Origin of the sequence: Lampropedia aestuarii (genome assembly GCF_004803635.1) — a bacterium.
GTDB lineage: Bacteria > Pseudomonadota > Gammaproteobacteria > Burkholderiales > Burkholderiaceae_C > Lampropedia > Lampropedia aestuarii.
In genome coordinates this window covers 1-57,671 of the sequence record NZ_SSWX01000004.1, presented here as the reverse complement: position 1 = coordinate 57,671, position 57,671 = coordinate 1, and the positions used below count along the sequence as shown (strand labels likewise).

Sequence of the window (57,671 nt, the reverse complement as noted above, 5' to 3'; positions counted from 1 at the left end):
GCTGGTAACCGAAGCGGCCCTGCAAATCGTAGGTGTCGGTGTCCATGTTCGAGCCCTGAGAGGTGTCCTGCGCTATGCGCCTGCCGCGGCCATCGAACTGGTCATTGCGCTGCGTGTAGGCGCCAGAGACGTACCAGTCGAGCGGCCCTTTGCGGCCCGTGGCGCTTTGAAAGCCTTCGTAGGCGAAGCCGCTGCCTTTGAAACGGTTACTGGCCGTAGTGCCCAGTTTGCTGGTGAACGCCAGCTCTTGCCCTTGGTTGCGTTTGGTAATGATGTTGATGATGCCGCCAGCAGCACCAGCACCGTAGATGCTGTTGGCGCCCGAGAGCACTTCAATGCGCTCGATGCTGTCTGGCGAAATGCTGTTGAGCTGGCGGGCGGTGTCACGGATGCCGTTTTGCGATACGCCGTCAATCAAGACCAGCACGCTGCGGCCCCGCAAGGTTTGGCCAAAGTTGCTCATGCCGCCGCTCGAGGGCGCCATCCCAGGCACGAGTTGGTCCAGGATATCCGCCAGACGCCGCCCGGCCCCGCTTTGGCTGCGTATTTGCTCCTCATCAATGACTTGCACCGTCCCAGGGATGGACGCAATGGTGGTCTCAACGCGGTTGGCTGTAACGACCACGGCTGGCAGCAGGGCCGCGTCATCGTCTTCTAAGGCCTGGGCCCAGGTGCTGGATGCGAATGTGGCAGGCAGGCAGATCAGTAGTGAGAATCGAGAAAATTGCATTGGAGTCAGGGCTTTAAATTTAAAGTTGAGAGGAGGAGGTTGAAAACAATGACGCGTTGGCTCTGGCGCTGCGGCGCAGTTGGCCTATGCACAGTGCCGCGCATAGATAGGCCAGCGCAACAAACCAGAATGCATGTGCAAGGCCATTGGCGAGCATGGCTGCGCCACCCAGCAAGATTCCCAGCAGTGCACCGGCTTTGGCTGCACTGTGGCCCAGGCCCAGCGCATAACCGTGCTGGGATGGTGAGACGGTGCGGGCGATCAGCATGAAGGCCATTGGCAACAAAGCCCCTTGCCAAAGCCCCCACAGCAAGCGGGTGACCAGAAAGCTCTGCCAGCCTTGGGCAAGGGCAGCCGCTGCCAAGGTGGCGCAACTGAGCCAAGCCACCGACTCGATGACGCGCAGGCTGTGTGCTGGCTGCCAGTGGTCAAACAAGTGCCCCCATAGTGGCGCTGAAAGCGCCAGGGTGAGTGCGCTGGCGGCGTAGGTCGCACCAATCAGCCAAGCTGGAGCCTGCAGCACTTCGGTGAGGTAGAGCGCGTAAAACGGCTGGGGCATCATCTTGGCCGTTTGAATCAGCACAATGACCAGCAGCAAGCTGGCCAGCCAGCGTTTGGGCGCAATGGTGCGCGCGCTGTGTGGGTGCGCGCTAGCGCCCGGCGTATCTTTGGGCAGCCATAGCGCTGCTGCAGCGCAGACCAGACACATGGCGGCAGCGCTCAAGCACAGCAGGCTGAAGCCTGAGGTGTCGATCAACCAGCCGCCCAGCAGTGGCCCCAGCAGTGAGCCGATGGCGGTGACGGTCTGCAGCAGCGCCAGCGTGCGCCCGCGCGCGCCGCTGGCGCACCAGAACAAAGCGTAGGCCTGGGCTGCGGCCAGAAAACCCGCCAGTGCGCCTTGGGCCACCCGCACTGCCACCAAGCCCCAGGCATTGCTGACGACGGCTGCCAGCCCTTGGCACAGCGCCAGCGCCAGCAGCGCGCGCAGCAGCATGGGTTTGTAGCCGTTGCGATCGCCAAGCCGCCCCCACAATGGGGCCAGCAGCATTGCTGCGAGCATTGGGCCCGCGTACACCGCCGACGAGAGCAGGGCGGTCAGGCCGGGCGCCGGCTGGCCAAGCAGTGCCTGGATCTGCAGCGGCCAGAATGGGCCACTCATCTCCATCGCCCCCATGGCCAGCAGCTGGATGGCGATCAGCAGGTACAAGGCGCGGTCATGGACGTGCATCAGGCCACCGCTCGTAGCGGATTGCCCAGCCGTCCAACGATGTCCTCCTGGCAGTCCGCCAAGCGCATGCGCAGCATGGCTTTGGCTGGCCAGTCGGCTTCTAGCAACGCGTGGCGCTCCTGTTGCCAGCGGCTGGGTGCTACATGGCCCTGGAGGTCGGTAAAGCATTGCACCACCTGGTCAGCCAGCATGCGCCACAGAGCTGCTTCGGGAACCTGCCAATGGCGTGCACACAGCAGTACCAGCTCGCCCAAATGGCACATGAAGCTCGTGTGCAATAGCTTGTCGCGCACGACGTTGTCGTCGTCCAGCAGCGTCATGTGGGGATCGTAGAGGTCCAGGTCCAAACCCTGTGCATGCAGACTGGCGCGGTGGATGCGGATATCGCCGAAGTCGCGCATCAGCAAGCGATTCGGTCGGCCAAGGGCATCCATGACCATGAAGCTGTTTTGCTGGTGTGCTTCGAATGCAATGCCGTATTGGAGGTAAAGGCCGAGCAAGGCGGGTACGGCGATGCGGGTATAGCGCTCAAAGAAATCGAGCATCGCAGCGCCATCGTCTGCACCCGCTGCGAGCTGAATCCATTGGCATAGCAGTGGATGCTGGTCTTGGTCAGTCGCAAAAAGACTGCCCACTGGAATGGCTGTCTCACCTGCGTGAAGGCGGCTGCACGGATTGTCCCGGTACAGCACGCTCAGATGGCGTGCGAGATCATCATCCGGTGTGGCTGGCAGGTAATGCAGGCCTAACCGTTCGGGGATGATGTCCAGGCGAGATGCGATGTCAGGCGCACGCGCAAGAATCTCCATCAATAGCCCGCTCACGCGTGGGCCCATGCGCACCGAACGGGGCGAGACGGTGCGTTGCGCGGTTGTCAGGCGCATGGAAACAGGCAGCTTGACCATTGGTGCGGTGCGGCTGGCGTTGGGCACAACCGTGCGCAACGACATGGTGGGCGCAGCCTCAAAGGCGGTGATATCGGTCATCACCAGCAGCCGATCAGCGATTTCCTTGGAGAATTGTTTGGGCAGTGTGTCCTCAGCCTGCCACGGGTGAACAGGCAATGGCAGGTAGTCGGCACTGTTCAGGCCCAGGCTGGCCAGATAGATGTGCAGCGCGCTGGCCGACTGGGGAAAGTGCTGGCTCCACCATCGCCCGTAATCGTCTGTGCCTGGCATCGCCTCAATGTGGCTGCGACTGCGATGCAAAGCGCACAGGCGCACCTCGATGCGGGCGGCAAATTCCGGCGAGTAGTAGATCACCTGGGCCACAGTCGGGCCGAGTTTGGTCTTGTAGTTAGGGTGCCAGGGATGGCCCAAAGTACCCCATTGTTCAAGCAATAAAGTGGGATTGCTGCTCCCGTCCATTTGCTGGAGGCCCGCGAGCAGCTTGCCTCTGCCAAACTGCTGTGAGAGTGCTTGTGACCAACAGCCGTGGTAGGCCAGGCACAGCGAGTCATTGATCAGGCTGTCGTCCAACTCCAGGGACAGGCGCTCGACGGCCTGGGGGCAGGGCTGTTGTATCAAGGACGGGCCCATCACTGCCAGCAGCTGGGAAGGCCAGCGCAGTGGCTGTTCGGCTTGGCCAGCAGCTTGCCAAAAGACCTGACCGCGCAAATCCCAGCTGTTCATCCCGCCCGGCCTCAGGTACTCGAAGCGAACCCGTGTGTGCTCAGGCAGCGTGAAGATGGTGCCGGCACCAATGCTGGAGTGCCCATCAGATGCCGCGATCAAGCCTTCGCGCAGCAGCGCTTGCATCAGCCGCTGCAGGCTGCGTACGCGGGCGAACTCCAAGGCGGCTTGCAGTTGCCCAAGCGTGACCCCTTGGGTTTTGAATGCAGGCGTAACGAGCGCCTGCGACCAGCGCGTGTGCAGCAGATTTTCCAAGGATGCCAACTTGTCTTGCATGTGAACTCCTAATCACGCATGTTGGGCAATGGCACAACAGCATCAGTTAAGATAAATCAAAATACAAATCGTTATTGTTAACAACTCGTAATTGCAGAGAGCGCAATCGAATGCGCGCAGGGCATTGAGTCGGCGGCCATTTCCCGGCACAACTGCGGCCAATAGAAGTGGGATTGTCACAATCTGGAGATTCAAGCCACGCAGCAATCACGACTGCCGGACCGATCGACTGGGCACGGCTACCGGTATCATCGGATGGGGTCGATGGACTTGTATTTGCCCGCAGAGCGGGTCACGCGCGTATGGGGTCCAATCATTGAATGGCGCGGTAAACCAATCTGTATACGCTGCGATAACGGCCCAGAATTTATCTGGTACGACCATGCTCAAGTGGTCTGCCAAGCGCCGCAGCCAGCCGCTCCTGTCTGGCCATGGAGCCGCAGCAAGTGAGAGCCGTCAAAATCCTACAACGTGCGCGGTCAGTCGGGGGATTGCTGACTGAATTGGCTCATACAACCACCAGCATCTGCATCAGGCGCCAGGTACGACAATTTCCGCTGAGGCTTATGCTTTAGCTGCGTGACCTGCGCAGAAAAGACTGGGGCAATACAGCGAGTCTTTGCGAGATGGAAAGGCAACAAAAAAGCCACGCTTCATAGGGAGAAGGGTGGCTATCTGGGGTTTTGCGAGACTATCCGAAAACTGGAATTGGAGCGGGTGACGAGAATCGAACTCGCGTATCGAGCTTGGGAAGCTAGCGTTCTACCATTGAACTACACCCGCATGCTGCGCAGCACAAGTGGTGGCTGCGGCGATGCTTTTTTTGCGCTTGACTGACTGCGCCTAGCTTGCTGATGGCCTTGCGCGGCGCAGACAAAAAAGCCCACGTGCCTAGAACCAAATACAACAGCTGGGCGCGATTATATGCGCCTTGCATGGGCCTTGCTTGGCATATTGTGGGCATTGCAGAGCTAAAAATCTATAATCAATGGTTTCGCCATTGCATAAGTGGGTCCATCCCGCTGCACAAGGCACGCACCATCTCGCGGTTGAGATGAGAGCACCCATGAATTTGCTATGACAACACCCCGCTTTTCCGTCGCTGAAATCCGCCAATCGTTTTTGGATTTTTATGCCGCGCGTGGCCACACAGTGGTGCCTTCGAGCTCACTGGTGCCGGGCAATGACCCCACCTTGATGTTCACCAACTCTGGCATGGTGCAGTTCAAGGATGTGTTTTTGGGCACTGACAAGCGCCCATACAACCGTGCCACCTCGGTGCAGGCGTGTTTGCGTGCGGGTGGCAAGCACAACGATTTGGAAAACGTGGGCTACACCGCGCGCCACCATACGTTTTTTGAAATGCTGGGCAATTGGTCGTTTGGCGACTACTTCAAGCGCGAATCCATCGAATGGGGCTGGGAGTTGCTGACCAAGGTCTACAAACTGCCCGCTGAGAAGTTGTTGGCCACCGTCTACCATGAGGATGACGAGGCCTACGACATCTGGACCCAAGTGATTGGGCTGCCAGCTGAGCGCGTGATTCGCATTGGCGACAACAAAGGCGGCAAGTACAAGAGCGACAACTTCTGGATGATGGCCGATACCGGCCCATGCGGTCCTTGCTCCGAGATTTTCTACGACCACGGCGCGCACATCCCAGGCGGCCCACCAGGCAGCCCTGACGAAGACGGCGACCGCTTCATCGAAATCTGGAACCACGTGTTCATGCAGTTCGACATGAAGGAAGACGGCTCGGTCGTGCCACTGCCTGCGCCTTGCGTGGACACCGGCATGGGCCTGGAGCGCCTGGCTGCGATCTTGCAGCACGTGCACAGCAACTACGAGATCGACCTGTTTGAAGCGCTGATCAAGGCCGCTGGCCGCGAAACCGGCACCAGCGATCTGAGCCATCCCTCGCTCAAGGTGATTGCCGACCACATCCGCGCCACTTCATTCCTGATCACCGATGGCGTGATCCCTTCCAACGAAGGCCGTGGTTATGTAGAGCGCCGCATTGTGCGCCGCGCGATTCGCCACGGCTACAAGCTGGGCCAGAAAACCCCGTTTTTCTACAAATTGGTGCCCGATCTGGTCGCGCAAATGGGCGATGCCTATCCGAAACTCAAAGAGCAGCAAGAGCACATTGCCAACACGCTGCGCCAGGAAGAAGAGCGTTTCTTTGAAACCTTGGCCAACGGCATGGAAATCCTGGACAACGCCCTGGCTGGTGGCAAAACCACCTTGGCAGGCGAAGTCGCCTTCAAACTGCACGACACTTACGGCTTCCCGCTGGATTTGACCCAGGACGTGGCGCGCGAGCGTGACGTGCAGGTCGATGTCGACGGCTTTAACGCCGCGATGAACCAGCAAAAGGAACAAGCCCGCGCCGCTGGCAAGTTCAAGATGGAACGCGCGCTGGAATACACCGGCACCGCAACCACCTTCACCGGCTACGACAGCCTGCAAGAAAGCGCCAAAGTGCTGGCGCTGTACGCCGATGGCGCAGCCGTCAATGAGTTGAAAGAAGGCCAGAATGGCGTGGTCGTGCTCGACATCACGCCGTTCTATGCCGAGTCCGGCGGCCAGGTCGGTGACCGTGGTTATGTGCGTGGCAATGGCGTGTTGTTCCGCGTGCAAGACACGCAGAAAATCAAGGCCGATGTGTTTGGCCAGCACGGCGTGCTGGAAGCAGGCAGCCTGAAAGTGGGCGATGCGGTCGTTGCTGAAGTCGACGTGGTGCTGCGCGCGGCCACCACCCGCAACCACAGCGTGACCCATTTGATGCACAAAGCCCTGAAGGAAACTTTGGGCGAGCACGTGCAGCAAAAAGGCTCATTGGTGGACGAAGACAAAACCCGTTTTGACTTTGTGCAAAACACCCCAGTGACCGATGCGCAGATCCGCCAGATCGAGCAATTGGTCAACGCCGAAATCCTGTCTGACAGCGCCACCGAAATCCGTGTGATGGACATCGAAGCGGCCAAAGAAACCGGCGCGATGATGCTGTTTGGCGAGAAATACGGCGACACCGTGCGCGTGGTGGACATTGCCAATAGCCGCGAATTGTGCGGCGGCACCCACGTCAAGCGCGCCGGCGAGATTGGCTTGTTCAAATTGGTGGCCGAGAGCGGCGTGGCCGCTGGCGTGCGCCGTGTCGAGGCGATTACGGGCCAAAAAGCGTTGGACTACGTGCAGCAGCTCGAAGCCACCGTGAGCCAAGCAGCCCGCACGCTCAAAGCCCCAGTGGCCGAGTTGCAAGCGCGTTTGGAAGCCCAGCTGGAGCATGCCAAAGCGTTGGAGAAAGAAATCGCCGCCCTCAAAGGCAAATTGGCATCCAGCCAAGGCGATGAACTGCTGTCGCAAGCCGCTGATGTGAATGGCATCAAAGTGCTGGCAGCCAAGCTCGAAGGCGCTGATGCCAAAACCTTGCGCGATGCGATGGACAAGCTCAAGGACAAGCTGGGCCATGCTGCGATCGTGCTGGCTGCGGTCGATGGTGACAAGGTGCAGCTCGCTGCCGGTGTGACCAAGGACCTGATTGGCACCATCAAAGCCGGTGAACTGGTCAACTTTGTCGCCCAGCAAGTAGGCGGCAAAGGCGGTGGCAAGCCCGATATGGCGATGGCTGGCGGCACCGATGCGACGGCCCTGCCGCAAGCGCTGGCTTCGGTGCAAGCCTGGGTTGCCGAGCGCGCCTAACGCACGGCTCTGGCACGGCTCTGTAGGGCGGGCTGGAGCGCAGCGTAACCCGCCACATGCAAAACGGCCACATCAGTGGCCGTTTTGCTGTGCGGGAAACCTTCAGCCAAAAGCTGAAGGTTGGCGCTTATTTTTCCAGCGAGATCGATTTGGCGGTGTAGACATTGGTGCCAGAGCGGTCAAAGTCCACACTGACCTTTTGACCTTGGTGCAGATTGGCAAACGACTGCAAAGCGTCGTTGTACTTGGTCTCAGCGGTGGTTTGGAAGGTAATGCCCGCAACCACCAGCGTTTTATTGCTGTGGTTGGCCACATCGACCTTGCCTTTGAGTGTTTCGGCAAACACACTGGGCGTGGCGCACGCTGCCAGCGTCACACTGGCGAGCGCGACCAGTTGGACGCGGGTAAATAAATGGCTCATCCGACTCTCCTTGAAGGCACAGTTTCTTAGTGGCTGCTGATGGACGTGACAATATAGCGCGCACCATCGCGGTTGAATTCGATGACCACGCGATCACCTTGCTTGAGTGCATTCAAGCCAGCAATGCCATTGAAAGTGGTGCTGCCAGTGGTTTGAAAGGTGATGCCGTTGAGCTGCACGGTTTTGGCGCTGTTGTCGACGGCGTCAACACGGCCTTTCATGGTTTCGGCAAAGGCGCTGCCCGCAATGGCCACCGTAGCGGCCAATGCAGCCATGCGGATGGTGTGCATAGGGGTGGTCATAGTGAGGGTTCCTTTCGAGAGCAGTCAACGCAGGTTTGCGTAGCAATGCGAATCAAATTGTAGCGTGTTCACGATTTTTCTTATGGCCAAGAGCCGCAAGATCCGCATAGCTTTTGTCAATATAACGTTTCTTTGGCTGCTTGGTTGACCCTTGGCATGGGATAAGGTTCAATGCGCTTGAGCATCGCAGTCGCCGCCCATTACTGCGGCGCATAGCGCACTGCGACGCAGGTGTCGATCCAGTGCTGCAGTGGTGCCAGCATGAGGCTGGCCCAAGCTTCAAAGGCTTGTGTGGCGAGCAGGTCATCGAATTGCGGCCACAAACGCGCAATGTAGGGATTGCGCTGCACCTGCCCTGCAAAGTGCCCTCCGTCATAGGTCTGGCGGGCCGCCTGCAGGGCTTTGAGGGCTGTCTCGGTGTCGCTGGCCAGTGCCGCCGTCTCGCCCACGGGCGGCTGGCCCTCAAACATTTGCCACCAGCTCAATGCAGTCGTCAAGTCAAACGGCAGCGGCGTGCGCACGGCTTGCTCGGCAATGGCAACGATGCTGTGCAGCCATTCGCGTGCTAAGCCGGGCTCCAGCGGCTGTATCTCCAGTACCGCATCCAGTGCCACCAGCCGTGTAGCATGCCCTTGTGGTTCGTCATGTGCGGCCAGGAGTACCGCTTGCAACCAGGGACGCAATAGGCTGCGTACTTTCAGCGGGCCTTGGGGTTTTTGCAAAATCGTGTGGGCGTGAACGTCCAAATACAAACCGCTGGCTGGCTGGCTGGTTGCGTGCAGGCGCAATGCTGGGCTCCAGTCTTCAACGCTGGGTTGCTGCGCCGGCCATTGCAGTGCCTGGCGCTGCGCCTCGGTATATGGCCATTCGTGCACTGCCTGCAACCACTCGTGCAGGAAAAAGCTGCAGTCCTGCAGCCATTCACTTTGCCATTGGCGGGCCAAGGCTCCAAGTGGCAATTGGCCGCTGCGTTGCAGGCGCTCAAAATACTGCGCGGCCCATTGTTGCATGTGTTCGGGCGTGCTGTCTGCGTTGATGCGCGGCGCCAGCGTTTGCGCCATGCCCTCAAACAGTTGCCAGCGTTGTAAGCCGTCAAGGCTCAGTGGCTCGCGTTCGTCCAGCAGCAGCGGCAGCTCGTTAAAGCGCGTCTGCAAGCGTGCGGCAAACCATTGCTGCACGGGGTTGCGCCACACTTGGGCCAATTGGCTGATGCTCCAGCTGCGTGCGGCATCGCCTGCGCCGCTGGCAGTGGGCAGCGCGGCCGGTGATTGGGGGGCTGTCCAATCATGGTCGCTGTAGGGCTGAGCCATTGGGGCGTTAAGGGCTTGGGCTTGCCGTGGCCGCCATTCATCGGCCCAGGTATGCAGCGCGGGCGCAGCGGATGCAGCAGTGCTGGCCATGGCGCTGAAGTAGCGCGGATTAAACGGCTGCAGCGGGTGCTCGATCGTGCGCTCGGCCACCAATTGTGGACTCCAGCGTTGGCTCAGGTAGTCGCGCAATTGGGCTACCAGCAAGGACGGTGGACGCTCGGTGTTGTCGCGCACGCTGCGGCCGACCCAGCTGATGAACAGCTGCTCGCGCGCCGACAGCAGGGCTTCGAGCATCAGCTGGCGGTCGTCTTGTGCGCGGCTGCGGTCGCCTGCGCGCAGCACACCGGGTGTGCGCATCAAATCCATTTCATTGGGCGTGGCGCGGCGTGGGTACACGCCCTCGTTCATGCCCAATAAGCACACGACGCGAAACGGGATGGCGCGCATGGGCAGCAAGGTGCAAAAGGTCACGCCACCAGCATGGAAACGCTGCAGGTTCTGCGGTGCCTGCCATTGGCTCAGCCACGCATGGCGCGCGACGCTCAGGGGCAGGGCTTGCGCGAAGTCGGCTTGCTCGGTCGCGCTCAGCCATTGCTGCAAAGCCACTTCGGTCAGTTTGATGGCTGCAATGTCGGCTTCATCGACCGGTGTAAAAAAGGCACTGCGCAGTGCGCGCCAGCGCTCGGCCCATTCGTTAGGGCTGGCCGGGCTGGCCAGCGTCGTTTGCCAGCGTTGCAACTGGTCAATCAGATAGGCCAAGGCACCGACATGGGCGGCGGCCAGCCCGCCGACTTCTTCATACGGCTCGGTGCCCGCCCACGGTGCATCGCTGGCGTAGCCCAGCAGCATGCGCTGCAGGCCAAACCAGGCGGTGTTTTGCTCGCCCATCGCGTGGATGCCCAATTGCTCACGATGCGCCGCATCAATGCCCCAGCGGATGCCGCTGCCTTGCATCCAGTCGTGCAATTGGGCCACGTCTTCTTCACCCAGACCAATGCGCTGCGCAATCGCGGGCACGCGCAGCAAGTCGGCCAGGTCGGCCAGACTGGCGCGTTGCTCGGGCAATTGGGTCAGCCACTCCAGCGCCTGCACCAGGCTGCTATGGCTTTGGGCGTCCAAGTCGGCAATATCGAATGGAATGTAGCGGCTGTCTTGGCGCTCGTACTGGCCAAAAATGGCCTCAATCAGCGGCGCGTACTGGTGGATGTCGGGCACCATCACCACCACTTCGCGTGGCACCAGCGGTGTGTGGTGCGTGCTGGCCGGGTTCATCAGATCAAGCAGGTGGTCATGCAAGGCTTCGACTTCGCGCACTGGGCTGTGCGTGCATTGGAAGTAAATGCTGTGGTCGCTCGCGGCAATGTCGGTGGTGATCGGCTCGCTCAGCGGCGTCAGATCGCGAATTTGCTCCTGGACCTGTTGCAATAAATTGGCCTCTGGGTTGGGCGCGTCGTACAACTCGGCGCGGCCCAGCTCGGCATGGCTGCCTGCTTGTTGCTCGTAATGCTCCAGCAGGCGAATGAAATCGCGCACTTGTCTGCCCCACATGGACAGCAGCGGGTTGGCGTGCGCGTGCATTGCATGCAGCGGCGTATTGGCCAGCGTGTCGGCGTGCTTTTTCTGGCCCATCTGGGCGCGCCGATGCATTTGCTTGTGCATGCGGGCAAACAGCTCGCGCCCATCCAGTGCGTCGCTCCAGTATTCCTGGCAAGGGTTGGGGATGGCCATCAGCACCTGGCTGAAATGCGCCATGTGCGTGAGCAATTCCATGATCGGCAATGCCACGTGCGACATGCCAAACAAGCTCACGCGCCGTGGCAGTGGCGCGGCCCAGTGCGGTTCGCTCCCTGCTTGCTGCAAGGCTTGCAAGGCACGCGCATGCAGCGTGGGCCGAATGGCCTGGGCTTGTTCGGGGCTTTGCGTGGCCAGCAATAAGCGCCACAGCGCGGGCTGCCACAGGCGGTCAGCATCAATCGGCATGGCCTCGGCTTGCACAGCTTGGTGCAAGTGCAATGGGCTGAATTTGGCCAAATGGTCTTGGCCGCCAGCCCAGTCTTGCAGCCAGTCTGGGCGGTAGACCTGGTATTGGTCAAACAAGTCGGCGATGCGCAACGCCAATTGGTAGGTGGTGTGGGCAGACGGCGCACTGCCTTGGCTGTGCAGCATGTGTTGCAGCGGTTGCCATAGCTGGGCATTGCCATTGGTGGGTAAACCGGCTGCGCCATGCGCTTGCAACTGCGGCAGCAGGCGCATCAGCTGCCAGAGCATTTCGGGCTTGTCCAGCGGCGTCTGGTAGGGGACTTGTTCGGCGCCCAGGATCTGGCGGTACATGCGCCAGGCAAAGCGCCCAGGCAGTTCGACCTGTACGGAGGCGCTGATGCCCAGCTCTTGCGCCAAGACCATTTTCAGCCACTCGGCCATGCCATTGCTTTGCACCAGAAACACCTCTTGCTCAAGCACGCCCAGTGGGTGCTGCTGTGTCCAATGCGCCAAGGCCTGGGCCAGCTTTTCGGTGCGGTTGCTGTGCAAGGCCACAAGGCCCGGAGCGATGGAGGAAGATGGCATGAAGGGCGAGGTAAGGTGGCAGAACAAAGAGTGAGGCACAAGCGCCAATCTGCCTATTTTGACGGATTTAAACAGTCGTGATGCCTTCAAGTGTGGCGGCGATGGGATCGATGCTGCGATGTTTTTTTTGAAGATGTCCGTTCGAAAAGTCCTTATCGGCTCAGATAATGCTGGCATGCAGCGTGAAGTTCTTGAAAAAAACCAGGTTTGGATTTATTTGGCAGCCATTGCCATCGGCTGGGGTGCGGCGCGTCTGGCTCCAGGTGCAGCCCAATGGGCTGAGCCTTTGCTGTGGCCTGCTTTGGCCTTGCTGTTGCTGGCGACCTTCGCTCAGACGCCGCTGCGGCAATTGCCCACGGTATTGGCCAAGCGGCGTTTGTTGGCCGCTTTGTTGCTGGGTAATTTTGTCGTGGTGCCATTGTTGGTCGCCTGTTTGTTGCCTTTGGCAGGAGCGCACGCCGCTGTTCAATTGGGGGTGGTGCTGGTGCTGTGTGTGCCTTGCACCGACTGGTTTATCACCTTCACCCAAATGGCCAAAGGCGATACACATGCGGCGATTGCCTGGACGCCGCTGGCTTTGCTATTGCAATTGGCGCTGCTGCCGCTGTATGTGTGGGCCATGCTGGATGCGTCTATGGCCGATGGCTTGTGGCAGACCTCGGTGTTGCTCGCGGCGCTGGGTTTGATTGTTCTGCCCCTGTTGCTGGCTTGGCTGCTCCAGTGGCAAGCCAGCCAGCGCCCAGCCTTACAAACGGCGGTTGACCGCATGGCCTGGTGGCCGGTGCCTATGCTGGCGGTGGTGATTGCGTTGATTGCCGCATCGCAAGCGCAGGCGCTGCAGGCGGCCCCGCAAGTGATGCTGCAGCCCATGTTGGTATTTGTGCTGTATGCGGCGCTGGCCTGTGTGTTGGCCTGGGTTGTGTCGCGCTGGCTCAAGCTGGGCCGGGCACAAAGCCTGACGGTGTTGATGAGCCTGGCGACGCGCAACTCGTTTGTGATGCTGCCGATTGCGCTGGCTCTGGGGCAGGGCATGGAGCTGGCCGCCAGCGTGATTGTGCTGCAGTCGGTGGTGGAGCTGCTGGCGATGATGGGACTGCTCGCAGTCTTGGCGCGCAGGCGATAAAGCAGCGCTGCCGCCTGCCGTGCGTCAGCCGGCATCCGAGCTGCCAGCCTGCGGTTTGCACTACGATGGAGGCTATGCGAAAACTGATCATAGCTGCCGTAGGGCAGAAAGTCCCTGCTTGGGCGCAAGAAGGATATGACGATTACGCCAAGCGCTTTCCAGCCGATATGCGTTTGGAATTGCGCGCCGTGAAAACCGAGCCACGTACCGGCGGCAAAACCGCCGAACAAATGATGGCCGCTGAGGCCCAGCGCTTGCAGGCCCAGTTCCCCCCGCAAGCCCATATCGTGGTGCTCGATGAGCGTGGCCAACAAGGCACGACCTTGCAATTGAGCCAGCGGCTCAAAGGCTGGCGCGATTTGGGCCGGGATGTGGTGTTTGTGATTGGTGGCCCCGATGGCTTGCTGCCGGCCTTGCGCGAGAGCGGCCATGAACGCATGCGCCTGTCCGATTTGACGCTGCCGCATGCTATGGTGCGGGTGTTGCTGGCCGAGCAACTCTACCGGGCTTGGTCTTTGCTCAACAACCACCCCTACCACCGCGAGTAATCCATGCCCAGTGTGTACCTTGCCTCCCAAAGCCCACGGCGCAGCCAGCTGCTGACCCAAATGGGCATTGCGCACGCCTTGCTGCTGCCCACGCCCGAGGATGCCGATCCCAGCGACCATCCCGATGCGTTGGAAGCCTTGGAGGCGACCGTGCCGCATGAGTGGCCACGCGATTATGTGCAGCGCGTCACCGGCTTGAAACTGCAAGCTGCCATGCAGCGTGCCCAGCGCCGCGGCTTGCACGGCGTGCCGATTCTGTGCGCTGACACCACGGTGGCACTGGGTCCCCATATTCTGGGCAAACCGCTTGACGCCCATGAGGCGCGGGCGATGTTGCAGGCTTTGCTGGGCCAGAGCCACCAGGTGCTGACTGCGGTGGCCGTGGCGCTTGATGGCCAGGTGCGCCAGGCCTTGTCGGTCTCGCAAGTGCAGTTTGCCGAGGCGTCGCCAGAATGGCTAGAGGCCTATATCGACTCTGGCGAATGGCAGGGAAAAGCCGGTGCGTATGGCATTCAAGGCCTGGCTGCGACGATGGTGGCGCACATTGAAGGCAGTTATTCCGGCATCATGGGCTTGCCGGTATTTGAGACTTACCAGCTGCTGCAGCCTTGGCTGCAACGCCCTGCGGACACAGCGGCTGGCCCAAGCGCGCAGCCCCCAGGCATGCCAGGCTCTAAAGAATAACAAGGTCCACCATGAACGAAGCATCTCACTCCGCGCTAGAACCAGCACCCATGTCGAGCCCCGCGTCGGTGCAGGCCCATCCTGCCGGCGCGCAAGAAATTCTGGTTAATTGGGCGCCGCAAGAAACGCGTGTCGCCGTGATTGAAAATGGCGCGCTGCAAGAGCTGCACATTGAGCGCACCTTGGAGCGCGGCCTCGTTGGCAATATTTATTTGGGCAAAGTGACACGGGTTTTACCCGGCATGCAGTCGGCTTTTGTCAATATCGGCCTCGAACGTGCAGCCTTCTTGCACGTAGGCGATGTCTGGCAACGCCAAAGCGGTGGCGAGACACTGGCCACCACGCGCCGGCAAGAGGCCTTGCAGCCGATAGAAAAACAGGTGTTTGAAGGCCAGTCGATTGTCGTTCAGGTCATCAAGGACCCGCTGGGCAATAAAGGCGCGCGCCTGTCGACCCAAATCAGTGTGGCGGGCCGCTCGCTGGTGTTTTTGCCGCAAGACGACCACATTGGCGTGTCGCAAAAAATCCCGGTGCATGAGCGCGATGCGCTGCGCCAGCGTTTGCAAAACCTGGTGGCAGCCCATACCGAAGCGGGCAAGAACACAGGCGGCTTTATTTTGCGCACCAATGGGGAAGAGTCCAGCGATGCCGAACTCTCGGAAGACATCCAGTATTTGCGCACCACCTGGCAGAAAATTCGCCAGGCCGCTTTGTCCAAACCAGTCACCAGCTTATTGCACCAGGACCTGGATTTGCTGCGCCGGGTGCTGCGCGATTTGGTCAGTGATGCGACCCGCAGCGTGACGATTGATTCGCGCGAGCAATACGGGCTATTGCAAGAGTTTGCCAAAGAGTTCACACCCACAGCGCTGCCACGCTTGCAGCTCTACCGAGGTGAGCGGCCGATTTTCGACCTCTACAGCGTCGACGAAGAAATCACCCGGGCGCTGGGGCGCAGGGTCGATTTGAAGTCAGGCGGCTACCTGATCATTGACCAAACCGAGGCATTGACGACGATCGATGTCAACACCGGCGGTTATGTGGGCGCGCGCAATTTTGACGACACGATTTTCAAAACCAATCTGGAAGCCGCGCAGGCGATTGCGCGGCAATTGCGGCTGCGCAATTTGGGCGGGATTGTGGTGGTTGATTTCATCGACATGACACAAGACAAACACCAGCAGGCGGTATTGCATGAGTTTCGCCGCCAACTGGCCCGCGACCGGGTGCGCACCACGGTGTGTGAGTTCTCGCCACTGGGCCTGATTGAGATGACGCGCAAACGCACGCGCGAGTCGCTCGCACATATGCTGACGCGTCCCTGCGATATTTGCCAGGGCACGGGCGAGGTCAAAACCGCGCGCAGCGTTTGCTATGACATCCTGCGCGAGATTTTGCGCGAGGCACGCCAGTTCAATCCCAAGGAGATCAAGGTACTGGCCGCGCCAGAGGTGATTGAGCTGTTTTTAGACGAGGAAAGCCAGTATCTGGCGAGCTTGTCCGACTTTATCGCCAAGCCGATTGCCTTGGTGGCCGAAACGGGGCTTGCATCAGACCGCTACGATATTGTGCTGGTTTGAACACCTTTCTTAGAACGTGTTTACGATCTTTGCGCCTTGCCCTTCGGGTTGGAGTTCAAAAGGCACGCTGCTTTGTTAAAAATTCTCGCCTTGCAGCTAGCCCGATTGCGGTTTTTGCCGCGCATCGTATCCTTTTGGGCCCCAACGCGGTCAGTAAAAAGATCGCAAGCACGTTCTTATCCCAACGCGGCTGCCCTGGCCTGTGGCAGCGCGCAGAACTGACCAGGAGCCACAACGCATGGATATGAAACAACTCACTTCCTTTGATGCTTTTCGCATTGGCCCCAAGCATCGGCTGGCCGATATCAAGCCCAATTTGAAAACTTTCAAACTGGGCGGGAAAAAAGAGGAGCGCGCGCAGCTCGAAGTGCTGGCGCTGGAGCTCAATGATTTGCAAAACCGCTTGTATGCCGAGGGCCAGCGCAAGGTCTTGCTGGTGCTACAAGGCATGGATACCAGTGGCAAGGATGGCACGATCCGTTGGGTCTTCTCGCGCACCTCGCCTTTGGGGGTGCGGGTTTCTGCCTTCAAGGCACCCAGCGCGCAGGAAAAGGCGCGTGACTTTCTTTGGCGCTGCCACGCAGTGGTGCCCGCTGCCGGTGAGCTGACGGTCTGGAACCGCAGCCATTACGAAGATGTGCTGGTGCCGGTGGTCGAGGGGTGGATCAGCAAAGAACAGACCCAGCAGCGCTATGAGCACATCAACCATTTTGAGAAACTGCTGACGGATACCGGTACAACGATTGTCAAATGCATGCTGCACATCAGCAAAGATGAGCAGCGCAACCGTTTGCAGAACCGTTTGGACGATCCAGAGAAAAACTGGAAATTTGCCCCAGAGGATTTGACTGCCCGTGCCAAATGGAGCGACTACCAGCAGGCCTATGACGACTTGCTCAATGCGACCTCGACCAGCTACGCGCCTTGGTATGTGATTCCTGCCGATGACAAACGCCAACGCAATTTGCTGATTGCCCAATTGCTCAACAGCACCTTGCAACGCATGGACATGCAGTTGCCCCCCGCTGCGCCGGGGCTGCAAGATGTCGTGATTGAATAAGCGCCCGTTCATCATCTCTACGCAGTCGCGCGGAGATGATGAACAGGCGCTAAGCGCGTGAACAGGTATTCAAAAAGCTTCTGCCACTTTGCGGTGACAGAAGCTTTTTTTAAACGATGGCAGTGACTACCACCGCCACTGCCACTACCACCGCCACTGCCGTTTGGTGGCTGAGTGGCTGCTTAGCGCACGGGGCCAATAAACGATTTGGTGCTGTACAAATCATCAGCCAATTGGCCCAGCACTGGCAGGTCGGAGCCTACATCGGCGCTTTGGCTGTCGATGTACTGGAACAGCACATCGGAGTCCAGCACACCGACATCCAGTACGCGGTCACGTGGCACATTTTTCAGCGTGTCGTAACCATCGCCACCGTTGGCGTTGAAGCTCAGTACCGCCAGCGTATAGGTGCGTGCGGTGTCCAGCGGCTCCCAGTTGCCGGTCGTCGCATTGCGCACTTCAAAGTTGCTGGCGCGATGGCCGCGGGCTTGGGTGGCATCGACGTCAAAGCGCATCCCACCGGTGTAAGGGTATGGACCGGTGCTGCCGCCTGTTTTGAAGACTTCATTCAGACCGTCTTCGACCATGCTTTGGGCTTCTGCGCCGGTGATTTTCATGGTGTACAGCATGTTGCCAAATGGCAGCACTTCAATGGCTTTGGCTGCGGTGACGCGACCTGGGTTGAGTGGCACGCGCACGCCACCGCCGCTTTGCAGCGATATGTCGGCACCGCCGTAGACGCGCTGTGTGACCTCCAGGTATGCCTGGGCTGCCACTTGCTGGATATCGCCACCGCGTTGCGAGACTTCACCCAAGGCGTTGCAGCTGGCCGAGGAGCGCGAATAATCGACACTGCCTTCACCCCCGGGCACGCGGCGCGAGCACAGCTCGGTTTGCACCAGTGCCACTTCGGTTTGGTTAAACACTTCCAGTTTGTCCGCATATGGCTTGAGAATGCCTGCGGTGGTGCTGTTCAGGCTGGTGGTGCGCAGGAAGCCGCTGGCTTGCAGGTCCGCTTGCGCGGCAGCCCATTCTGCCGTGCTCAGAGCCGAGCCGTCGGATTTTTTCAGTGCAGCATCGATCAGCACATGCGGTGTGCCAGAGCAAGCAGTCACATCGCCATTGCCGTCAAACTGCACGTTCAACTCGCCCACTACTTGGCTGTACTCCCAGGCTTGCACGATACAGACTTGCTTGCCCGTGGCATCTTGCACGATGGTTGGGTAGTCGCCCGCTGGCGTGCCAAGGCCATAAGCGGCCATGCTGTCCGGGCCAAGCAACGTGTGCGAGTCGCCGCCGACAATCACGTCGACGCCGCGCAGCTTGGCAGCCACTTCCTTGTCGTACGCATAGCCGATATGGCTTTGCACAATGATCTTGTTCACGCCTTGCGCAGTGAGCAGGTCGATCTGGCGCTGGGCCGCCAGCACTTCGTCTTCAAATTGGGTATCGGCATCGGGGCTGGATGCGGTCTTGGTTTTGCCTGCAATGGTCAAACCAATCAAGCCGATTTTCTGGCCGTCGCGTTCGATCACGGTCGAGGGCTGGACATAGTCGGTGGCGCGGCTTGGGTGCAGCGCCGAATTGGCACCGAATTGCACGTTGGCGCTCAGCACCTGGGTGTTGCATGGGCCTGCGCGCAGCAAATCTAGGAAGTTCTTCAGGCCGGTATCGCCTTTGTCAAATTCGTGGTTGCCTAAGGTAAAGCTGTCAAAACACGCGGTGTTCATGGCTGCTGCATCGGCCTCGCCATCGGCGCCTGCACGGTTGAAGTACAGCGTGCCGGTCAGAGCGTCACCCGCATGGATTTTCAGGACATTGGTCGACTGCGCTTCCAGCTCTTGCAAAGCCTGGGTGACGCGGGCAAAGCCCGCCTTGTTCACAGTCAAGGCCGTGCGTGCACTGCCACCAGTGTCCAATTTCACGGTGCGGCTGCTTTCAGCCAGGTTCGAGTGGTGGTCATTGATGTGCAGAATGGTCAAATCCAGCGATTTGGGCGCAGGAGTTGGCGTGCTATTGTCGTCATCGCTGCTGCCGCCGCAGGCTGTCAAAGCGACCGCCACTGCTGCTGCCAAAGCCAGGCGCGTGAATTGTCGAACCGAATGCTGAGAAGGTGTCTGCTGTGCCATTGTCATCGTGCTCCTGAAAATGGCCGATTCTTGAGAAATGGTGTGACAGCTTCATGAACGGATGGAGCTCAGGCGATTTTTGTCAATAAATACATACAAACCGGTGTTGATCCGCCCATAGTCCGGCGGCGCTGGCTTGTAATAGCCTGTTCAAAGTCTTGACGCAGTCGCGCAAGGCACAACAAAGAGGCAGAACAAGACGCCTGTTGCAGCTCAACTATCTGTATGAGTACAACTGGCAACGCAGTCATGCGCTTTTTTTTGTGCCTTGCCCTTCGGGTTGCGCCCAAAAGGCACGCTGCCTTGTTAAAAATCCTCGTCGGGCAGATAGCCCGACTGCGGTTTTTGCCACGCATCGTATCCTTTTGGGCTCCAGCGCGGTCTGCGTGGAGACTTTGAACAAGCTCTAAGGCACCAGGCGCTTTAGCGCTGCGGTCCAATGAAGGACTGGGTGCTGTAGAGCGCTGCCGGCAGTTTGCGCAACACGGGCAGACCCGTGCCTGCATCCACCGGTTGGCTTTCGATGTATTCGAACAAGACATCGGAGTCCAGCACGCCCACGTCCAACACACGCTCGCGGGGCACGTTTTTCAAGGTGTCGTAGCCATCGCCGCCATTGGCATTGAAGCTCAGCACCGCCAAGCGGTAAGTGCGTGTGGTGTCCAAAGGCTCCCACGCCCCGCTGCTGGCATTGCGCACTTGCAAGTTGCTGGCGCGTTGGCCAAAGGGCTGGTTGGCATCGACATCGAAGCGCAAGCCGCCGGTGTAGGGATACGGGCCAGTGCTGCCGCCTGTTTTAAAGACTTCGTTCAGGCCATCTTCGACCATGCTTTTGGCTTCATCGCCAGTGATTTGCATCGTGTAGAGCAGATTGCCAAACGGCAGTACTTCAATGGCCTGGGCTGCTGTGATGCGGCCAGGCGTGAGTGGCACGCGCACGCCGCCGCCGCTTTGCAAGGAGATGTCAGCACCGCCATAGGTATTTTGGGCAATTTCCAAATAAGCCTGCGCGGCAATTTGCTGGATATCGCCGCCGCGCAGCGACACGTCGCCTAGTGCGTTGCACGTGACGCTAGAGCGAGAGAAATCCACCGTTCCAGGCCCGCCTGGAACGCGGCGTGAGCACAGCTCTTCTTGCACCAGCGCGACTTCGGTGGTGTTAAATGAGGCGATTCTGTCCGTAAACGGCTGCAACACTGCCGATGCTGCGCTGTTGAGGGCCGTGGGGCGCAGAAAGCCGCTGGCTGTGATATCGGCTTGCGCGGCCTGGTTTTCGGCGGCACTCAAGGCCGAGCCATCGGCTTTGCTCAGCTGCGAACCAATCAAGACGTGCGGTGTGCCAGTGCAGGAGATGAGATCGCCATTGGCGTCAAAACGCACATTGAGCTCGCCCACGACCTGGCCATATTCCCAGGCTTGAACGATGCACACCGGCTTGCCCGAGGCATTGCTGGCCATCGTTGGATAAGGCCCGGCTGGATTGCCAATGCCGTAGCTGGCCAAGCTGTCTGGGCCGAGCAAGGAGTGGGAGTCACCGCCGACAACCACATCCACACCGCGCAGTTGCGCTGCTACTTGTTTGTCGTATTCGTAGCCGATGTGGCCTTGCACGATGATGATGTTCACGCCCTGGGCTTGCAGGCGGTCAATCTCGCGCTGTGCGGCCGTGACCTCGTCTTCAAATGTGGTGCCCGCGTCAGGGCTGGAGGCCGTTTGGGTCTTGCCCGCTATCGTCAGGCCAACCAAGCCAATTTTCTGCCCCCCCTTTTCAATCACGGTGGAGGGCAGCACATAACCGGGGGCGCGGCTGGGGTGCAAGGGCGAGTCAGCACCAAACTGCACGTTGGCGCTGAGTACCTGGGTGTTGCAAGGGCCAGCGCGCAGCAAATCGAGGAAATTCTTCAGGCCCGTATCGCCCTTGTCGAACTCGTGGTTGCCCAACGCATAGGTGTCAAAGCAGACGGTGTTCATCATCGCCGCATCGGCCTCGCCGTCAGCGCCAGCGCGGTTGAAGTACAGCGTGCCGGTGACGGCATCGCCTGCATGCAGTTTCAGCACATGCTCATTTTGGGCTTCAATCTCTTGCATGGCCTGCGTGACGCGCGCAAAGCCGGCTTTTTGCACCGTCAAGGTCGTGCGCTCAGCACCGCCGGTATCGAGCACAATGCTGCGGCTGCTTTCGGCCAGTGTCGAGTGGTGGTCGTTGATGTGCAGAATGGTCAGGTCCAGCCCGCTGGGCGCAGGCGGTGTGCTGTTGTCCTTATCGTGGCCGCCGCAGGCGGCTAAAGCGGCAGCCACGGTGGCTGCCAAGGCCCATTGCATGCAGTGCCGCGAGCGGCTGGGCCGAGGGTGTTGAGAGGGTAGAGGGTGTGCCATTGTCAGCGTGCTCCTGAAAATGGCCCATTGTTTAAATCCGGTGTGACACTTGCATGAATTGGTGGGATTCGTGCGCCATCTGTGCGTATCTCTCTACCATCGTTGACAATCTTGCGTAAAAGTCACGAAAAATCAAAGTTTCTGTAGCCGCTCCAGCGCCAATTGCAAGGTGCTGTCTTGTTTGGCAAAGCAAAAGCGCACCATGCTTTGGTCGAAGCCATCGCCATAAAAGGCCGAGGTCGGAATGGCCGCCACGCCAATTTCCTGGGTCAGCCAGGCACAAAAATCGGCTTCACTGAGCTGGCTGACGGCCGAGATGTCCACGGTCTGGAAGTAGGTGCCGCTGCAGTCCATGGGTTTGAGGCGCGTTGTGGCCAGGCCTGCACGGAAAAAGTCGCGCTTGGCTTGGTAGAACGCAGGCAGTTCAATGTAAGGCGCTGGGTTGCCCAGGTACTGGGCCAGTCCGACTTGCATGGGCGTGTTCACCGTGAACACATTGAACTGGTGGATTTTGCGGAATTCGGCCATCAAGGCCGCAGGAGCGGCCACTGTGCCGACTTTCCAGCCCGTCACATGGAAGGTTTTGCCAAAGCTGGACACCACCATGGCGCGCGCGGCCAATCCTGGAAAGCGGGAGGCACTGAGGTGCTTTTTGCCATCGAACACCATGTGCTCATATACCTCGTCGCTCAGTAGCAGCACATTGGTAGGTGCTAGCAAGTCCTGCAACTGCAGCATTTCAGCCTCGGTCCACACGGTGCCTGTGGGGTTGTGTGGCGAGTTGATCAGCAGCAGGCGCGTGCGCGGTGTGATGGCGGCGGCAATCGCGGCAAAGTCGGGGCGAAAACTGCCCGGTGTTAGCTGCACACGCACTGGTTTGGCGCCGGCCATCTGGATCGAGGGCACATAGCAGTCATAGCAGGGGTCGAGCACGATGACTTCCTCGCCCGGTTGCACGACCGCCAAAATGGCAGTCAGCAAGGCCTGTGTGGCGCCCGCGGTGACGGTGATTTCGGCCGTGGCATCGTAGCGGTGGCCATATAAGGCTTCAATTTTGGCCGCCACAGCTTCGCGCAAGGCTGCAGCGCCCGCCATTGGCGGGTATTGGTTGTGGCCTTGCTGCATGGCTTCGGTGACAGCAGCGGTCAGGGCTGGATCGCAGTCAAAATCCGGAAAGCCCTGGCCCAGATTCACTGCCTTGTGCTGCACGGCCAGGGCCGACATGGTGGTGAAAATGGTGGTGCCTACCTCGGGCAGGCGACTGGTCACGGATGGGGTCAGGTAAGACATGGCAGCAGACAAAAAGCACGCCGCTAACGCGGCGTGGGTAGAAGGTAAATTGGTGGGCCGTGCTGCTTCAAGGCTCCAGCCTCAGTAAGCGCTGGCCTGTCGCAGGCATGGATGCCATTTCGCCCCCTGGTGCGGCGCTGGCGTCCAGCGTGGCTCGCAGACAGGGCGCGGGGGGCAGGCGTGATTTTACAAGTCGTAGTCGGACTCGCGGCCAGACAAGGCCAGTTTGACCTGCTCGCGGCTCAGGCGCGGGCTGATCAATTCGGCAAAGCGAAACACGAACTGGCGCATGTAGGCGCCTCGTTTAAAGGCCACGCGGGCGACGTTCATGCCAAACAAGTCGCCCATGGGCTTGGCGACCAATTGGCCAATCAGATCGCCTTGCACGGCCATTTCAGCGACGATGCCCACACCCAAGCCCAGATTCACATAGGTGCGAATCACATCCGAATCAATCGCTTCGAGGATGATGTTGGGCTTCAGGCCACGGCGCTCAAAAGCCCGGTCGACGCGGCCACGGCCGGTGAACGATGGGTGGTAGGTAATCAGTGGCTCATTGGCAATATCGTCCAGCGTGATGCGTTCTTTGCGTGCCAGCGGGTGCGAGGCCGGGAAAATCAGCACGTGCTGCCATTCGTAGCAAGGCAGGGTCACCAGATCGGGGTAATCAGCCAAGGACTCGGTGGCCATGCCAACATCGGCCACTTCGGTCAGCACCATATCGGCCACTTCATGCGGTGTGGCTTGGTGCAAGCTGATATTGACTTTCGGGTACTGGCCGCGAAAGCGTGCCACCGGCTCAGGCAGCACATAGCGTGCCTGCGTGTGGGTGGTGGCAATCGACAGCGTGCCGTTGTCTTGCGCGCTGAAGTCGCTGCCGATGCGCTTGAGGTTGCCGACTTCGCGCAAAATGACTTCAATGCTGGCCAACACATGCTGGCCCGGCTCGGTCACGCGTTTGAGGCGCTTGCCGTGGCGCGCAAAAATCTCCACACCCAGCTCGTCTTCCAACTCAATAATGGCTTTGGAGACTCCCGGCTGCGATGTGTGCAAGGCCTTGGCCGCTTCTGTCAGATTGAGGTTGCGCCGCACAGCCTCTTGGACAAAACGAAACTGGTGGAGGTTCATATATTCGAATGTATCTAAAAAAATGCTCGTTTATTATCTGCTATTTGGCATAAAAATCCAGTTATAAAGATATAACTTGAATAAGCAAAGTGCCCGGTTGTTGCAGTCTGGACTAGTGTTTGTGAATGTCCAAGTATGCCAATGGGCTGTTGTAATCTTGTAAATCAGCGAACTGCCGCTATCTAACGGGGCAGCGGCTGCGTAAGCGCGTCTGTGCTTGCGCGGTCATGCGGGCCGTGTGCCGAATTTTCTGAACATTTTGTTGTTTTTCATTGATCGACCATGACTATTAAAAAGCATTCTTTTCAAGCCGAAGTCGCCCAAGTCTTGCATTTGGTGACGCATTCACTGTACTCCAACCCCGAAATCTTTTTGCGGGAGCTGGTCTCGAATGCTGCTGATGCCTGTGACAAACTGCGTTTTGAAGCCCTGAATAACGCTGCTTTGTACGAAGGTGATGCCGATTTGCGCGTGCGCATCAGTTTTGATGAACAAGCCAAAACCCTGACGATTGAAGACAACGGCATTGGCATGAGCGAGGCCGAAGCGATTGACAACCTGGGCACGATTGCCAAGAGCGGCACGCGTGAATTTACCAGCCGCCTGACTGGCGATGCCAAAGCCGACACGCAGCTCATTGGCCAGTTTGGTGTGGGTTTTTACTCGGCCTTCATCGTCGCCGATTCGGTGGTGGTTGAAACCCGCCGCGCCGGCGCAGCGGCCAGCGAAGGCGTGCGCTGGACCAGCCGTGGCACGGGCGATTTTGAAATTGAGCCGATCGAGCGCGCCGCACGCGGCACGCGCATTACGTTGCACATGCGTGAGGAAGGTCTGGAGTTTCTCAATGGCTGGAAGCTCAAGTCCGTTATCAACAAATACTCTGACCACATCAGCCTGCCAGTGCAAATGGAGCAAGAGGAGTGGCAAGAGGCCGAGCAAGAAGGCCAGCCAGGCGGCATGGTCAAAACGGGCGAATGGGAAACCATCAACCAAGCCAATGCCTTGTGGAGCCGCGCGAAAAAAGACATCAGCAATGCGCAGTACATTGAGTTTTATAAAAACCTCAGCCATGACTTTGCTGCACCGCTGGCGTGGAGCCACAACAAGGTCGAGGGCGCCACTGAATACACCCAGCTGCTGTATATCCCGGCGACTGCGCCGCAAGACCTGTTCAACCGCGACAAGCAAGCGGGCATCAAGCTCTATGTGAAGCGCGTGTTCATCATGAACGAGGCCGACGCGCTGCTGCCGTCCTACCTGCGTTTTGTGTTTGGTGTGATTGATTCGGCTGACCTGCCTTTGAACGTCAGCCGCGAGCTGCTGCAAGAAAGCCGCGATGTGCGTGCGATTCGCGACGGCAATACACGCCGCGTACTGACCATGTTGGAGCAATTGGCCAACGCTGCGACCGCTGGCGATGCCGATGCGATCACCGACGTGGCAGACAAGAACGCCACCGATGCACAAGAGCCGGAAGCAGGCGCGATCAAAGAGGCCGACAAGTACGCGCATTTCTACGAGGCCTTTGGCTCGGTGCTCAAAGAGGGCCTGGGCGAGGACATGGCCAACCGCGAGCGCATTGCCAAATTGCTGCGCTATGCGTCAACGCAGAGTGAGTCGGTCAGTGTCAGCTTGGCCGATTACAAGAGCCGCATGAAAGAAGGCCAGAAAGCCATCTACTACATCACGGCTGACAGTCTCGGTGCTGCGCAAAGCAGCCCACAGCTGGAGCTGTTCAAGAAAAAAGGCATCGAAGTGCTGTTCATGACCGACCGTGTCGATGAGTGGGCCATGGGCTTTTTCAATGAGTTCGATGGCACACCGATGCAGTCGGTGGCCAAAGGCGGTGTGGATCTGGGTGACTTGCAAGACGAGCAAGAGCGCAAGGCCGCGCAAGAGGCTGCTGAGCAATTCAAGCCGTTGTTGGAGCGCCTCAAAGAAGCCTTGAAAGACCAGGCCTCGGACGTGCAGGTGACGACCCGCTTGGTCGACTCACCGGCTTGTTTGGTGGTCAAGGATGGTGAAATCAGTGGCCAATTGGCGCGCTTGCTCAAGCAGGCGGGTCAGGAGGTGCCAGTGAACAAGCCCGTGCTGGAGGTCAACCCAGAGCACGCGCTGGTCAAGCAGCTGGAGAGCACCAGCCAGTTTGATGATTTGGCCCATATTTTGTTTGACCAGGCGGTGTTGGCCGAAGGCGGCTTGCCTGCCGATCCTGCCGCTTATGTGAAGCGCGTCAATGCGATGCTGCTGGGGGCTGCCAGCGCATAAGCTCAGGCCATCCATTAAAAAAAGCGGCGCTTGCAGTGATGCAGGCGCCGCTTTTTTGCTGATGGAGTTTTTTGCGCGCCAGCGAAAGCTCCCCTGTCAAGTAGACATTTGATTATTGGAGTTTGCGGCAGTGTGAGAATTCGCTTTTTGGTGGTCAGGCCACACGAAGTTGAGTAAAAAACCTTCAAAGTAAACATAAGTTAACTGCATGCAACGTTAACATAGACAAACAGTGCTGCGTTTGCAGGTTGCTAGACTGCTCTTGTTATGACAAGGGAGAGATTAGTGATTAAGTGTACTTTTTTACTAAACGATCAACCAATGAGCCTTTTCGATCTTGGAGGGCGCTCATTCCCTGCATTTTCTGGTCTTGGCGTGCACGTTAACCGTCGAAGCTCATCATGTGTTGCGGATCAAGGCCCCATTCCGATTGGCGAATACTTTTTGCTTGATCGCGAATCTGGCGGTCGGCTTGGTAAAATTTACGACGCGCTCAACGGGAGACGCGACTGGTTTGCGCTCTATGCTGACGATGGAAGGGTTGACGATAAGACATGGTGTGAACAGGTTGAAAGAGGAGCCTTCAGACTGCACCCCAAGGGTCCATTAGGCATCAGCCAAGGATGCATCGTCATTAACGAACCATCAGAGTTCAGTCAGTTGAGGCTGATATTGCGCGCGCGCGCACCCTTCAAGATTCCAGGCTCCGAATTGACCGCATGGTCAAAGGTCATTGTCAAATGAGTCGATACAAGTCAGCCATCTTGCTGTTGCTCCAGATAGCAATTGGCAGTTTGATTTTTGCGATCATCTGGATACGCACGCCATCTCTATGGTTAATCACGCTGCCGGATGGTGTTTGGAGACTTCTGCAAGACGGTTTCAATGCATCTTGCTGTGAAGGCATTGCCGATGTGGAGTTTGTTGGCGGCCTTATTTTGGGGGCCTTTTTCTCCATCGTGATCATAGTGATGCTGCGCATCGCCAAGAGACTGATGGCGAGGGTCCAGCAGACGCACAAAGGCACACCCGAGAACGCGCATCGTTGACTGACCGCCAGATTGCGCAGCGCAGAGCCCTCCATTGAGTGCTCCTACACCGCGAAGACCATCCTGTTCGGGCAGATGCCTTGGTCGATGCGTAAGCTCCCCTGTCAAGTAGACATTTGATTACTGGAGTTTGCGGCAGCGTTGACGTCACAGTGCTTGGCGGTGATCAGGTTTGGAAATCCCCATCCACATACCACCAGCGGCCTTCCTCTTTGACAAAGCGGCTGCGCTCTTGCATGCGTTGGCCACGGCCTTGCTCGCGGTAGCGTGCGACAAATTCGACTTCGCTGTGCGTGTCATCGACCACAGTGTGGTCACGCACTTCGAGGCCCAGCCAGCGCGTGTTGGCATCAAGCTCCAGGGTGCTCGGGCGGGTGCTGGCGTGCCAGGTGGCCAGCACATAGTCGCGCAGCAGCAGGCTGTAGGCGGTGTAGCGTGAGCGCATGAGATGCTCCGCATCTGGCGCGGCTGGCATGGTTTGATTTTCTTGGGCGGGCAAAAAAAAGCGGCCGCAGCAGTCTTTGAGTGCCAGTGGCTTTGGTTTTTTGGTGTTGGCGCTATGGCGCCCGCAGGGGCAAGCAGCGCCCCATGCGGCGGTGGGAATACGGTCAGTCATGCGATCAAAGATGGGGTGTGGCACGGGGGTTAAAAGTTGAATCGACCAGTTTGTTCTAAACAGTTTTCTGCCCCCATGCAATGGCGTCGCTCGAACTCTACAGGAGATAGGCCCCCTGCAAAAGATGGCCTGCCAATGGGGGAACATGCCACTGAGGTTACAGGCATTGCGGCGCGCAGCTTGTCGTGTGGCATGGATTTTTGCGGATTCGTTGGCGTTTAAGAGCCTGTTCAAAGTCTCCACGCAGACCGCGTTGGAGCCCAAAAGGATACGATGCACGGCAAAAATCGCAGTCGGGCTATCTGCCCGGCGAGGATTTTGAACAAGGCAGCGTGCCTTTTGGGCGCCAACCCGAAGGGCAAGGCACAAAAAAAGCGCATTACTGCGTTGCCCGTTTTGCTCATACAGATGGTTGAGCTGCAACAGGCGTCTTGTACTGCCTCTTTTTTTGTGCCTTGCGCGACTGCGTCGAGACTTTGAACAGGCTCTAAGCAGTTGGAAACCGCTTTTTGCCTGATCGCTACCGCCCCTACTCCTACTAAAGCACAGGTTGTGGCTCGTTATATAAATGATAAATGCGGTCATTCATGGCTTGTAGATTGACCGCCTTGATTCGAATCAACAATGGCTGCATGACTTGGCCTACAACAGAAGGACTGGCCAGGTCTGAATCATCTTGCTGGGGCGGTGATGGGCAAACGCATCGCCACTCGCTGCTCGATTGGCAAGCCTTGAATGGCTTCCGCATCAAGCGCATCTCTGAGATGCAGGCTGGGATTTTTTACTGGAATGAAGCCGAACTTTTCATACGCTGGCGCACACCACGCTACATTTTTGAAGGTTGTCAGCGACAGTGCGTCCAAGCCGGTGTCCAACGCATATTGACGTGCGCTGCGAAGCAGTTGTGTGCCAATGCCTTGTTGCTGCCAATCGCCTTGCACAGACAGCTCCCAAATGTGCAGCTCATGGTTCAACACTTCAGCATTCAGGAAGCCGACCAGATGGCCTGGAGATGCCTCCGCAACCCAAACGGTTCCCTTGAGGATGAGCCGTTGATGTTCAGGCTCCGATATGACCTGGCCATCTGCCAGCCAAGCCAAATAGGCAATGGCTCGATAGAGCGCGCTGGCGGATTGTTCGATTCGCGGCAAATGCGCCGCATCCTCAAGGGTGGCAAAACGAATCAACATGTGCACGGATTAGGTTGCTGAGTTGCAAGGACGCATGCGCATCACTGAGCGCGTCCTCCAGAACGATTGTGGGGAATATCTGCACACACAGTGTACAGATTGTCTTCATCGGTCTATCGTTTGACAGCACTCAGATAACGGAAGCCGCCGCCTGCAATCTGTAAGCCATCCCTGCGACCCGCGAAATAGCAAGCATTGAGTTCTGCAGGCCCCAGGTCTTCTTCGACTTCAAAGCCTGCATATGACAGCAATTCACGCATGCGCTCGGGCGTGCAAGATGATTGCCAGGGCTCGCCTCCCGCTGCCATCATGTTGGCAGTGAACTGCATCATGACCCGCTCCAGGGGATGCAATTGGTCCTCGTCTAATCGGTAGTCAAGCGCAATGGTAGAGCCTGCGGCAAGCTGCTTTAACGCTGCAATCTCGCGTTCAACCACTTCGTTGTCAAGATACACAAGTACACCCAGCACAGACAGGCTAACGGGCTTGGCGAGGTCTGCCTCGCCTGCGAGAAGGCCATCAACGGTGGTGATCTCTCGCAAATCGGTCGTGATATACCGGAGGTTTGCTGGCTTTGCCCATCCATTGTCGGAATACAGACGAGTCTTCCATTCCTGCATCGAAGGCTGGTCAAGTTCAAACGTGGTAATTGCAGGCAGCGTGGATGCACTGCGCAGTGCCCAAGTATCCAAACCTGCACCGACTATGCCGTATTGCACAGTCCCATTGGCAATGGCTTTTAACAAATGGTCTTCCGCGAATCGTGAACGGGCGACGATGCCCGCCCGCATGGAGCGCGACGAGACACTATTGTGTACCATTGGATTACGCATCAGTGATGCAGCATTGGCGCTTCCCAAAGACGCTACAGCAAATGGGTCCTTGAATACCTGCTCGTCCTCAAGAATCTGGTGCGCTGCTCGCGAAGTTGCGACACGCATCGCAGAAGGGCTCGGACAGTCAGCGAATTGCATTGGAATACTCCTGATGTTGGTTCAACGAAAAGAGTACTTTGATGCATGACGCTACGTCAGGGTCAAGAGGCAGCTGCGTCCAAATAGGCCCTCAGCCGAGGACCGACAAAATGACCAAGCGCCAATATGGGCTCGCAGGCGTAGGCTTGTCTCAGCTTGGTCGCAAGCGGCATATCCTGAGACACGGTGCGAAGCGAGAGTTCGCGATATTGCTCCAGCAACTCCCGGGCCGCTTTCATCTTTGGCGAGACTCCACTGGCGAGTAGTCTTTCTCCCCGCGCCGCAAGTGCCTCCCACTCAGGCCCTGTGGAGCCATCGAGTCTGTTGAGTTCTTCAGGCAAAAGATGACGACGCAAGGCTGCCAGGCGCAACTCGATGGCTTGTTCAAGGTATTGCATAAGTTCAGTCTCGAGTCCTGCATGCCGTGCAGTCTCAGGCGCTTCTCGATGCATTCGCACCCAATCGAGAATAACGCCAAGCCGTCCTCCGAAGACAGACATTGCAATGTTCATCCACCGCTGTGCTAGTAACTGAGTTCGTGCTGCATCGGACGGAATGGCGTTTCTTTGGCATGACAGCAGTTCCTCCGCAATTGGCAGCCATCGAGGCCTCGCACGTCGCCAACGCCCAAGCAGCCTACGTATATCCCCAGAGGGAAGATATAACTGGTGAGTCTCTAGGAGGCGAATGCCATTGAGCAAATCATCGGCCGTTGCGTTTTGGCTAGAGATGGCTTGCTCCAGGAAAAGTAGCTTTTCTTTTAGTTCCTGAATTTCCAATAACTTGCGTGTAACTTCCTCTATTTGGCGACGCAGTAACACTTGCGGCGTGAACTCTCCCCCAGTCAATGTTGTGGCAATTGCTTCGAGACTAAGGCCCAATTTTTTGAGGGACTGGACCGCATGCAATCGCTCAATGTCTCCAGCACTATAGAGGCGGTAGCCTGACGCGCTTCTGGCACTGGGACATACCAATCCAATGTGGTCGTAGTGATGAAGAGTCCGAACAGTCATTCCCGCACGTTTGGCGACTGCTCCTATGGTGAGATGAATGGTGTTCATGATTGGTTCGGTGTGTGACCTTGCCCCTGTTAAGCAGAGTTCTTAACGATTAATTCATGCAGCTTGTTTATGCTGTGCTGCATGCCTGTGGCGCTCATATCGGATAGGGCTAAGATAGCCCAGCGAGGCGTGCAAGCGCCGATGATTGCAGAGCGTGATCCAGTCCATGATAACGACAGCGCCTTTTTGTCCTTGAGCGCTTGCTGCAGCTCCTTTTGCGTGCGCGGCCAGGCGTACCCACTTGGTTTGTGATCCCTTGAGCACACCCAAAGCCCTAGCCGCCGTCGCATTGCTGAGTGAGCCTGTCTCGTTGCTTCCTGCTTGAATGCCAGCGAGTATTTCGCTCAGACTGGCCTAGTGCTTATGTCTTAATCCCTTGCCTATGTGTTGACTGGCGCGAACAACTCTATTGTTCGAGGGCAAGGTAAGGGGCAGTTGTAGCTATCTTTAATGCTTGGTTTACATGGCCAAAAAGTGGCGCTGGCCATGGCTGTGCAAAGAAGAAAAGAGCGGCTAGCTCATTTTGAAGAAGTGTCTGTGACTGCACCGCAAGTTGGGCAAAGGCATTGGCTGGCAGGGGTGCCCGCCGTGCGCATTGCGCTGGCTTGCGCCAATGCCGCTGGCGCGATGGCGGTTTGCATGCACCAGCAGCTGGACGGGTTGGCGCCGGCACTGATTGCACAGCGATTGGCTGTGCCACACAGCGGGCACAGGCTGGCAGGGTCAGGCACGGCTGATGGCTGTGTAGAGGCTGTGTTGGGCGTATCAGCCAACTACCACTCCCCAGCCATAGCGCACGACATGGAAAAAGATCGGCGCGGCAAAACACAAGGAATCCAGGCGGTCAAGCATGCCGCCGTGGCCTTCAATCATTGCACCCCAGTCTTTCACGCCACGGTCGCGTTTGATCGCCGACATCACCAGACCACCGGCAAAGCCCAGCAGGTTCACCAGCAAGGCCATGAAAAAGGCAGCCACTACGCTAAACGGTGTGATCCAGTACAGCGCCGCGCCCAGTACCGAGGCGGCCAGCACGCCGCCGACAAAGCCTTCCAAGGTTTTGGAGGGCGAGAGCAGCGGCGCGATTTTGCGTTTACCAAACAGCTTGCCGCACACATATTGCAAGATGTCGGAGCTTTGCACCACCAGCACCAGCCAGGCAATCAGCAGCAGGTTGCGGTCTTCGTAGCCGGGGATCGGGATCAGCATCAGCGCCGGAATGGCCGAGATGCAGTAGACCGCAATCATGACGCCCCATTGCACGGTGGAGGCGCGCTCCATGAAGCGGGTGGTGTCACCGCCAAAGGCCGCAAAAATCGGCAGCAGCAAAAAGCCATAGACCGGCAAGAACACCGACATCATCCCGTACCAGCTGGTCAGGATGAAAAAGTACTGCAGTGGCAGCGCAACATAAAACGCCATCAGCAGTGCGTAGTAATCAGCGCGGCGAGTGGGTGCCAGCGTGAGAAACTCGCGCAAGGCGTAAAACGACACGCCAAAGAACAGCAAGACCACGGCGACACGGCCCAGTGCAAAGGCAATGCCCAGCACGACAATCATCACCCACCAGGCTTTGATGCGGGCATTCAGGTTGTCAATCACCGCATGGGGCTCAAAGCCTGCGCGCATTTTCAGTACATAGCCGACCACGGTGGCCAGCACCATCAAACCCAGTACCAAACTGCTGAGCAGCAATGTTTCATGGCTCATCATGCAGCCCTTTCTGTGTCTTGTGGTGGTTGCGCGGCGCTATCGGCCTCGGCACCGCCCATTTGCAATAACGCATTGCGCGCGCGCGACAGAAAGGCTTCCTTGCTCTCGCCGTCTTGCACTTGCAAGGGGGTGCCAAAGCTGACCGTGCACAGCAAGGGCAGTGGAATCAACGCGCCTTTTGGCATCACGCGGTTGAGGTTGCCCAGCCACACCGGCACGATTTCGACGTGTGGGTAGTTTTTGGCCAAATGGTAAATACCGCTTTTGAACGGCAGCAGGCCCTCTTGCATATTGCGCGTGCCTTCGGGGAAGATGATCAGCGAGTCGCCCGCATCCAGCGCGGCTTTCAGCGGCGCCAGCGCATCGGGTTTGAGGGGCGCGGCAGTGCGCACGGCTTCGGCCTCTGTCGGCTGTGCCTGTGGCTCCAAGTCCAGCGCAATGTCCTGCGGCATCGCTTCTTGCCATGCGTTGGCGCTGTCTTGCGCGGATAAGGCGGCGATGGTGGCGGCATCGTGCAGATCGGCTTGCGTGGCAGGCTCGCGCTCGCGCCAAGCAAAATCTGCTGGAATACTGCCCTCGCTCTCGGGTGTGGCTGCAGCAGGTTCGGCTGGTGCTGCCGTGGCCGTGCTGTGTGGCGCAGCCTGCGCTGCGCTATGGCGCTCGACCAGCACGCCGTTGAATACCTGGTGGATCACATAGGGCCGAATCGCGCCTTTGGACCAGTAGTCGGCTCCGGCGACTGGGCGTGTGCGTTTGCGCAGCAGTGGCGGCAAAGAGGCCCAGAGCAGCACAAAATCGCTGTGGCTGGAGTGATTGGCAAAGTAAATACGCTGCACGGGTACCGGGTTGCAGCCCAGCCAAACGCTGCGTGCGCCGGTGATGGCTTTGGCTGCTCCGGTAATTGCTGCGGCAGAAATGCGCGCGCCTATTTGCATGGTTTGTCTCCCTTTTCATGCAGGGCCACGGCCGATCTATTCGGCCGCGACATCACAACTGTGCGTTGTTGAAGGTGTCACAGGCCTGCGGGTCGCCCGTTTTCAGACCGGTGTTGAACCAGCGCTGGCGTTGCGCGCTGGTGCCGTGGGTAAAGCTCTCGGGCCGCACGACGCGACCAGCGGAGCGTTGCAGTGCATCATCGCCAATCTTGGCGGCTGCATTCATCGCCGCTTCAATATCGCCGCCTTCAAGAATTTGGCGCTGGCGGTCGGCGTGGTGACCCCAGACTCCGGCATAGCAGTCGGCCTGCAACTCCAGGCGCACGCTCAATTGGTTGTATTCAGTCTGGCTGATGCGTCCGCGCAGACTGTCAATTTTTTGCGTTGTACCTTGCAGGCGTTGCAGGTGGTGGCCGACTTCGTGGGCAATCACATAGGCCTGGGCGAATTCGCCGGGGGCACCTAAGCGGTTTTTGAGTTCGTCAAAAAAACTCAGGTCAATGTAGACGGTGGTGTCGGCGGGGCAATAAAACGGCCCCATCGCCGCCTGGCCTGTACCGCAGGCCGTTTGCGTGGCGTCTCTAAAGAGCACCAGCCGTGGCTCTTGGTAATTGGAGTAGATGCTGCCCCAGACGTCTTCGGTGTCGGCCAGTACCGTGGCCACAAACTGGCCGTTGCGGTCGTTGACCGGGCCAGTCGTGGCAGGCGCTTGCTGGCTTTGTGTGGTGGGCGCTGCGCCTTGCATCAGACCTAGCACGGTCAGCGGGTTGATGCCAAATACACCCCAGGCAATCAGCGCCACAATGATGGAGCCGATGCCAAGGCTGCGCCCGCCCACACGGGACCCACCGGCGCGCCGGTCTTCCACATTTTTGGATTGTCGATTGCCTTCCCAGCGCATGGTCTGTCCTTATTGTCAAAGAATGGATGCGAATGGAGCAAAGTGTACGCGGCTTCGGCCTGTTATTGGGCCAATCTGATGCGGTCGCAGGCTGCGTTGGTGCACGTGCTTTTACCAACGAAAACGCCTGCAGCAGGTGCAGGCGTTTGCGCAGAGGGGGCAAGGCTTGGTCGGTACAAAAAGCCGCAGCGCTGAGAACATATGCGTTCTTTGGGTCGTGCCAGTGCGATAACTACTGGCTGCGCTTGCTGGTTGAAGAGGCTGGTAAGTCTCTGCTTCCATGGCGTTATTGTGCGCAAGCTGGCGCAGAAGTTTTTACCCATTTGTGGCTTGATACGGTGACTGGGTAGAAAATACATCTGTTGAATACCATTTATAAAGAAAATTTTCCTCATGGATCAATTGGATAAAAAAATTCTTGCACAATTGCAGCGCAATTCGCGCGCCAGCCTGCAGGAAATTGGTCAGGCCGTGGGCCTGTCCCCCACGCCTTGCTGGAGCCGCATTCGCAAAATGGAAGACTCTGGCGTGATTGAGGGCTATACGGTCAGACTCAACGCCCAGGCGCTGGGCTTGCAAGACACAGTGCTGATCCAGGTCACGCTAGACAGCCATTCCGACAACACCTTGGAGGCGTTTGGCGAGATGCTGGCGGCGATACCGGAGGTGGTGGAGGCGCACTTGGTCTCAGGCGACTATGACTATTTGCTGCGTGTGGTGGTGCGTGATACGCGTGACTACGAGCGCTTCTTGCGCGAAAAGCTCTACCACATCAAAGGCATTCGCCATAGCCGCTCCAGCTTTGTGCTGCGCACGCTCAAGACGGCACAGCTGCCTTTGTAAGCGCAGCGCTGGCGGGGCAGTGCCTGAAGCGCACTATTGCAGCGCGCAAGCGACTCATTTTGACAACGCGTATTGATTTGTTGAATAGGTGCTTAGAGTAGGCAGCCCACGACGCCTCCTGCAGAGGCGCTCAGCTTGGCCACCAGCCGCCGCTTCTCTTTTGTTGGAGCAATGGCATTACCTGGCGGATCAATGGGTGGGGTGCGGCTATGATGAGCAAGCGCCAAGTGCTGATGCTGGCCTTGGTTTGTTCGTTCACTTTCCACGCCCTGCAAGGCCTTTGCTTGATATGAGTACCACTGAAGCCACCATCTACCACAATAGCCGCTGCAGCACGTCCCGCAAAACTTTGGACTTGCTGCGCGAACAGGGCATTGAGCCGACGGTCGTCGAATACCTGAAAACACCGCTGACACGCCCGCAATTGCAGGCCTTGATTGCTGCCAGTGGTTTGACGGTGCGCGAAGCGATGCGCAGCAAAGAGGCGATTTATGCGCAGCTGCAGCTCGATGCGGCCAATGACGAGGCTTTGCTGAATGCAATGGTTGCGCACCCAGTGCTGCTGAATCGGCCTTTTGTGACGACGCCCAAAGGTACGCGTTTGGCGCGGCCTGTGGAGAAGGTGTTGGAAATTCTGTAAATTGACGTGCTGTTGCAAACTCCAACGCCGCCATATGGGCGGCGTTGGGGTTCAAAGCCATCAGTATTTGATGCGTACGGTGTAGCTCAGCTCGGTTTTGCCTTCGGCAGGCACTTCCACTTCCCATTGCGCCAAGCGGGCAGTGGGTTGAGTGTGTTTCTGACTTTCACTGGTGATGGTCCAGTCGCCAGGAATGGGCTCAACCACTGTGATGGTCGCAGGCACTTCTTTGGCATTGCGCAGCTCGATGCTGAACGACATCTCATACAGGTTGTCGGCCAGTTTTTTGCTGCTGGTGTGCTTCCAGGTGCCATTCAAATCAAACGCGCTGCCCAGTTTCAGGCGCACTTGCTCGTCCTTGGCTGTGTGGTCGATGCGGTCCTCGCCAATGAATAGCGCGCGTTGTTGGCTATCGCCTTTGTACATGCGCACAATGCCTTTGGGCAGCGGCACGCCCAAATCGCCATCCTTGTTGTCAAACTCGACAAACACATCCACTTTGCGCTTGTCGCCCAGCTCCGGGCTGTTGTTGTTGCGCAATTGGTTGTACCAGTGCTCGGCACCTTGCAAGCGGTATTCTTTGCGCACCGGCACGGAGCCGGCCGACAGCAGGGCCACTTGCTTGGTTTGGTTGTTGCCCAAGGTGGTGGTGTTGGGCAGCGTGTAGAGGTGGTATTCGAACAAGGCCTCTTGTTCCATCGGGGCCGGAGCTACTGCGGCCATTGCACGTCCATCCAATGCTTTGAACATGGCTTCGCGCACAATCGGAGCTCTGCCCACGTCGCCAGCGACCAATTGCAGCTTGGCGTCTTCATAGGCTGTACCACTGTGGTTGTTCAAGGTCACCCATCCAGCCAGATCCAGGCTGTTCTCGTCTTTGGATAAAGTCGCGACATAGTCGGCTTGCCAGCCCAAACCGCCGGTGAGGTAGGACAAATCGACCGTCGGCGTGCCGGCTTTTTCGGCATTCAGAGAGACCACCAAGGTGGGTTGGTCACGCAGGTTGCCGGGCACACCATCGAATGCCAAGCGGGCATTGGTGGGCAAGCCAGTTTCGATGCGGTCAGCGTATTTCAACACCGGGCCGGCGTTATTGGCCAGCAAGGTGGCCGTTTCACGCTCATCTTGACCTGATGCGGGGTTGGTGCGAATCACGGTTACATTGCGGCCAACGTATTTGTTCAGCAAGGAGTCGCTGCTCAGCAAGTCGTAGTCAAAATTTTGCTCCAGCAGGTTCAGTGCGCTGCCATCGGTGGCGCGCATGCTGGCGGTTTCGGGCATGATTTGGGCCGATACCTCACGCACCGCAATGCGGTTTTCACCTTGATTGAGTTTGATTTTGCGCTCATCGCGCACCAGCGCCAAGCCATCGTTGTAAATCGTCACGGCCACCGATTGGCGGTCTTGTGCGGCACTTTGGGTTTCAGCCACGGTAGCGGCTGCGGCAGCGCCCATGGCGGTCATTGAGAATACTGAAACACCCAGCAACGCCAACGGTGTTTTGATCCAAGAACCTGTAGCGACTGAACGCGAAGTATGAAAAACCATCACAACTCTCCTGTAAAAAACGGTCGATGAAGTCTTATACGCCCGTTGTTTGCAAACGGGGTTAAGTCATGTGAAGAAAATGTGCAATCGCGGCCAAATGAGCAAGTGCAGTGGTGTTGTGCCTGCCAGCCATCGACGACCGCTGCGACCTGCTGCATCAGTGTGATTGCGCATGCTGCTGTCATGCCGACTTGGTTGATCTGGGCAGGGTCTTGACCAGACTGGTCTTGAGCATTATTTTTTGATGAGCGAATAGGGTGTCGGCCACCAGCGTCTGCGGCACCAACCAATGCTTTGCACCACTGCCTGGGCGGCAAAAGCCGCAGGAATGGCCAAGGCCACGCCAGCCAAAAGACTGCCATGTGGCCAGACCCAGACCAGCACACTGAAAAAGGCCACAAATGAATACAGGCCTTGCACATTGCCACGCATCAAATGGGCTACCGGTCCGGCACCTTGGCTGATATGTGTAAACAGCACCAGCACCAAGCCGATGATAGGGAAAGCGGCAATCAGGCCGCTCCAAGTCGGGCCTAAGTGCGCTGCCAAAGCGGTTATCAGCAAGGTCAAACCAGCCCCAGTGGCCATGCGCAGCGGCAAATCACGCTGGCTGCGTGTGGCAGGGCGGCCGACATGACCCGGCGCAAACAGATAGGGCGTGACGATCAGTGCAAAAAGGCTGACGCTGACGGCCACTGGCCAGGTCATTGGCAGCTGGGCTAGGCACAAGGCCATCGCGGTCCATACCAAGGTTGACAACAGCAGCGCTAGTGGCCAGGCCTGGCGGCGGCAAATCCAGCTGTAGGCGACATTGAAGCTGAGCAAGCAAGTGACCGACATGATGGCTGCAATCGCAGCTTGCGTGCCAAAGTCCAGGCCCTGTTCCGCAGCGATGAAAATGGTGATGGGTCCGCCCACGACCGGAAAGCCACTGAGTAGGCCCGCAATATGCGTGCCCCAACGCCGTCCAGCCAAGGACACCACCGCAATGACCAGCGGTACCACCGACATTTTGAGCACCAGCAGATTCATAGCACTACCTTGACAACGCGCAGCCAGCCCCCATATGGAATACCTGTAAGCAGGGTACATGGATGCGGTGGATGCGCAAAGGGCAATCGATGGCCTGCCCCATGCCTTGAAAACCCGCCATTGTAGTCGGCCATTGCTTGGCGGTGTAGTGCTTCATTGAAGCTTCATCGACCAGTGCGATACTGAGATTGCTGGGGTGTGCCGCTGAAGGATTGCTGCGAAGCCCTTAGGTTAAGAGTGATAGATTCATTAATACCTAAAAACTATCAAATCAATCAAATCATTCAATTTGCTCAATCCATTAGGAACACCTACACTTGAGCCATCGATTAGTTACCAACCCAATGAAAAGGAATGCATCATGTCTTTGATCAACACACAGGTCCAGCCATTTAAAGTCAATGCTTTTGTGAACCGCACTGGTAAAGGCGAGTTCATCGAACTCACTGAAAAAGACTTGCAAGGCAAATGGTCTGTGCTGATTTTCATGCCAGCGGCCTTCACCTTCAACTGCCCAACCGAGATTGAAGACGCTGCTGAGAACTACGCTGACTTCCAAAAAGCAGGTGCTGAGGTGTACATCGTCACCACCGATACGCATTTCTCCCACAAAGTGTGGCATGAAACATCGGATGCCGTCGGCAAAGCCAAATTCCCACTGATCGGTGACCCAACTCACCAACTGACTCGTGCATTTGACGTGCATATCGAAGAAGAAGGCCTGGCACTGCGCGGCACGTTCATCATCGATCCATCGGGCACGATCAAAACTCTGGAAGTGCATGACAACGCCATTGCACGCGATGTGAAAGAGACTGTGCGCAAATTGAAAGCGGCTCAATACGTGGCTGCGCACCCAGGTGAAGTGTGCCCAGCCAAATGGAAAGAAGGCGAGAAAACACTGGCACCTTCCCTGGATCTGGTCGGCAAGATTTAAGCGCCCCGCGAAGAGGCCGGAATACCAATATAACCGGCCCATCCAAAGCCCCGAGTTGCCCACGGGCGCTCGGGCTTTTTTTTGCCCAAAATACCCCCAATACTTGGTTGATGGCGCTTTTTAGGCCATTGACACTCTTTTTTCGAGGAATACAGCATGTTGGACGACGCCCTCAAAGCCCAATTGAAAGCCTATCTGGAGCGCTTGACTAAGCCGGTTGAGCTGGTCGCTTCGCTGGACGACAGCGAGGGCGCGCGCGAGATGAAAACATTGCTGGAAGAAATCCAGCAGCAATCAGACAAAATCCAGCTGCGCCTGGATGGCGACGACCTGCGCAAGCCCTCTTTCCTGATTACCAATCCTGGAGTGGACAGTGGTCTGCGTTTTGCCGGTGTGCCGCTGGGCCACGAATTCACTTCCTTGGTGCTGGCGTTGCTGCAAATTGGCGGCCACCCATCGAAAGAGCCGCAAGCGCTGCAAGACCAGATCAAAGGCATTGATGGCCGGTTCCATTTTGAGACCTATTACTCGATCACCTGCCACAACTGCCCAGATGTGATTCAGGCACTGAACCTGATGACCGTGCTCAATCCGAACATCACGCACACTGCGATTGATGGTGGTCTCTACCAAAACGAGATTGAAGAGCGCGAGATCATGGGCGTGCCCACCATCTACTTGAATGGCGAGCACTTCGGCCAAGGCCGCATGGAGCTGGCCGAAGTGGTGGCCCGCATCGACACCGGCGCTGCGGCCAAAGCTGCTCAAGCGGTCAGTGAAAAAGCCCCATTCGATGTGCTGGTCGTCGGCGGTGGCCCTGCTGGCGCAGCCGCAGGTGTGTACGCAGCCCGCAAAGGCATTCGCACAGGCATTGCTGCCCAGCGTTTTGGCGGCCAGGTGCTCGATACGATGGACATTGAGAACTACATCTCGATCTCAAAAACCGACGGCCCCAAATTTGCCGCCGCGCTGGAAGCGCACGTCAATGACTATGATGTGGACATCATCAACCTGCAAACCGCCAGCAAGCTGATTCCTGCGGCCACGCCCGGTGGGCTGCATGAAGTGCAGTTTGAGAGCGGCGCGAGCCTGAAGTCCAAAACCATTGTGCTGTCTACTGGCGCACGCTGGCGCTCGATGGGCGTGCCCGGTGAAGAGCAGTACCGCACCAAAGGCGTGACCTTCTGCCCGCACTGCGATGGTCCTTTGTTCAAAGGCAAACGCATTGCCGTGATTGGTGGTGGTAACTCGGGTGCGGAAGCTGCGATTGACTTGGCAGGTATTGTTGAGCACGTCACTTTGCTGGAGTTTGCGCCGCAATTGCGCGCTGATGAAGTGCTGCAAAAGAAACTCAAATCACTGCCGAACGTGGATATTTTGGTCAACGCCCAAACCACCGAAGTGCAGGGCAAGGACGGCAAGGTATGTGGTTTGCTCTACAAAAATCGCGAAACCAGCGAAGAGGTGTGCCTGGACCTTGAAGGGATTTTTGTACAGATTGGCTTGCTGCCCAATACGGACTGGCTCAAAGGCACAGTCAACTTGTCGAAAACGGGTGAGATCGAGGTTGATGCCCACGGCGCGACCAATATCCCTGGCGTGTTTGCGGCTGGCGATTGCACCACGGTGCCATACAAGCAAATTGTCATTGCAGCCGGCGAAGGTGCCAAAGCAGCGCTGAGCGCGTTTGACTATTTGATTCGCAACTAAAGGCCGCTAAGCGTCGGTGCTGTTGCCAAGGCGGCCAGCGCCGCCCAGAGCGGTCCAAAGAGCGCAAACAAGTACCTCAAGAAAAAATCCCAGTCAGTGGCTTAACTGACTGGGATTCGTTGTTGGGTCCTTGGCACCTGTTTGGCTTATTGGTGTGGTCTTTGGTGCTGTGGCCGGCGTGTTTTCTGCGCTCTGTGGGTGACCATGGCCAGTAGCATGAACAGAACTACCAAGCTCCATGCGCTCAGTGTGGGAACGGGTACTGGCACTGCAGACACCACCCAGTGGTAGGTGATGCTGCCGCTGGAGCCATTGGCATCGGCCACGCTGATGGTGAACGGGTACGTACCAGCAGACAAAGTGCCGGTGAGTTGCCCTGTGGGCGAAAGCAGCAGGCCTGCAGGCAGGTTTGCGCTGCTGAACACTGCGGGGGCGGCGGCATCCGGTGAGGCCAGCTGCACACTGATGGGGTGATCGGCCATTGTGGCGGGCAGCGTAGCTGGAGTGATTGCCAAAGCGGTGAAGACGGTGGCACCAATGGGGTCGACAATCACGCCATTGGTGGCCCAGTCATCGTCACCCAGCTGGCCGTCTTGCAGCGTGTAAGTCATGACGTGGCCATTGATATGCAGGTCGGTGGGCGCAAACAAGCTGGGCACAGTGGCGCCTTGCTCAGCCAGGCCGAATTTGCGAGCGTCTGTCAGCGGTTGCGGCCAGGTCACGCGCATGGTGACGCGCGTGGCATCACAGTCTCTCAAGGTGAACTGCAGCATGCCCTGTGGCATGGCGGTGCCCGCGGGCAAGCCACTGGTGGGCGCGGCTACAAATTGCGAGACGCTTTCATCAAAGTGGCACGCAGAACCGCCGCCTTCTACGATCTCGGCCATGGCGGGGCCTGCCACGCCCGAAGTGCCGGGTGTAGGGACGGTGGTGCCGGAGATACTGGTAATGGGGGCGAACGTGGCCTTGAGCACTCTGTCATAGAGCAGGTTGGTCATTGGCAACTCATTGTCAGTTGTGGGAGCAGAGTTATTCAACTGCAGAGTTTTGAAAGTGAAGCCCGCATTGGCGGTGGCTTTGCAGATGACACTGCTGCCTTTGGGGAAAAACGGGCCGGCAGGCGAGCACGTGATGTTTCCGCCCATGGCGGGCTGCACTTCCGTCGTGATCATGACCTTCGAGGGATCACGTTGGAATTCAGCGGTGAGCGCACAGTTCTGCTCGCCGACGATGGCGGTGATCTGGTTGAGCATCGGCAACGCCGTTTCCAGACAGTCTCCCGATGTCTTCTGTACCGCAGACAGTACATAGCCTGCGTCGGGTTGGACTTCGAAGGTGACGGTTCCTGTTTTGGACTCGGCCAGAATGCTGGAGCCGATGACCACGCCATGCTCACCCGCGGTCAGCGTGACGGTGTGCAGGTTGGCGTCTGGTGCGGACACGAGCAACAAATAGCCTGTAGCGGGTGGTGCACCTGTGGTCATCCGACCGCTTGCGAAATCCACCGTGGCTGCCATAAACCCGAAGTGAAAGTTTGTCCAGTAGGGTTGTGAGGTGTCAAGATTCGGAAAAACGGTGTTTTCATAGTTGGGCGGGCGCGAATTTTCTGGCATCAACAGTGAGTTCAGTTCCTGCATCGTAGGAAGCTTCCATGTGTTGATGCCATGCGTGCCAGCGCCGTTATTGGCACTATTGGCATTGTCCGCAGCGGTCTGTGCCTGAGCGTAGGACAAGGCCTGGGCTGGATTGGTGTACGCTTCTGCGGCTGGGTCATTGGTCACGCATGCGCCATTTGGGGGCGTATTGTGAAAATCCATACCCACGGCGCAGCGCATCCAGATCAGCCCGGAAGACGTCAGCCCGGTGGTGGTATCGAGCGCGACAGCCGGGTTGCTGGCGACGGGGATGCGATACGGCGGCGAGTTCGCCATGGCAGAGCCTATGCCAAGCACCCAGAGCAGCGCCATGCGCAGCCAGATGGCCTCTATCTTCATTGTTTTTCCTCTTTTTGATTGCAAAATGCAATTGATTACAACAGAAACATGTGCAGCTGCACATCCCTTGAATTGGGTAATTTGAGGGCGTCAGAGCAGCTTGTATGTCTCACCTAGGCTTGAGCTGACAGGCAAGCCATCAATCGATGGCCGACTCTTGGGGGATGGTTGGCACTGTCCGATCCCGCTGTTTTGGCCTGCCGCAAATGGGTGCACTCGGTGTAGTAGTTGTGTACCCAATCGTTCCGCATTGGCGTAGAACGCGTTTTGGCAGGTTTGGCGGAGTCGCTCACAGATGGCATTGGTCTGCGGGCGCTTGGCCTTGGTTCTGGTGTGCAATAACGGGATTGTCAGCACACAGTACCAAAAATCCCTGCTAATAAGTGTTTGCTGGGCTTTTGTTTGCCGCTGGTTTAGCGCCGCCAGAACGAAGGCAGCAGCAGCACCATCACGCTGAGAATCTCCAGCCGCCCCAGCACCATGGCAAATGAGCACACAAACAGCTGGAAGTCGCTCATGAAACTGTAGTTATGCGCAGGTCCCACCTCGCCCAAGCCTGGGCCAGCGCAGTTGATACTGGCCAGAATGGCAGAGAACGCGGTGACCGCATCCAGTCCGGTCAAGACCATCACCATACTCAAGACCACAATCGCGGTGATGTAGAACAGGATGAAGGCAAGGATGGAAAAAATGACCTTGTTATCGACCATGCCGCCGTTGATGCGCACCGGGTTCATGACGCGCGGGTGCACCAGGCGAATCAATTCGCGCTTGGATTGCTGCAGCAAAATCAACACCCGAATCATTTTGATGCCGCCGCCGGTTGAGCCAGCGCTGGTCGCCACAGACGATAAAAGCAGCATCAGAAGCGGCGCAAACAAGGGCCATTGTCCGTAATCGGCGGTGGCGTAACCGGTAGTGGTAGCCAGCGAAATGGTGTTGAACATGCCAAATCGAAAGGCTTCTGGTAGCGCGTAGATGTCGCGCAACCACAGAAACACACTGACGACAATGCCTCCGATGACCAGTGTGCCTAACGTCGCGCGCACTTCGGCTTCGCGCCAAAAGCCATGCAAGGTGTGTTTGCGTATTGCCACAAAATACAGCGCAAAGTTGCAACTGGCCACAAGCATCACAAGTATCGCAATGCTCTCGAGCAGCGGCGAGTTGAATTGCCCAAAACTGCTGTCATAGGACGAAGAGCCGCCCAGGCTGACGGTGGTGAACATGTGCATCAAGGCACTAGGTGCGCTCATGCCTGCGGCCCAATAGGCTAGAAAGCAGGCGATCGACAAGCCTAAATACACCGACCACAGACCTTTGGCCGTTTGTGTGATGCGGGGCGTGAGTTTGGTGTCCTTGATCGGGCCTGCAACCTCTGACTTGAACACCTGACTGCCGCCAACGCCCAATGTAGGCAGCACTGCGACGGCCAGAATCAGAATCCCCATGCCACCCTGCCACTGCAGGAACGTGCGCCAGATATTGAGCGACAGTGGCAGCTGGTCTAGATTTGAGTAAATCGTTGCGCCACTAGTGGACAGGCCAGAGACAGCCTCGAAATACGCTTCTGCCACGGCAATGGGCGCGCCAATTTGTTGGCTAATGACCCAGATCGGAATGGCGGCAAAGGCAGGTAATAAATACCAGGCCGAGGTCACCAACAGGATGCCGTGGCGCGGCTGCAGCTCCTGCTTGCAAAAGCGCAGCCGGTAAAAGCCAAAAGCCCCCAGCAGCATGCCAAAGACCATCGGTGTGGCGTAATCGGCCCAGAGGCGCTCCCCTGCCAAGAGCGATGTGGCCAATGGCACACTCAAGGAGGCAGAGAACAGGCAAAGCAAGCCACACAAAAGGCGTAGAACAGGCAGCAGGTTGTGCATGGTGTTGTCGAGGGCTGCTTAGAAGAACGTCGGTTTGACGCTAAATACCTTCTCCACCTCGCGTACCAAGCGCTTGTGGGGCAGGAAGAAAACAATGTGGTCGCCCGCCTCAATCACGGTGTTGCGATTGGGGAAGATGATTTCTGGCTCGTGGGAGGCGGGCGTTTCCGCGGTGTCTACCCGCACGACGGGTTCTTCTTGAACCTCTAGCGCGCCGTCCACCGTCAGGCTGGCAACTGGGCTGCCCAAGGCGTGCGCATCTTCTTTGTCTTGGGGCGCAGTCGCGATCCATCTTTGGTTGGCAATTGCCGAGTTCGGTGCTTCCATGCCGCGCACAATCAGGCCAATGTGTACATCGCGCGGCAGTTTGAGCTCGGCTACTTTTTTGCCCACCACTTGCGAGGTTTTGCGGTCACCGCGCACCACCAGCTCCAGCGCTTCGGCCACGCCACGGCGTAAGCTGTGCACTGCCTGCACATCGCCTTGGCGCACATAGGTAAACAACTCGCCCAGCATGGCCTGGGCTGGCGTGAGCGCAATGTCGATTTGCGTGCCATGCATCAAATCGGCGTAGCTGCGCTGGTTGATCATGGCCAGTACCCGTTTGGCGCCCATGCGCTTGGCCAGCAGGCAGGTCATGATGTTGTTTTCGTCGTCTTCGGACAAGGCCAGCAGCAAATCTACTTCCTCAATGCTCTCTTGCTCCAAAAAGTCCTCGTCGGTGGCCTCGGCATTGAACGACAGCACATCTTCCGGGAGCTTGGCCGACAGCGCAATGCTGGCTTCGCGGCTGCGCTCGACCACCTTGATGCGGTAGTAGCCTTTGCGTTGCTGTGTCAGCAGCTGTGCCAATTTGAGTGCGACAATGCCGCCGTCGACGATCATGATGCGCCGCACGGTTGGCGCCGGTGCCTCAATCGGCTTGGTCAGCAGCGGTAGCACTTCAGAGGCGCCATCGCTGGTGGTCAGGATAAACACCTCGTCATCAGGCTCAATGCGTGTGGTGCCTTCGCTGGCCACAAAACGGTCGGGCTGGTCGGCAAAGCGCCTGTATATGGCGACGATGCGCATCGGCAAGTCGGGATTGAGTGCGCGGATTTCGGCAATTGTGCGGCTGGTCATCGGCGCTGCAGCGCGCGCCCTGGCTGCGGTGAGCACGGCGCGGCCTTCGGCAAATTCGCGCACTTGCATCGCCTGCGGAAATTCCACCAGTTTGCTGAGATAGCGCGTCAGTGAGTCTTCCGGGCGCAAGCATTGGTCAACGGCAAAGCCTTCGGGGCCGAGCAACTGGCTGTCCTCCATCCACGCGCCTGAGCGCACCCTGGCAATGCGCACCGGGATACGAAACACCATGTGGGCGATCTTGCAGCAGGCCAGATTGGTCTCGTCGGTCGAGGCACATGCAATCAGCAAGTCAGTGTCATTGGCGCCGGCCTCGGACAACACCACCGGGTCAATGCCATTGCCGACCACGCCGCGCAAGTCAAAGCGGGACTCCAGCTCTTGCAGGAGTTTCAGGTTGGTGTCGATCACCGTGATGTCGTTGCGCTCGAGCACCAGGCTCTCGGCAACTGCCTGTCCGATTCGACCGGCCCCTAAAATAATGATTTTCATGGCAATAATGCGGCTTGGATGGTTGAAAGCCTGTTCAGCATCATACTGAAGCTGGGCCTGCACCGGTGCACAGATCATAGAGGATCAACAGGTGCCAAGCAGCCTGCTGCGGTATTGGCGCGCTCGCTTTCACTAACGCATCGTAAACACGTTCTTAAGCATGACAAGGAGATTCGATGGGCCAATTTACAGGGGTGTTGCAGGTGCCAGCTGGCTTGCCGGTGCACGAGTTGGAGACGCCGACTTTGGTCGTCGACCTGGATGCGATGGAGCGCAATATACAGCGCATGGTGGCTTTGGCAGCGCGGCATGGCGTGCATTGGCGTGCCCATGCAAAGATGCACAAATGTGCGGCACTGGCCAAGCAACTGATCGATGCGGGCTCACGCGGCTGCTGCGTGCAAAAAATCTCAGAAGCCGAGGCCATGGCCGCTGGCGGCATTGACGATATTTTTATCAGCAACGAAATTGTCTCTGCCAGCAAGCTGGCGCGCGCAGCACAACTGGCGATTGCGCTGCGCCAGCGTGGTGGCCAGTTGGCCATAGCGGTTGACAGCCTGCAAGGTCTGCAGGCGTTGGCCAGCAGCGTGCAACAGGCCACGTCGAACTTGCCAGACACAGGGCCGATGGTTGATGTGCTGGTGGAGCTCAATGTCGGCCAAAATCGCGCAGGCGTTGCCACGCCGCAAGCGGTGGTGGTGCTGGCGCAAGCCATCGCGCAGCAGGCGGGCTTGCGTTTTGCTGGCCTGCATGCCTACCACGGTGGCGCCCAGCACATTGAAGAGGCAACTGCGCGCCAGCAGACGATGGCGGCGGTGTATGCGTTGGTCAAGCAGACCATCGATGCCTTGCAGGGCGTTGGTTTTAGTGGTTTTACGGTGACTGGCGCTGGCAGTGGTACCTGTGCGCTGGAAGCGGCCAGCGGCCTGTATAGCGAATTGCAGCCAGGTTCTTTTGCGCTGATGGATGCGCATTACACCAGGGTAGAGTCAACAGTTGGCCAGCCGGCGTTCGAGCCGGCTTTGTTTGTGAAAACGCAGGTGATCTCACGGGCTGCTGGCCATGCGGTGGTGGACGCAGGCCACAAAAGCCATGCCATTGACTCTGGCCTGCCGCTGGTCTGGAATGCCGGCCAACCGCCCACGCTGGTATTTGGCAACGGCGGTGATGAGCATGGCCTGATCCATGCGCAGCCAGGCGCAGTGTTGCCCGAGCTGGGGCAGGCCTTGTGGTTGGTGCCAGGGCACTGTGATCCAACGATCAATTTGCACGATGCGATGGTCGGTGTGCGGGGCGGCTTGACGCAGGGCGTGGTCGAGCGGCTGCTGCGCATTGATGCCCGGGGTGCTATTTGGTAGCACTTGCAGGGGGGCCTGTTGCGATTGTTGATAGTTCGCGTCAGCCGTGTGCAAGCGTATCTGCACACGGTGCGTGTGACACGATTGTTCACGCGTGGGTGAATAATCGAGCCTTGGGCTGGGGCGACTCTGGTATAAACGCTCATTTCCTCCAAGTTTCGCACTCCCCCCGTTGCGCTGCTTTCTTGAGTCAGTGAGGCACGCAGGCGGCATGGCGACGTGCGTTTTTTGCGCTGTACAGCGCACAACGCATGCTTGCGCCTGTATTGCAGAGGCGTCGATTGTTTGATTTCTTAAAGGTAATCCCCCAGTGATAGCACTATGGAGACTGCTTGCGAGCGCCGCGCTGGCCATTGTGATTGCCGGTTGTGCCATGACCTCGCCAACGCCGCAGGCGGCGTTGGCGCCTGATATTCCCTCCGGCGCGTTGAGCCCGATTCAACGCATGACCTTGGTTGGCTGGACGGTACGCCGCCAAGAGCCGGCGCAAGATGTGTGGACGCGCATGCGCGCCGGTTTTACGATGCCAGACCTCAGCACCGATTTGGTCAGCGACCGCGAGCAATGGTATGCCAGCCGGCCCGAGGCACTCACCCACATGACCGAGCGCTCAGGCAAATACCTGTTCTATATTGTCGAGGAGTTGGAGCGCAGAGGCATGCCGACCGAATTGGCGCTGCTGCCTTTTGTCGAGAGTGCCTATAACCCGGTTGCCGTCTCCAGTGCCAAGGCCGCAGGCATGTGGCAGTTCATGCCGGCCACGGGCACCTATTTTGATCTGACCCAAAACGCGTTCCGTGACGACCGCCGTGACATCCAGGCCTCCACCCGCGCCGCGTTGGACTATCTGCAAAAGCTCTACGACATGTTTGGTGACTGGCATTTGGCCTTGGCTGCCTATAACTGGGGTGAGGGCAGTGTCAGCCGGGCTCAGGCCAAAAATGAAGGCCTGAGTTTGGGCACAGGCTATACCGAGCTGACGATGCCAGAAGAGACGCGCTGGTATGTGCCCAAGCTGCAGGCGCTAAAAAACATCGTCAATGACCCCCAGGCCTACGGTGTCAAACTCGCCGACATTGGCAACCATGCGTATTTTGAATCGGTGCGCATTACACGGGACATGGATGTGCTGCGTGTGGCCGAGCTGGCTGGTGTGAGCGAGAGCGATTTCCGCCAGCTCAACCCAGCCTACAAAGGCCCGACCATTTTTGCCGCCGCCACTCCCGAGGTCTTGTTGCCATGGGATAACGCCCAGATCTTCAAAGCCAATTTAGCCACCTTGCAAGATGCGCGCTTGGCCAGCTGGACCGTGTGGACTGCGCCGCAGCGCATGGCGGTTGCTGAAGTGGCCAAAAAAGTCGGTGTTGAAGAAACCGTTTTGCGCTCGGTCAATCTGATTCCTTCTGGCATGCTGATCGATGCCGGTGCTGCGCTGCTGGTGCCGCGCACCGCCTCTTTGTTGACCGATGTGGCTGCCGAAATTGCCCACAGTGGTCAGTTGAAACTGGCCTCGGCAGGGCGTGGCCAGGGCAGTGGCACACGGGTGGCGGTCGTGGCCCGCAAGGGCGAAACGGTGGCGACCTTGGCACGCAAATACAAAGTGTCTGCTGCCGATGTGGCGCGCTGGAACAATGTGGGCCGCAATGCCAAGTTCCGCACAGGCCAACGACTGGTGATTTACCGCGCGGCCCAGCCAGCCAAGCAGCAATCGGCCCGCAAATAATGCAACCAGCCCAGCGGCCCCATACTGTGCGTTGATGGGGCTGGGCTGGCTGCAGTCAAGCGCTGAACTTAGCCCATTTGCGACTGGGTGTAGTTCTCCAGCCCGATTTTTTGAATCAGGCTCAGCTGCTGCTCCAACCAGTAGGCATGGTCTTCTTCGGTGTCAATGAGTTGCTTCAACAAGATGTCGCGTGTGACATAGTCGCCTTCGGCTTCACACAAACGCATCGCATTGCGCAGGCGGTCGCGCACTTCAATTTCGGTGTCCAAATCTTTTTGCAGCATCTCGATCACTTCATTGCCAGGAGTGAATTCCAGCGGACGCATATCGGGCTTGCCTTCGATCATGAACAAGCGTCGCATGATGTCGTCGGCGTGTTGCGTCTCTTCTTCCATTTCATGGTTCAGACGCTCGTAGAGCTTTTTCAGGCCCAAGTCTTCGTAGCGGCGTGAATGGTAGAAGTACTGATCGCGGGCGGCCAGTTCACCGCGCAGCAAGTGGGTGAGTGCTTCAATGACTTTAGGGTTGCCTTGCATGGCGTACTCTTTCATAAAACACCAAGTTCAGCGCAAAGAGCTTGGCTTGATCGGACAGGAAGAATGGCGTCGCATGGATGATTTAGCCATTAACGCATTCAGCAGGATTCTTGGCCGGCAGGTGTTGCAACTGCCAACGCGAGCATTTAGGTGCCAAGTATGGCCTGTTCGCGCGCATTTGTGAATGCAAGCCCCTGAAATGCCGGTCTAGATGCTGATTGGTATGGAAAGGCGGGTAATAAGCGTTCTTATTATGGCGATGCCTCTTTTTTGTGCCTTGGGTGACTGTGAAAAGATCGTAAACAGGTTCTGAGACAACCAGAGCTTCCCTAACAGCTCAGGGAACCTCCCTATAATACTTTTTGCTGATGCTCAGCAGGGGTGGGCGCTGGCATCGCTGCCGATGTAGTGCGTTCTTGGGCGAGTCCGAGGCAGCAACCCGATGGCATACAGATTTCCTATTCGTTTTTGCAAGTGATTCAATGACAAGCAGTAATCAAGGTTTGACGCTGGTAGCTTCAGATATGGCCGCAGTGGACGAAGTCATTGCGGCCCGCTTGACCACCAATGTGCCCTTGATTGGGCAAGTCGCGCGTTACATTATTTCCGCTGGCGGCAAGCGTTTGCGTCCCGCGATGCTGCTGTTGGTGGCCAATGCCTTGGGTTACCAAGGCCGCTTTCACCATGAAATGGCCGCCATGATGGAGTTCATCCACACGGCAACGCTGTTGCACGACGATGTAGTCGATGAGTCGACGATGCGCCGTGGCCGGCCAACTGCCAATGAAAGCTTTGGCAATCCAGCCAGTGTGCTTGTAGGCGACTTTCTGCACTCCAGAGCCTTTGAGATGATGGTTGAGACCGGCAATATTCGTGTCATGCAGGTCGTGGCTGCTGCCACCAATATCATCGCTGAGGGTGAGGTGCAGCAACTGCTCAACATGCACGACGCTTCTTTGGACGAAGCTGGCTATCTGCAAGTGATTCGCTCCAAAACGGCCAAGCTGTTTGAAGCCAGCACCCAAGTGGGCGCGATTCTCGCAGGCGCTCCAGAAGGCTTGGAGCAGGCTGCCGCGACCTATGGCCAGGCCTTGGGTACGGCCTTTCAAATCATTGACGATGTGTTGGACTACGACGGCAGCGCCGGTGAGATGGGCAAAAACGTCGGCGACGATTTGCGCGAAGGCAAATCGACCCTGCCTTTGATCGTGGCTATGCAGCGAGGCACGCCCGAGCAAGCCCAAACTGTGCGCAGCGCGATTGAGCAAGGCTCGACCGAGCAACTGGCTGATGTGGTGGCGATTGTGCGCAGCACCGGTGCGATGGATGTGGCGCGTCAAGCTGCCCATGACGAAGCCCGCCGTGCGCTGTTGGCGCTGGCCAATTTTCCAGATAATGCTTACACGGCTGCGTTGCGTGAATTGCCAGAGCAATTGTTGGCACGCCGTAGTTAAGTCATGGCATGCACAAGCCTGGGCGCATCAGGCGCAAGGGCTTGCAGCTGCGTTAATGGGCTGACAACATCCACAGCCCCAGGAGATAAGCATGGATTTGTACAATTATTTTTATAGCTCAACGTCTTACCGCGTGCGCATTGCGCTGGCGCTCAAAGGCGTGGATTTTCATTACATTCCCGTCAATTTGCGCACGCTTGAGCAGCGCTCTGATGCCTTTTTGCAGCGCAACCCGGCAGGTGGTGTGCCTTTGTTGGTTGAGGGCGATTTTTCTCTGAGCCAGTCAATGGCGATTTTGGATTATCTGGAGCAAACCCAGCCCAGCCCAGCCTTATTGCCCAAAGACGTGCAGGCGCGTGCGCGCGTGATGGAGTTGGGCTTTGCTGTGGCCTGCGACATCCACCCGATCAACAACCAGCGTGTGCTGCGCTATCTGCAGTCTGAGTTGGGTGTCAGCGATGCGCAAAAGCAGGCATGGTATGCGCACTGGATTGCCGAAGGCCTGATGGCCGTTGAACAATTGCTTGTCAATGAGCGCGCCCGTGGTGGCGTAGGTCCTTACGCGTTTGGCACGCAGCCGACCTGGGCCGATTGCTGCCTGGTGCCGCAGTTTGCCAATGCACTGCGTATGCAATGCGATGTCAGCGCTTATCCGCTGGCGCAAGCCGTGTACGACCATTGCATCGCACAGGCTGCGTTTGCTCAGGCTGCGCCGATGGCTCAGCCTGATGCGCCGCAGTCTTAATGGCTGGTTATTGCAAGTTATTGTTAGTTATTGCTAGCCATTGGCATAGCACTGCCCCCGTGCGGCTGGTAGGCGCTGCGCGCCAGTCGGTACAAGCAATGCGTTCGCAACGCATGGCCCGGCGCTAGGCTTGGATGCTCGAACAGCCCATCGGCTTGCATGCCCAGGCGCTCCATCACTGCGCGTGAGCGCAGATTCGGCTCAGCCGTAAACGCTACGATTTCGGTCAATCCCAGGGTTGAGAAGCCTGTTTGCAGACAGGCGTGGGCAGCTTCGGTGGCCAAGCCGCGGCCCCAGAAGGCAGGAGCGAGCCGCCAACCAATTTCTACACAAGGCGCAAAGGGAAGTGCATCAATGGGCCGGTGCAAGCCCACAAAGCCGATGAATTGTCCGGTGCTTTTTAATTCCACGGCCCAAAACCCCCAGCCATTCTGCTCAATCAGGCTTTCACAGCGATCGGCTATTGCATCGCTTTGCGAGCGGCTCAGTGGCTCGGGGAAAAACTCCATTACTTGCGGGTCGGCGTTGAGGGCGGCAAATGGACTGCGGTCGCTGTCACGCCATTGCCGCAATTGCAAACGTTCTGTGCTTGGCGTAATGAATAAGGTCATGAATACAAGATCGAAAAGGGCAATGCAGCCACTCTAGCATGCATTGCCCTTTTTTATCGTGCGATTCAAGACGCCTGCTTCAGTGTGATGGGCTCGCGAAATGGCGCCTGCCACAGTTGCAGCAAATAATGGTCATCGCCGTTCATGCCATCCTCGGATAGATTGCGCAAACCTGAGGCACTCAGGCGCACTTGGTAGGTTCCGCTGCTGACATCAAAACGCGGTGCGTCTGGAAAATAATCGCGACAACCGGCTACTACCAGTGGCCCATTGGTGATCACCAACGATGCTTCGGCGACATGGTCAAACTCGGCCAGATCGGTCTCAGGTGCGGCGTCCAGCAGCTCCAAAGTCACCGGAATTGCGGTATTGCGTACGGTGCTGATTCCGACCACCCCATCGGAGACGGCCAGCATGCGTTGAAGGGCGCTGCGATTCCAAGCTTCGGAAAGATTACCGGGGACACGCTCGTCCTTCAGGTAGAACTGGAAGTGGTCCGCAAAGAGTTGAATGTGGTGCGATTTCATTGCAGCGAATTGAAAATATTCAAGTGCGCAAATGTTAATTTGCGCTTGATTCGCCAGTCAAGCATGTTAAAAAAGGTTCACAATTCAAGTATTTGTAGATTATTTGTTATCTAAAATCTTGATTTTTCAATAAATCGTTAAATTATCCCGGCGCAATGCGGACAAGGCGGATGCGAAAAGGGGTTGCCACTGGCAAGCCCCTTGTCTCAAGTGCATGCCGTCTATCGCATGCGGTGTTTGGCTGGATAGCTTTTTGTTATTAGCTATTAGCTTGCATCCAGCTCTGCCAGATCAAAGCTGATCAGGCAGTCGTCTTGGCCTGCTTCACGCAGATGCGTTGTCAGGCCCATCTGGTTCATCAGATTGATGAAAGGCTGGTAGGGCAGCTCTTCGACGTTGACCATTTTCTGCACATCCCAAGTGCCTTGAGCGATCAGGATGGCCGCCGCTACGGCAGGCACGCCAGCAGTGTAAGAAATGCCTTGGCTGCCTACTTCAGCAAAGGCCTCAACGTGGTCAGCCACGTTGTAGACAAACACCTCGCGTGCCTGTCCGTCTTTATGGCCTTTGACCAGGTTGCCAATGCAGGTCTTGCCGATATAGCCCGGGGCTAAAGAGGCAGGATCTGGCAGCACGGCTTTGACCAGTTGCAATGGCACGACTTGCTGACCATTGTCCAATGTGACCGGCTTTTCAGATAGCAGACCGATATTGCGCAGCACCGTAAACACATTGATGTAGTGTTCACCAAAGCCCATCCAAAAGCGGATATTGGGCACATTCAGGTTCTGCGAGAGCGAATGCAGCTCATCGTGTCCTGTGAGGTAAGCCGTTTGCTTGCCCACTACCGGTAAATCGTCGGTGCGCTGGATTTCAAACATTTTGTTTGAGCGCCATTGGCTGTTTTGCCAGGACCAGACTTGACCGGTAAATTCGCGGAAGTTGATTTCCGGATTGAAGTTGGTCGCAAAGTATTTGCCATGGCTGCCCGCATTGATGTCGATGATGTCAATCGAATCCACTGTATCAAAGTATTCGTGCACTGCGAGTGCCGCGTAGGCGTTGACTACGCCGGGATCAAAACCGCAACCAAGAATGGCCGTAATGCCTCGGTCTGCACAAATGGCTTTGCGCTTCCATTCGTGGTTGGCGTACCAAGGCGGTGTCTCGCAGATCTTCTCTGGATCCTCATGGATGGCGGTGTCCAGATAGGCTGCGCCAGTCTCTATACATGCCTGCAGGACCGACATATTCACAAATGCATGGCCCAGGTTGATGACGATTTGTGCCCCAGTATGCTCAATCAGACGGCGCACTGCGGCCGTGTCCATGGCATCGAGCTGGTGTGCTTTGAGCACCCCTTTGGGATTTTGTAGCGCGCCTTTTTCATGCACGCTGTCAATCACTGCCAAGCACTTCTTAATGTTGCGCGAGGCGATATGGATATCGCCCAATAAACGGTTGTGTTGCGCGCACTTATGTGCCGCTACCTGACCAACTCCACCAGCGCCGATAATCAAAACATGTTTCTTCATTGCGCACAAAGCCCCCTATCAGAATCACCGCAACATTGCGGCATGGCTTTCACAACCTGGCAGGTTATGAAAGGCTGTTGACGTAGTCGTCAAATCCAAATGACTGAACCAGTTCTTCGCGACCGTCCAGGCGAGCCACCACAATCGAGGGCATGCCTACGCCGTTGAACCAATTCTTTTTCACCATTGTGTAGCCTGCTGCATCTTGGATGCTGATGCGGTCGCCCACCTGCAGTGGCTGCTCAAAACGGAACTCACCAAAAATATCGCCCGCCAAGCAGGTTTTGCCGCACACCAAATAGCTGTGCTCGCCAGTATTGGGTTCAATGCGTGCGTGGAGGCCGTAGATCAGCAAGTCGAGCATGTGCGCTTCGGTCGAGCTGTCGACAATCGCCAAATGTTTGCCGTTGGTGCTGATATCCAGCACCGATACCTCGAGCGTGGCGCTACCGGTAATTGAAGCTTCGCCCGGCTCCAGATAAACCTGCACTTGGTACTTGGCTGCAAAGAGGCGTAAGCGCTCGGCCAAAGACTCCAAAGGGTAGCCTGGATCGCAGAAATGGATGCCACCACCAAGGCTGACCCACTGCACTTGCTGCAGCAAATGGCCAAAACGTGCCTCAATATGGCTGAGCATTGCATCAAAACTGTCAAAGCTGCGGTTCTCACAATTGTTGTGGAACATGAAACCACTGAGCTGGTCGATAACTGCCGCGATTTTTTCTGGGTCGGTCTCGCCCAAGCGGCTGTGCGGTCTTGCTGGGTCTGCCAGCAAATAAGGCGAATTGCTCTTGCCAGGATTCACGCGCAGGCCGATCGGTTTATCAGCCGCTTGCGCAGCCGCGCCAAAACGCTCTAATTGCCCCAGTGAGTTGAAAATGATCTTGTCGCTGTTGGCCAGTACCTCATCCATCTCATGCGCTGCAAACGCCACTGAGTATGCATGGGTCTCACCACCAAACTTTTGGTAGCCCAGCTTGACTTCGTGCAACGATGACGAGGTACTCCCATCCATGTATTGCCGCATTAAAGGAAATACCGACCAAGTCGAAAAGCACTTCAGTGCCAGCAAAGCCTTAGCACCTGAAAGCTCACGCAAGCGTTCAATGCGCTGCATATTGACAAGCAGCTGCTGCTCATCAATGCGGTAGTAAGGTGTTTGCCATTGGGCAACGGTGTTGGACGTGGACAAGGAAAACTCCAGTAATGAGCTGAGTTGCTGGACGAGGTTCAAGCCGCAAGCCTGATCCCAGGATGGAAGCTCTGCCTAAAGCCACCGCCAGTTGCTAGCTATCAAAGCATGCAGAACACATACATCAATGTGGCTGTGCAGAGCAAAGAAGAACTAGAGGGTGCTCAAGGCAAGGGATGAAAGCTCCTGCCTGAGGAGCTCATCGAAAGCCAGGCTGCTATGCGTGTGCTGGCTGAATCCATTGAAATTTCACCATGCTCGCTAAGGCTGGCAGCATGCGGTGAAATCAATCAGCAGCCCCGCAAGCGCAGCGGCAGGCTTTTACCAAACGATCAGCGTGCGAAAAGCACGATAGAAACGGATGGCATAGCTGGTGAGGGTATCGCTGTATTCCCAGCGATAAATTGCTGTCAAGGCAAAAGTCATGGCGATGCATCAACCTCGATGTCGAGAATAAGGTTTGTGACCAACCAGGTTGCCGCCGCGTGAAGACTGGATCTAACTAGGCATGCCTATATTGAGGTGTGCCGAGCCAGACCTTGACCTATGTCGCTTGCATGTATGACTTCACACGACAGCCTGATTTTTGGATTGAACGTTATATTGTAGCAATAATCAAATTTTTTTGATTCCCAAGGTGCTTACATGCTTGGCTTAGGGTTGCGACTGGCAGAGCGGACGTCTGAAATAGACGCATAGACGCACTGCCACCATGTCAGATGTGGAATACTGGCTGGCTGCATGGCCACTAACCATGGCCTCTTCAAATAATTCGCTGTTTTTGTATATTTTGTGCAAACCTGGGGGCAAACTGCGCTATAGTTGCGCCCTTCGCGACAGACAGCGTTGGTTTTGAAAGAAGCTGATGGCAGAGGTTGCGAAAGGATTCGAAGAAAAGTTTTTCTGAGAGTCTTAAAACCGTGATACACTAGCGGGCTTCGCTGATAAAAATTTGAGAGATCAGGTTTTTAGGTGAGGAAAAGAAATTCGAAATATTTCAAA

The 57,671-nt window shown here is 57.4% G+C and carries 45 protein-coding genes and 1 tRNA gene (1 of these 46 running past the window's edge); 17 read left to right on the top strand and 29 right to left on the bottom strand.

The genetic code is table 11. The annotated features are described in order from the left end of the window. From E8K88_RS04180 to E8K88_RS04160, 4 genes are all read right to left on the bottom strand, one after another. On the bottom strand, positions 1 to 730 hold the start of the coding sequence (locus E8K88_RS04180) for a TonB-dependent receptor (RefSeq protein WP_136405399.1). The gene continues 1,379 nt to the left of window position 1, outside the view; 730 of the gene's 2,109 nt are visible here — the first part of the coding sequence; the start codon lies at positions 728 to 730; its stop codon lies beyond the left edge, outside the window. Positions 731 to 749: 19 nt separating this feature from the next. Next, positions 750 to 1,958, bottom strand: coding sequence for an MFS transporter (locus E8K88_RS04175; protein WP_136405398.1), 1,209 nt, complete (start codon positions 1,956 to 1,958; stop codon positions 750 to 752). Then, positions 1,958 to 3,865 (bottom strand): IucA/IucC family protein, encoded by a 1,908-nt coding sequence (locus E8K88_RS04170; RefSeq protein WP_136405397.1) that lies wholly within the window; start codon positions 3,863 to 3,865, stop codon positions 1,958 to 1,960. Before E8K88_RS04170 ends, E8K88_RS04175 begins: the two co-directional genes overlap by 1 nt. Positions 3,866 to 4,574: 709 nt before the next feature. After that, positions 4,575 to 4,648 (bottom strand) — tRNA-Gly (locus tag E8K88_RS04160). Between the two features lie 294 nt (positions 4,649 to 4,942). Between E8K88_RS04160 and alaS the strand changes: the two genes are divergently transcribed. Beyond that, positions 4,943 to 7,567, top strand: a complete 2,625-nt coding sequence (gene alaS / locus E8K88_RS04155; RefSeq protein ID WP_136405395.1) for an alanine--tRNA ligase — start codon at positions 4,943 to 4,945, stop codon at positions 7,565 to 7,567. A gap of 127 nt (positions 7,568 to 7,694) precedes the next feature. On the opposite strand, the gene E8K88_RS04150 is transcribed toward alaS, so the two are convergent. The 3 genes from E8K88_RS04150 to recC form a co-directional block, all read right to left on the bottom strand. Then, on the bottom strand, positions 7,695 to 7,988 hold the full coding sequence (locus tag E8K88_RS04150) for a DUF5666 domain-containing protein (protein WP_136405394.1): 294 nt from the start codon (positions 7,986 to 7,988) through the stop codon (positions 7,695 to 7,697). Between the two features lie 26 nt (positions 7,989 to 8,014). Beyond that, positions 8,015 to 8,290: a DUF5666 domain-containing protein gene (locus E8K88_RS04145; RefSeq protein ID WP_136405393.1), complete on the bottom strand. Its 276-nt coding sequence runs from the start codon at positions 8,288 to 8,290 to the stop codon at positions 8,015 to 8,017. Between the two features lie 200 nt (positions 8,291 to 8,490). Beyond that, a complete protein-coding gene (gene recC, locus E8K88_RS04140) occupies positions 8,491 to 12,165 on the bottom strand; it encodes an exodeoxyribonuclease V subunit gamma (protein ID WP_168797242.1) in 3,675 nt (1,224 codons plus the stop codon). Between the two features lie 175 nt (positions 12,166 to 12,340). On the opposite strand from recC, the gene E8K88_RS04135 reads away from it, so the two are divergent. The 5 genes from E8K88_RS04135 to E8K88_RS04115 all read left to right on the top strand — a co-directional run bounded on the left by E8K88_RS04135 (position 12,341) and on the right by E8K88_RS04115 (position 17,160). Continuing rightward, entirely contained in the window at positions 12,341 to 13,288 is a 948-nt protein-coding gene (locus tag E8K88_RS04135; RefSeq protein WP_168797241.1) for a bile acid:sodium symporter, read from the top strand. A gap of 74 nt (positions 13,289 to 13,362) precedes the next feature. Next, on the top strand, positions 13,363 to 13,836 hold the full coding sequence (gene rlmH, locus E8K88_RS04130; protein ID WP_136405390.1) for a 23S rRNA (pseudouridine(1915)-N(3))-methyltransferase RlmH: 474 nt from the start codon (positions 13,363 to 13,365) through the stop codon (positions 13,834 to 13,836). 3 nt (positions 13,837 to 13,839) lie between these two features. Continuing rightward, entirely contained in the window at positions 13,840 to 14,520 is a 681-nt protein-coding gene (locus tag E8K88_RS04125; protein ID WP_136405389.1) for a Maf family protein, read from the top strand. A gap of 50 nt (positions 14,521 to 14,570) precedes the next feature. After that, positions 14,571 to 16,100 carry a ribonuclease G gene (rng, locus tag E8K88_RS04120; RefSeq protein WP_136405388.1) on the top strand — a complete coding sequence of 510 codons (1,530 nt, stop codon included), beginning with the start codon at positions 14,571 to 14,573 and terminating at the stop codon, positions 16,098 to 16,100. 238 nt (positions 16,101 to 16,338) lie between these two features. After that, positions 16,339 to 17,160 carry a PPK2 family polyphosphate kinase gene (locus E8K88_RS04115; protein WP_240754310.1) on the top strand — a complete coding sequence of 274 codons (822 nt, stop codon included), beginning with the start codon at positions 16,339 to 16,341 and terminating at the stop codon, positions 17,158 to 17,160. Between the two features lie 182 nt (positions 17,161 to 17,342). On the opposite strand, the gene E8K88_RS04110 is transcribed toward E8K88_RS04115, so the two are convergent. The 4 genes from E8K88_RS04110 to E8K88_RS04095 form a co-directional block, all read right to left on the bottom strand. Beyond that, positions 17,343 to 19,289 (bottom strand): bifunctional metallophosphatase/5'-nucleotidase, encoded by a 1,947-nt coding sequence (locus E8K88_RS04110; protein ID WP_205880023.1) that lies wholly within the window; start codon positions 19,287 to 19,289, stop codon positions 17,343 to 17,345. Positions 19,290 to 19,712: 423 nt separating this feature from the next. Continuing rightward, positions 19,713 to 21,611, bottom strand: coding sequence for a bifunctional metallophosphatase/5'-nucleotidase (locus tag E8K88_RS04105; RefSeq protein WP_136405527.1), 1,899 nt, complete (start codon positions 21,609 to 21,611; stop codon positions 19,713 to 19,715). 186 nt (positions 21,612 to 21,797) lie between these two features. Further along, positions 21,798 to 22,955, bottom strand: coding sequence for a pyridoxal phosphate-dependent aminotransferase (locus E8K88_RS04100; RefSeq protein ID WP_136405386.1), 1,158 nt, complete (start codon positions 22,953 to 22,955; stop codon positions 21,798 to 21,800). A gap of 186 nt (positions 22,956 to 23,141) precedes the next feature. After that, positions 23,142 to 24,083 (bottom strand): CysB family HTH-type transcriptional regulator, encoded by a 942-nt coding sequence (locus tag E8K88_RS04095; protein WP_136405385.1) that lies wholly within the window; start codon positions 24,081 to 24,083, stop codon positions 23,142 to 23,144. Between the two features lie 282 nt (positions 24,084 to 24,365). Here E8K88_RS04095 and htpG point away from each other — a divergent pair, with 282 nt between their 5' ends. From htpG to E8K88_RS04080, 3 genes are all read left to right on the top strand, one after another. Continuing rightward, the gene (htpG, locus tag E8K88_RS04090; RefSeq protein ID WP_136405384.1) at positions 24,366 to 26,351 is read left to right on the top strand and encodes a molecular chaperone HtpG; all 1,986 of its coding nucleotides are present in this window, start codon (positions 24,366 to 24,368) and stop codon (positions 26,349 to 26,351) included. 321 nt (positions 26,352 to 26,672) lie between these two features. Further along, positions 26,673 to 27,095 (top strand): DUF2778 domain-containing protein, encoded by a 423-nt coding sequence (locus E8K88_RS04085; RefSeq protein ID WP_240754309.1) that lies wholly within the window; start codon positions 26,673 to 26,675, stop codon positions 27,093 to 27,095. Continuing rightward, positions 27,092 to 27,400 carry a hypothetical protein gene (locus E8K88_RS04080; protein WP_136405382.1) on the top strand — a complete coding sequence of 103 codons (309 nt, stop codon included), beginning with the start codon at positions 27,092 to 27,094 and terminating at the stop codon, positions 27,398 to 27,400. The genes E8K88_RS04085 and E8K88_RS04080 overlap by 4 nt, the downstream gene beginning before the upstream one ends. Before the next feature lie 166 nt (positions 27,401 to 27,566). Here E8K88_RS04080 and E8K88_RS04075 read toward each other — a convergent pair whose 3' ends face one another. From E8K88_RS04075 to ypfJ, 8 genes are all read right to left on the bottom strand, one after another. After that, a complete protein-coding gene (locus E8K88_RS04075) occupies positions 27,567 to 28,016 on the bottom strand; it encodes a YchJ family protein (RefSeq protein WP_136405381.1) in 450 nt (149 codons plus the stop codon). Positions 28,017 to 28,687: 671 nt separating this feature from the next. Continuing rightward, the gene (locus E8K88_RS04070; RefSeq protein ID WP_136405380.1) at positions 28,688 to 29,206 is read right to left on the bottom strand and encodes a GNAT family N-acetyltransferase; all 519 of its coding nucleotides are present in this window, start codon (positions 29,204 to 29,206) and stop codon (positions 28,688 to 28,690) included. Between the two features lie 113 nt (positions 29,207 to 29,319). Next, complete coding sequence (locus tag E8K88_RS04065) at positions 29,320 to 30,147, bottom strand: class I SAM-dependent methyltransferase (RefSeq protein WP_240754326.1); 828 nt, start codon at positions 30,145 to 30,147, stop codon at positions 29,320 to 29,322. A gap of 95 nt (positions 30,148 to 30,242) precedes the next feature. Beyond that, the gene (locus E8K88_RS04060) at positions 30,243 to 31,241 is read right to left on the bottom strand and encodes a MerR family transcriptional regulator (protein WP_136405378.1); all 999 of its coding nucleotides are present in this window, start codon (positions 31,239 to 31,241) and stop codon (positions 30,243 to 30,245) included. 518 nt (positions 31,242 to 31,759) lie between these two features. Continuing rightward, positions 31,760 to 31,972 carry a cysteine-rich CWC family protein gene (locus E8K88_RS04055; RefSeq protein ID WP_240754308.1) on the bottom strand — a complete coding sequence of 71 codons (213 nt, stop codon included), beginning with the start codon at positions 31,970 to 31,972 and terminating at the stop codon, positions 31,760 to 31,762. A 34-nt stretch (positions 31,973 to 32,006) separates the two neighbouring features. After that, a complete protein-coding gene (locus E8K88_RS04050; RefSeq protein WP_136405526.1) occupies positions 32,007 to 32,951 on the bottom strand; it encodes a phosphatidate cytidylyltransferase in 945 nt (314 codons plus the stop codon). Then, the gene (locus E8K88_RS18565; RefSeq protein ID WP_240754307.1) at positions 32,951 to 33,889 is read right to left on the bottom strand and encodes a lysophospholipid acyltransferase family protein; all 939 of its coding nucleotides are present in this window, start codon (positions 33,887 to 33,889) and stop codon (positions 32,951 to 32,953) included. Before E8K88_RS18565 ends, E8K88_RS04050 begins: the two co-directional genes overlap by 1 nt. Before the next feature lie 52 nt (positions 33,890 to 33,941). Further along, entirely contained in the window at positions 33,942 to 34,790 is an 849-nt protein-coding gene (ypfJ, locus tag E8K88_RS04035) for a KPN_02809 family neutral zinc metallopeptidase (RefSeq protein WP_136405376.1), read from the bottom strand. A gap of 393 nt (positions 34,791 to 35,183) precedes the next feature. On the opposite strand from ypfJ, the gene E8K88_RS04030 reads away from it, so the two are divergent. Both E8K88_RS04030 and arsC read left to right on the top strand, forming a co-directional pair. Further along, positions 35,184 to 35,633: an Lrp/AsnC family transcriptional regulator gene (locus E8K88_RS04030; protein WP_136405375.1), complete on the top strand. Its 450-nt coding sequence runs from the start codon at positions 35,184 to 35,186 to the stop codon at positions 35,631 to 35,633. 289 nt (positions 35,634 to 35,922) lie between these two features. Continuing rightward, complete coding sequence (gene arsC, locus E8K88_RS04025; RefSeq protein WP_136405374.1) at positions 35,923 to 36,273, top strand: arsenate reductase (glutaredoxin); 351 nt, start codon at positions 35,923 to 35,925, stop codon at positions 36,271 to 36,273. A 60-nt stretch (positions 36,274 to 36,333) separates the two neighbouring features. Here arsC and E8K88_RS04020 read toward each other — a convergent pair whose 3' ends face one another. Both E8K88_RS04020 and E8K88_RS04015 read right to left on the bottom strand, forming a co-directional pair. Beyond that, on the bottom strand, positions 36,334 to 37,821 hold the full coding sequence (locus E8K88_RS04020) for a DUF4139 domain-containing protein (protein ID WP_136405373.1): 1,488 nt from the start codon (positions 37,819 to 37,821) through the stop codon (positions 36,334 to 36,336). Between the two features lie 234 nt (positions 37,822 to 38,055). Continuing rightward, positions 38,056 to 38,853 (bottom strand): hypothetical protein, encoded by a 798-nt coding sequence (locus E8K88_RS04015; protein ID WP_136405372.1) that lies wholly within the window; start codon positions 38,851 to 38,853, stop codon positions 38,056 to 38,058. A 361-nt stretch (positions 38,854 to 39,214) separates the two neighbouring features. On the opposite strand from E8K88_RS04015, the gene ahpC reads away from it, so the two are divergent. Together ahpC and ahpF are read left to right on the top strand one after the other, a co-directional pair. Next, entirely contained in the window at positions 39,215 to 39,790 is a 576-nt protein-coding gene (ahpC, locus tag E8K88_RS04010) for an alkyl hydroperoxide reductase subunit C (RefSeq protein WP_136405371.1), read from the top strand. Between the two features lie 156 nt (positions 39,791 to 39,946). Further along, a complete protein-coding gene (ahpF, locus tag E8K88_RS04005; protein ID WP_136405370.1) occupies positions 39,947 to 41,500 on the top strand; it encodes an alkyl hydroperoxide reductase subunit F in 1,554 nt (517 codons plus the stop codon). Between the two features lie 146 nt (positions 41,501 to 41,646). Here ahpF and E8K88_RS04000 read toward each other — a convergent pair whose 3' ends face one another. The 3 genes from E8K88_RS04000 to trkA all read right to left on the bottom strand — a co-directional run bounded on the left by E8K88_RS04000 (position 41,647) and on the right by trkA (position 46,988). Further along, a complete protein-coding gene (locus E8K88_RS04000; RefSeq protein WP_136405369.1) occupies positions 41,647 to 43,494 on the bottom strand; it encodes an Lcl domain-containing protein in 1,848 nt (615 codons plus the stop codon). A gap of 413 nt (positions 43,495 to 43,907) precedes the next feature. Beyond that, complete coding sequence (locus E8K88_RS03995) at positions 43,908 to 45,374, bottom strand: TrkH family potassium uptake protein (RefSeq protein WP_136405368.1); 1,467 nt, start codon at positions 45,372 to 45,374, stop codon at positions 43,908 to 43,910. Positions 45,375 to 45,392: 18 nt separating this feature from the next. Beyond that, complete coding sequence (gene trkA / locus E8K88_RS03990; protein ID WP_136405367.1) at positions 45,393 to 46,988, bottom strand: Trk system potassium transporter TrkA; 1,596 nt, start codon at positions 46,986 to 46,988, stop codon at positions 45,393 to 45,395. A 176-nt stretch (positions 46,989 to 47,164) separates the two neighbouring features. Between trkA and E8K88_RS03985 the strand changes: the two genes are divergently transcribed. Both E8K88_RS03985 and E8K88_RS03980 read left to right on the top strand, forming a co-directional pair. Further along, positions 47,165 to 48,346: a DSD1 family PLP-dependent enzyme gene (locus tag E8K88_RS03985; protein WP_136405366.1), complete on the top strand. Its 1,182-nt coding sequence runs from the start codon at positions 47,165 to 47,167 to the stop codon at positions 48,344 to 48,346. Positions 48,347 to 48,719: 373 nt separating this feature from the next. After that, a complete protein-coding gene (locus E8K88_RS03980) occupies positions 48,720 to 50,069 on the top strand; it encodes a transglycosylase SLT domain-containing protein (RefSeq protein ID WP_205880019.1) in 1,350 nt (449 codons plus the stop codon). A 68-nt stretch (positions 50,070 to 50,137) separates the two neighbouring features. Here the strand turns inward: E8K88_RS03980 and bfr are convergent, their stop codons facing one another. Beyond that, positions 50,138 to 50,605 carry a bacterioferritin gene (gene bfr, locus E8K88_RS03975; RefSeq protein ID WP_136405523.1) on the bottom strand — a complete coding sequence of 156 codons (468 nt, stop codon included), beginning with the start codon at positions 50,603 to 50,605 and terminating at the stop codon, positions 50,138 to 50,140. Positions 50,606 to 51,129: 524 nt separating this feature from the next. Between bfr and E8K88_RS03970 the strand changes: the two genes are divergently transcribed. Both E8K88_RS03970 and maiA read left to right on the top strand, forming a co-directional pair. Further along, entirely contained in the window at positions 51,130 to 52,059 is a 930-nt protein-coding gene (locus E8K88_RS03970; protein ID WP_136405522.1) for a polyprenyl synthetase family protein, read from the top strand. Positions 52,060 to 52,150: 91 nt separating this feature from the next. Further along, positions 52,151 to 52,804, top strand: a complete 654-nt coding sequence (gene maiA / locus E8K88_RS03965; RefSeq protein WP_136405365.1) for a maleylacetoacetate isomerase — start codon at positions 52,151 to 52,153, stop codon at positions 52,802 to 52,804. Positions 52,805 to 52,827: 23 nt separating this feature from the next. Here maiA and E8K88_RS03960 read toward each other — a convergent pair whose 3' ends face one another. From E8K88_RS03960 to E8K88_RS03945, 4 genes are all read right to left on the bottom strand, one after another. Beyond that, the gene (locus E8K88_RS03960) at positions 52,828 to 53,415 is read right to left on the bottom strand and encodes a GNAT family N-acetyltransferase (protein WP_136405364.1); all 588 of its coding nucleotides are present in this window, start codon (positions 53,413 to 53,415) and stop codon (positions 52,828 to 52,830) included. Between the two features lie 65 nt (positions 53,416 to 53,480). Continuing rightward, on the bottom strand, positions 53,481 to 53,942 hold the full coding sequence (locus tag E8K88_RS03955) for a hypothetical protein (RefSeq protein ID WP_136405363.1): 462 nt from the start codon (positions 53,940 to 53,942) through the stop codon (positions 53,481 to 53,483). A gap of 266 nt (positions 53,943 to 54,208) precedes the next feature. Next, a complete protein-coding gene (locus E8K88_RS03950; RefSeq protein ID WP_136405362.1) occupies positions 54,209 to 55,477 on the bottom strand; it encodes a saccharopine dehydrogenase family protein in 1,269 nt (422 codons plus the stop codon). A 64-nt stretch (positions 55,478 to 55,541) separates the two neighbouring features. Beyond that, entirely contained in the window at positions 55,542 to 56,594 is a 1,053-nt protein-coding gene (locus E8K88_RS03945) for a carboxynorspermidine decarboxylase (protein ID WP_136405521.1), read from the bottom strand. Between the last annotated feature and the right edge of the window lie 1,077 nt (positions 56,595 to 57,671).

Excerpts from the sequence above, each read along its gene's own strand:
- E8K88_RS04125 (WP_136405389.1), top strand. The coding sequence starts at position 13,840 with ATGCCCAGTGTGTACCTTGCCTCCCAAAGCCCACGGCGCAGCCAGCTG.
- trkA (WP_136405367.1), bottom strand. The coding sequence starts at position 46,988 with ATGAAAATCATTATTTTAGGGGCCGGTCGAATCGGACAGGCAGTTGCC.
- E8K88_RS04060 (WP_136405378.1), bottom strand. The coding sequence starts at position 31,241 with ATGAACACCATTCATCTCACCATAGGAGCAGTCGCCAAACGTGCGGGA.
- E8K88_RS03970 (WP_136405522.1), top strand. The coding sequence starts at position 51,130 with ATGGCCGCAGTGGACGAAGTCATTGCGGCCCGCTTGACCACCAATGTG.
- recC (WP_168797242.1), bottom strand. The coding sequence starts at position 12,165 with ATGCCATCTTCCTCCATCGCTCCGGGCCTTGTGGCCTTGCACAGCAAC.
- E8K88_RS04030 (WP_136405375.1), top strand. The coding sequence starts at position 35,184 with ATGGATCAATTGGATAAAAAAATTCTTGCACAATTGCAGCGCAATTCG.
- E8K88_RS04000 (WP_136405369.1), bottom strand. The coding sequence starts at position 43,494 with ATGAAGATAGAGGCCATCTGGCTGCGCATGGCGCTGCTCTGGGTGCTT.
- E8K88_RS04150 (WP_136405394.1), bottom strand. The coding sequence starts at position 7,988 with ATGAGCCATTTATTTACCCGCGTCCAACTGGTCGCGCTCGCCAGTGTG.
- E8K88_RS04050 (WP_136405526.1), bottom strand. The coding sequence starts at position 32,951 with ATGAGCCATGAAACATTGCTGCTCAGCAGTTTGGTACTGGGTTTGATG.
- E8K88_RS04020 (WP_136405373.1), bottom strand. The coding sequence starts at position 37,821 with ATGGTTTTTCATACTTCGCGTTCAGTCGCTACAGGTTCTTGGATCAAA.
- alaS (WP_136405395.1), top strand. The coding sequence starts at position 4,943 with ATGACAACACCCCGCTTTTCCGTCGCTGAAATCCGCCAATCGTTTTTG.
- E8K88_RS04135 (WP_168797241.1), top strand. The coding sequence starts at position 12,341 with ATGCAGCGTGAAGTTCTTGAAAAAAACCAGGTTTGGATTTATTTGGCA.
- E8K88_RS03945 (WP_136405521.1), bottom strand. The coding sequence starts at position 56,594 with ATGCAGCGCATTGAACGCTTGCGTGAGCTTTCAGGTGCTAAGGCTTTG.
- E8K88_RS18565 (WP_240754307.1), bottom strand. The coding sequence starts at position 33,889 with ATGCAAATAGGCGCGCGCATTTCTGCCGCAGCAATTACCGGAGCAGCC.
- E8K88_RS04110 (WP_205880023.1), bottom strand. The coding sequence starts at position 19,289 with ATGGCACAGCAGACACCTTCTCAGCATTCGGTTCGACAATTCACGCGC.
- ypfJ (WP_136405376.1), bottom strand. The coding sequence starts at position 34,790 with ATGCGCTGGGAAGGCAATCGACAATCCAAAAATGTGGAAGACCGGCGC.
- rng (WP_136405388.1), top strand. The coding sequence starts at position 14,571 with ATGTCGAGCCCCGCGTCGGTGCAGGCCCATCCTGCCGGCGCGCAAGAA.
- E8K88_RS04105 (WP_136405527.1), bottom strand. The coding sequence starts at position 21,611 with ATGCAATGGGCCTTGGCAGCCACCGTGGCTGCCGCTTTAGCCGCCTGC.
- maiA (WP_136405365.1), top strand. The coding sequence starts at position 52,151 with ATGGATTTGTACAATTATTTTTATAGCTCAACGTCTTACCGCGTGCGC.
- E8K88_RS03980 (WP_205880019.1), top strand. The coding sequence starts at position 48,720 with ATGACCTCGCCAACGCCGCAGGCGGCGTTGGCGCCTGATATTCCCTCC.
- E8K88_RS04175 (WP_136405398.1), bottom strand. The coding sequence starts at position 1,958 with ATGCACGTCCATGACCGCGCCTTGTACCTGCTGATCGCCATCCAGCTG.
- E8K88_RS04070 (WP_136405380.1), bottom strand. The coding sequence starts at position 29,206 with ATGTTGATTCGTTTTGCCACCCTTGAGGATGCGGCGCATTTGCCGCGA.
- E8K88_RS03960 (WP_136405364.1), bottom strand. The coding sequence starts at position 53,415 with ATGACCTTATTCATTACGCCAAGCACAGAACGTTTGCAATTGCGGCAA.
- E8K88_RS03985 (WP_136405366.1), top strand. The coding sequence starts at position 47,165 with ATGGGCCAATTTACAGGGGTGTTGCAGGTGCCAGCTGGCTTGCCGGTG.
- E8K88_RS04100 (WP_136405386.1), bottom strand. The coding sequence starts at position 22,955 with ATGTCTTACCTGACCCCATCCGTGACCAGTCGCCTGCCCGAGGTAGGC.
- E8K88_RS04080 (WP_136405382.1), top strand. The coding sequence starts at position 27,092 with ATGAGTCGATACAAGTCAGCCATCTTGCTGTTGCTCCAGATAGCAATT.
- ahpC (WP_136405371.1), top strand. The coding sequence starts at position 39,215 with ATGTCTTTGATCAACACACAGGTCCAGCCATTTAAAGTCAATGCTTTT.
- E8K88_RS03955 (WP_136405363.1), bottom strand. The coding sequence starts at position 53,942 with ATGAAATCGCACCACATTCAACTCTTTGCGGACCACTTCCAGTTCTAC.
- E8K88_RS04145 (WP_136405393.1), bottom strand. The coding sequence starts at position 8,290 with ATGACCACCCCTATGCACACCATCCGCATGGCTGCATTGGCCGCTACG.
- E8K88_RS04075 (WP_136405381.1), bottom strand. The coding sequence starts at position 28,016 with ATGACTGACCGTATTCCCACCGCCGCATGGGGCGCTGCTTGCCCCTGC.
- E8K88_RS03995 (WP_136405368.1), bottom strand. The coding sequence starts at position 45,374 with ATGCACAACCTGCTGCCTGTTCTACGCCTTTTGTGTGGCTTGCTTTGC.
- ahpF (WP_136405370.1), top strand. The coding sequence starts at position 39,947 with ATGTTGGACGACGCCCTCAAAGCCCAATTGAAAGCCTATCTGGAGCGC.
- bfr (WP_136405523.1), bottom strand. The coding sequence starts at position 50,605 with ATGCAAGGCAACCCTAAAGTCATTGAAGCACTCACCCACTTGCTGCGC.
- E8K88_RS04170 (WP_136405397.1), bottom strand. The coding sequence starts at position 3,865 with ATGCAAGACAAGTTGGCATCCTTGGAAAATCTGCTGCACACGCGCTGG.
- E8K88_RS04065 (WP_240754326.1), bottom strand. The coding sequence starts at position 30,147 with ATGCGTGTCGCAACTTCGCGAGCAGCGCACCAGATTCTTGAGGACGAG.
- htpG (WP_136405384.1), top strand. The coding sequence starts at position 24,366 with ATGACTATTAAAAAGCATTCTTTTCAAGCCGAAGTCGCCCAAGTCTTG.
- E8K88_RS03950 (WP_136405362.1), bottom strand. The coding sequence starts at position 55,477 with ATGAAGAAACATGTTTTGATTATCGGCGCTGGTGGAGTTGGTCAGGTA.
- E8K88_RS04015 (WP_136405372.1), bottom strand. The coding sequence starts at position 38,853 with ATGAATCTGCTGGTGCTCAAAATGTCGGTGGTACCGCTGGTCATTGCG.
- E8K88_RS04115 (WP_240754310.1), top strand. The coding sequence starts at position 16,339 with ATGGATATGAAACAACTCACTTCCTTTGATGCTTTTCGCATTGGCCCC.
- arsC (WP_136405374.1), top strand. The coding sequence starts at position 35,923 with ATGAGTACCACTGAAGCCACCATCTACCACAATAGCCGCTGCAGCACG.
- E8K88_RS04095 (WP_136405385.1), bottom strand. The coding sequence starts at position 24,083 with ATGAACCTCCACCAGTTTCGTTTTGTCCAAGAGGCTGTGCGGCGCAAC.
- E8K88_RS04085 (WP_240754309.1), top strand. The coding sequence starts at position 26,673 with ATGAGCCTTTTCGATCTTGGAGGGCGCTCATTCCCTGCATTTTCTGGT.
- rlmH (WP_136405390.1), top strand. The coding sequence starts at position 13,363 with ATGCGAAAACTGATCATAGCTGCCGTAGGGCAGAAAGTCCCTGCTTGG.